Raw genomic sequence first — 57,671 nt, forward strand, 5'->3', positions numbered from 1 at the left:
TTCGTACGCATCGCCCAATACATCAAGCTCTGTATGTTCAAGCTTAAAGTCAATCTCATCTAAATGTACAAGAACCTTTACTATAATGGCATTTCTCGCTTCTGCCGTTTTGCCGAGCTTAGTGCTATTTAAATCCATGTCCTCGAAGAGGTTATCAAAATCCTCTTCACTTTGAGTACCCATAGTACTCAACTGTATGTTGATCAGGATTTTTTGAAGATCCTCAAGTATAAATGTGTTAGTATCACTGTTTCCGCGCTTGGCAATTTCGCTAAAAAGTTCAGATGGCTTTAAAAAGTATCCTAAAGTTTCTAGTGACTCTTCACGAATAGCGTTGATATATTCTTGCCCTTCAGATGTATTCTCTTTTATTTCACGAAATTGAATATTGTCCTGCTTTAAAATGGAATTAGCATAGATTTCCATTTTCTCTGCCAGGTACTTATAAAAAATAAATCCAAGAATATAATCCCTGAATTCATCAGCATTCATTTTGCCGCGCAGCGTATTTGCAATATTCCAAAGCTGTTGCTCCAGTATCTTCTTTTGTTCTTCTGACATTTTATAAATATTAATTGGATAAGATTGAGGATTTATATTCTCAAATAAAATGCTAAAATACCTCTCTTTTGTCAGGCATGATTAAAAAAAGACTATAATTTTTTTATTAGTTACTTCGAAGTATTATTAATGATGGTAAATGTTAATTAAACTCTAAGTATTTAAAAACTCAAACCAAAAATTGTCAGCTATCTTAATTCAACCGATACTATTGCGGCTTGTATGTTTTCGAACAGTTTTTTTGGATGTAAAAAGTGCCATTATTCTGCCACAAAAGTTTGGGCACTTTTGAAAGATTTGTGAATGCCTATAAACGAAAATACCTTTAAATACTTCATAAATAGGCATTTAAAGGCATTTTAGAGATAGAAAACTTTATTCGCTAAATTTGATGGATTCGAACCCTTGAACCGTAAGAAAAATATGTTTATAATTGATTATCAATTAGTTGTGAAATTATAATAAGCATAAAAAAACCGAACTTTTAGGTTCGGTTTTATTTCGCGGAGAGGGAGGGAACGGAACTATCTTTGATTTTAGCCTTTTTTAGCTGTTTTTCAACGATTTTTATTAGTTGTGCCACGAAAATGCCACAAGATAGAACTACTCCCTAATAATATTTGAAAAGCTTCTGCAACGAAGCTTCTTGACTTTAAAGAACGATATAATTCGAATGAATACTTGTACACAAAATTACTAACTATTTTATATTCCACCTAACAATTTGTTTTAAACGTATTAGCTTGCTATCATTAAGTATTTATATGTCTACATGTAAAAAGCATATGATTCTTTAGGTTGTTCATTTTCTCCTAAATATTTCATTATTTCTCCAACACGTCTGGCACAGCCAATTGTAATAGGGTACTTGTTGTCAAATTGTGTGTTATTCCAATTCATTTTTGTTAAGCCCAGGATTTCATTGCAAACAGTTTTTACTGATGAGACAGAATCTAAAATCCGTACTTCTAAAGGAGCAGGAACATACATTCCTGGATATGTTTGATACTGATGAACTGAACCTCTTGTATAGAGTATATGTCTTTCCTCTGTCAAGGAAAAAACTGACCCTCTTACAGGTGGATATAAATTGTTTCTAAAGAAACGTAAATCGGTTTCCATCACAGTTACAATATCGTATTCTGTAATGCTTAAATCCTGCATTGCTTGTATAAAACCATCAAGTTCGTCTTCATAAAATTTTGAAGTCTTGTGTAACACTACCCTACCTGGCATTGTACCTGTGGCAAACTTATATTTATTTAAGGCATCTTTAAGAAGAATTAAAGACTGATCAAAAGTTAAATGAGGGCGTTTATCGTCTTTATCTTCCATTACGGGCGTTCCCCGCAGGATTACTCCTTTTCCATTTTCATTAAAGATCTGAGCTAAACTGGTTTGAATGGTCTTCTTGTCTCTGCTTTTATAGAACCCAATACCCACAAAACACACTTTTGGTTTATTCTCGTCAACATTTAATTTCCAAGGAATGGTTTGAAGTCCTTTGTAATAAAGTGCCGTGCAAAAATTCCAAGCTTTAGTTGCCGCATCCTGCGATTTGTTGTTGTCATGCAACACATACTCTCGCAATAACTGAATAGGAGTATTGTATTTCATTGCACGAGCCTTTAAAGCCCGTCTAAAATTTAATTCCAATTCCGGTTCACTGTTATCTTCCGCATCTTGCTCAACGGGTTCGTCGTCCTTATTTTCTTTTACAATTTTCCCTTCAAAACTTTTTGGAATTATACAAATGATAACATCGCAGTTTTTAATATCAGATAAAAAGCCTATGTTTTCTCCAAATAATTCTACTGCATCTAATACTTTTTTATCTCTGTCAGGCTCTTTAAGGATTCTTTTAACGTCATTAGGAGAAAGGATACGTTCATAATTTGAGTCGTAAATGAATTTTGCACAAAAACCTGTTTCCTGATTAAAGCCAGGAAAAGACTTGAACAAACCTTTTTGTTTTCCTTTAGGGTTTGCCGGAATGTAGCTTTCAAATCGCTTCAACCAACTTTTTAGATTTTCAACATCTTCCTCAATGCCAATTATGCCGAGCAATAATTGATTCTTCCGCGCTTCAATTACGGTATCGTAAACATTTAATTCTGCAATACCCTCCCTTGGACAAATACTTTTGCCTTTACCAAATAATAAAAAAGGTTCTTGTATATAATCTGCCTTCATATCCCAAATAAATCTACATTACCAATTTCGTCCATAAGCTTCTTCTGTGCTCCAATTGCTTCTAAATTGTTCCAAACAGAATCAGGAACTATTGGTGCAAAATCAAATTTCTCAATTTGCTCCAACTTCATAAAAGGATAGTCTTTGTATTCGGTGAATAATGATTCCATTTGTGAAGGCTGGAGATAGCGAAGAATAAAGTTATAATGATTAAATACGTGCATATTTCGCTCATTCTTTTTTAACCATTGAATGTTTTTATAAGCATAATCGCAAACTTTTAAATCGTTCCAAAGAAAAATCCATTCAGGTTTTAATGCTAGATACCAATCTCTATCAAAATTTTCAAAGCCGGTTTTAAATGCAAGACATCGCAGATTAAATACCTTGGATTTATCTTTTAAATCATACTTAACATCAACAACCTTTCTGGTTGCACTTTTTTTTGTTTTTGTCCACGACTGTGACCGGGGTTGCCATCTGTCTAAATCATCTTTTTGAATTGGCAAAAAAGCAAACAGTTTTTCGTTTTTAAACCATTTTATTTTAAGCTTGTGCAGTTTGGCCTCGAGGCATTTCTTTAGAAGGTATTTAAACTGGGATAAATGGTCTGCTGATGTATCATAAAACTCATCACAGGCAAAAGGTTCTGCCGTTCCTTTGTCAATGATCTTTGTTAAACCTATTGAATCATCTTGCAGATTATGAAAAGTTATGATTTTCCCATTCCAAATTAACCAGTCATGAGGAAATGAAATATTCCGCATATACAAAGCAGACACAGCGTAATCATGTAGGCTCGGTTTGTAGAATGGTCGCTTTCTTTCTTTATTATATTGCTTAACCGCATTTTTGTCAATATCCAAATCAGCGATGTATAGATGGCTTGGAAACTGAATTTTTACAAGGTTGGAGTAAACAAGCTCTGTCTTGTTGAAATATTGGCTTTGTTTTTTGTCTATCTCCGTTTTTAACGCCTTTTCTAATTCTAGTTCTAATTCAAAAGCATCATTTACTGTTTTACGGAAATAGTTAAATTCAACCCGTCTTTCAAATTCCTTTTGTAAATCCTCTTTTTGATAAGTGGTATTGATAACCAATATGGGAATGCCTTTACTTCTAGCAGTTTGATATTCCAATTCCGTAATCGATTCCTTGCCTTCGGGCTGCCAGCCATAACGACCACCTAAAATCAGCACATAAATATCCGATTCCATTACTTTACTTAGGCAGGCAGTAAGTGAATCTGTACTTAGTGCTTCCATAGTCTTTTCAGACATGACCGGAAATCCACCAACTTTACTCACAGCATTATAAGCGGCTGTTCTTTCGTTTGTCAAATCGAAAACTGTGCTACTTATAAATATCTTAGGTTGGGTGATGAACATAGTTTACAAAAGATTTTGAAGTTACCATACTATTTTATTCTTTAGAGGTTGCCAGTTGGTTCCGTCGTGATACTCTATTGTTGTCAAATAATCCACTGCTTTTGGAAATGCTCCAATTGTTGCACGACCAATTAAAAAAGTGTGGATTCTGTCATAAGCATTTTGTAATGATCCATAATTAAACTCCGACTCCTTTTTGTCAGGATTAAAAGCTGGATACGGTGTTGCTCCATTGTGCCCGTAACATCTGTCCGCTACACAATGAACTTCTGAAATAATTGGCAATAATGCACCATTGTGTTTCATAGTCAAAGGCGACTTCAAAATCAATTCGTAATAACAATAATGATTTGCTGCTGCATTAATTTCAAAGGTAATTTTTAGTCGTTTACCTTGTTCTAAACAGCATTTATAATTGTTGGGAATATCTAAATCCAATAACAGCTCTCTCAATTTCTGAAAGCTATTTTCAATAATAAACAACTCGCCTCTATAAACAGGTGATGTTATTTCATGGTGCGAAAGCGGGTGCAATAATGATGTAAGCAAAGTATAAATTTTGTCAACGTGCTCAGTCGAAAGTCCTGCATTAGCTAAGAATCTTTTTGCTCTTAAAATTAGTTGTGTCAGTTGATAGTCGGGGATTTGGGCATTTTCTGCGTCTGCAGTTTCCCATTTCGGAATAAAGTCTTGTATTAATTGCTCCAAAGCCTTCCTAAAGTAATTAGCTGCGGCAGGATAATCCGGTTTTCGTATGTCATGAAGATATCGACTTGCTTTCTCAAAATGACTTTCACCTACAATTAAAACTGGCCTATCAATTAATTGACCGTCTATATTGTCTTTGCCAACATACAATTCAATGGCTTTCCATCTATCCGGCGTTTCTGTTTCAAATTTTCTTTTTGCTAATTCATACAAGTGTCGGTCATAAGTGCTTATGAAAACCTGATAATCCGAAAACTCATTTCTAATTATATCCAAAATAGGCAAACGGTTGGTTAAGTCTAAGCCAATAAAAACATCGTCTAAAAACAAAATCTTTAAATCTATCTGTTGCGGATTTTTTTTGATTACTGCTAAATACAGGCAGATAGCTAATGCCGACAACCTTGCTTCGTTTAAGATATCAGACTGATGACGAACTAGTGTACCATTTAATTTTAGTTCAAGTTTTAATTCCGTTGGTATTTCTCTCCACCAACTCGTGGAAACGAGGGGTGCTAAAGAATACCATACTCTCAAGTTTAGCTTGAAATACTTAATTAAAAGGTAATTTAATTGAATAAACACTTCGTTTAAAACCCTTCTCAATAAACTTTCATAAACTGCCATTTCAGGAACAGCATTTCGGTATTGCCAGGTTCTAGTATTGTATGCAGTTGCAATCTCATTTCTTAGATAGATAAACCTACTTCCCAACTGGCGAGTTCCTCCTAAATGAGTTGGTAGAAAGTCTTTGAATAAATTTAATACAATCAAATTAAACAAATTAGGCTGCGGTTCATCATGATTATAAACAGCAAGCAAGCCTTTGTAATCCAAAAAGCCTTTTGTTAATTCAGCGGTTTTAATGAACTGCTCAGTATCTGTTGAAATAACGTTGCTTCCGAAATTGATTATTTCACCAAATGGCGAAGTGATTGTATTTGTCAGAAAATCATAATCGCTAAATGTGAAAGAAAGAATGCCATCTTCCCCACTTTTGCTATGATGCTTTACATAAGGAAATACTTTATTCTGACTGCTACTTAAAAAATTGCTCAGCGATTTAAACAAGGAGCTCTTTCCGCTACCATTTTCTCCATAAATGATCAAATTCTCACCTTTGCCAAGTTCTATTGTATAATTATCAAAAAAGGCACGAAAATTTGATATTTCTAATTTCGTTATCCTTTTCATTTTCGACCTTCTATAATGTTTATCTCTTCAATCGTAAATAATTTTAGTAGTGCAGTATTAATAGGGTGTTTAGGATCTGAAAGCTCTTTCTGCACCTTTTCTATGATTTTTAAATTTTGAATATCTTGCCCAACTTGCCATTCTGGCAAATTGACAAGATAGTTTAACACGCCTGCGCCACCTTCTTTTACCGTTTCAGGAAAATATAATTCATACACCATTGCATCTATGATTCGTTCAAAGAAAGTTGTATCTGATTTTAATTTCTTTTGGAGTAAAATATAATTCACCAATAAAGCAAAAACTCTTTCATGTATCGTTTTGATAAGCGGTAACTCCTCTAAGGGAGCTTTGTCTACTTGATATTGAAAACCCTGCATTTTGCCTTTGTGTCGCAACCAGAAAGCAATGAGTTTTGAGTTCAGTATCGCGGTTAAATACTTTTGGTTTACCCTTTGTGTTTTAATTACAAAATATGTTTGCGATACATAGCAATCAAAATCAGTATAAGTAAAGGTAGGTATGGCACATTTACGTAGCGATATAATTTTTTCGCCCGTAAAAAAATGTTCATTCCTTGCCCGATGCAAGCCATATGGTTTATTGTCTGATGTTATCACTTTTTGGAACCTGTCAAGATGCCTCTTTAAATTAGGATAAGGTCTCATTGAGGAAGGATTTTTAAATGACGAATCGGTATAAATAACCCAATATTTATTCTCGTTGTTTCCGTAATACCTATCTAACTCTGTTGTTGAATAGAAAGGCTTTACCAACTCCAACTCTTCTATTGATAAATTGATGTGTTCCTTCTCTTTGTCAGTTAAATAAAATATTCCTTCGTTTAACATTGCACTTCCATCAAGTTCTTCAAAACTTGTTTTGTTTACAAAATCCTGTGGAGCCACTATGCCTTGCGCAATTTCCAATTTTCCATCTAGTTTAAAATTGGAAGCGTTTAGAATATCATTAAGTATGCTATCCACTCCGCCCTCGCTAAATAAAAACGATTTGTCTTTTAACCGTGTCCGGTTAAATGCTGGGGTAAATGTTAGTGTTTTTTCGTTGTATACCCCGGTAAATAACTGTATCACGTCCTCCAACTCAACTTTTGTTTCAGTAAATTTCCGATAGTCAAATGTATATTCAACTTCATTGTTGTTTGCTTTAAAAAGCATAATCATGGTCTGAATATCGGCACTTTCAAATATTTTATAGTTACCAAAATCGATTAGCTGCATTATCTTGGCATCTTCCGATACCTTGTTTCTAAATTTGGAAGCACCTGCATTTGTAACCCAGTTATTGGTAGCAATAAAAGTAAGTATACCTGTATCTTTTTTTAGATTATCCAGCATGATACAAGCAAAGCCATACCATAAGTCCATCTTGCCTTGATAGTATTTAGATCCCCTAAATCCGTCAAACGCTTTTCTATTGGTTGGTTCTTTAATGTAAGGTGGATTTCCAATTACGATATCAAAACCATCTTTTACCCCAAACATCCACCAAGGGTCGAACCAAGAACAGGGTAAACTTTCAAAATCAAATGGATTAAATTCGTAGAGGTTAGTATATACACTATAGTTTTCTTTGGTTGTTAGTTCTCGCAGATTCAATAAATCTGTTTGTACTTTTTTAAATTGCCTTTCTAGTTTGAGTTTTTCTTCGCTGCTCACATTAAAAAAGTCATGGCGTATTTTTTCCAATTCTTTTACTGCCAAACTTGCTTTTGCTTCCATATCATTGTCTGTCAATTCGCCCAGTGGAATCAGTGTATTAGCACAAACAATCTTAAAGTCCAGGTTTGGCAATGGTTGCGGTTCTTGCTCATCTACCACCAAACTCAACCAAAAACGTAAACGGGCGATATCCACTGCACCGGCATCTATATCGACGCCGTAAATACTTTCTTCAATAATGTGCTTTTTAATGTCGGCATCGGTTTTGGCTTTTTTAAAGCCTTTAAGTTCCTGCAAATAAACTTGGGCGTTAAAAATTTCCTGCAACAATCCCATAGGAAAAGCCCCCGAACCAATAGCGGGGTCGCAAATTTTAACTTGTTCTAAAGCATCAATAATCTTATAGGCATTTTTCTCGGCATATTGCTTCTCATCGCTGTCTAGTTCCTGTTGTTGGAGTATTTTGTTAATGCTACGTTTAGCCAACTCATTATTTGCAAAATGATGTTCATCCTGTGCAATTAGATAAGCTTTCAAGCTCTCTTTACACATGTAGTGCACTATTTCCTTGGGAGTATAGTACGCACCCTTGTCCTTGTTATCTTCCAATAAATTTTCGAAAATATGTCCAAGCATTTCAGGGTCCACGGCAACCGTATGTTCATCTGGAGCATCTTCATAAATGGTAAAGTTGTAATTATTGAAAGTCTCGAAGAGTTTCTGAAAAATATTCTCTGGTAAATGCAGCTTGTTATATTTACGGTCTTGTGTATCGTCAAACAAACCACCGTTTAGATATGGAAAACGTTCGTCCCTCGCTGGGTTTTCAGAATCTTCATTGTTCAATCTTGTGAAGAACAAAGGCACTAACTCGCGTGCATAAAAATCATCTTTCTGTTTTGAATTTTTAAACAGTTCATACAAATAGTTTTGATTTCCTTCGCCCCATTTTTTGTTTTGTTTAACGGCGAGCCACCCTTTTTTCTGTATGAAGTAGAGAAATACAATTCTGCCCATCATTCTTTTACAAAAATCACGAGCTTGTTTTTCATCTTTTCCGAATAAAGCAGTAAGTTGCCAATCCGGCTCGCTTATAATTTGTTCTGCATATTTACTGCCTTTTTTTGCATATCGTTTTCCCGTAAGGAATTGTACAAAGTCTTCGTAAGCATTTTTATAGTTGGCAAAAAATTCTTTACTAAGCTTTTCAACCGAGAAGGCCTCTTCAAAATCATCTAATGAAAGAAATTGGAAAATACTCTCTTTTTGTTTTTGAATAAGCTTGTCAAAACGAACAGCCGCGGTTAAAGCTTTTTCGTTTTTTCCAAACAAATAAGTATAACGCTTTGGCGCTGTTTCTTTTTCTTGAATTTCATTGGTTGCTGTATTTTTTACTTTCCACTTGCTGACATAACTGAAGCGCCATTTATTACCCTGCACAAAAACGACCATGGCACCAGCAACCTGTTTGGTCAGATCTTTTATTATATTCCTTAAAGCTACCCGATTACGGGTAATGTTTACTTTTTCATTCAGCTCAACTTCAAAGATGCCAATTTTTGTGTATTCGTTTATTTCATAGTTGCCCAAACTCAGACATTGCTTACTAATAATCTTATCAGACAAAGCAATTGTTCTATCTTCTACATTCAGTTTATTGTTGGTAAACTGTGTTTGCAAAAAATTTTTCCAGACTTTTCTATCGTATGGGCTTTCGAGAATGCTTCTTATTTCTAATATGGTCATTGTTCAATATCTTGATTATCCAGTTTTTCAATTTCTTTTTTCACTACATCAATCACCTCCTGCTCAGTAAGTAGTTAGAGTCGATATTACGGGCCGCGATGGTAACGCTATTTGCCGTAAGCTCCCTTTTTTTGAGTTGTTAATGAGTACCAGTGTTCTTTCATGCATCCACTTGAATTGCGAGCGGTGCGTTTCAATCCGAAATGTACAATAAAATGGTAAAAAAATCCATTTGCATATAGGATAATTAACTGCTGAACTCCGGTACAAAATCCATAGCAAGCGATTGATCAGGTATTCCCATCAACAGCACGGTGTATATAATAGTTGGATTTGTTGTACGAGATTCTCTTTGTCCATTAAACAAATGTTTCTGATATAATTATTTGGGGCTGTATTGGTTCTAAACTTAATTTTTCGGGTCGCTTCACTTTTGAAGTGTATTTTCGTTCCAAACGGATAATTTCATTTTCTAATCTTATCGGATCAGTTTCATTCCGTAATTTATAAACCTCATTAGTTAAATTGGTATAGGTGCCGTTTTTAAGTAAAGGCATTAGTTTTTTACCAGCTTGTATGGCTTTAGGTGTAATAATTATCTGATTAGCCAACCAATTGTTCAAATCGTTTAACGCTTTATTTGATCTTACATCCATTTTGTCTTCAACACCGCCAATCATTTCCGGTATAGTAATGTCACGCTCAAACTGTCTCAATATATGATTGATTTGCTGGTAATGTAATTCCGGAACACTCTTTATGTCTTTCTCAGAGACAGATGCTTCAAAAATCTTGACAGCCTGTTCAAATGGAAGCGATTTCGAGCCACCATCTGTGTATATATATATATTCTTATGTTCTCCATTTTTTACAAACGCTATGCTTTGCTGTTTGCCTTTGCTATTCCTCATACAGCGAACTTTCAAAGGCATTTTTCGGATTTCATTAAATTGTTCAGGATTCTGTTCCCTAAATTTTCTTAGCCATTCCAAATATTGTGTCCTTAAATCTTTATCTTCCTCTTTCTCTTCAAACATTTTGAACTGGTCGATGATCTCTTCCAAAGTATATATTCTGTTATCCTCTCCAAATGTGCTATGGCTGCTTTGCAGTTTAGCAAGCGATTTTTGACGAAGATTAATTCTGTTGTCCCCCTGCTCCGAAGGGTAAAAATTGTAATTGTAAATAAACTGCGCCTTAGTTCCGATCCGATTAATACGGCCTAAACGTTGGATTAATTTAGTTGGATTCCAGGGAGTGTCGTAATTGACAATTACATTAGCTCTATGGAGGTTAATACCTTCCGCTAATACATCTGTAGTTAAAATGATATCATAATCATTTCTAAATGTGCCCTCATAGTTTGCATCGAAGTTTTCACGAATAGCTTCGAACATCTTGTTCCGATTATCTGAGGTAATGCTAAGAACTTTATATGATGTTTCGTTTGATAGCCGTTGCATTAAATAACTTAAAGTATCAGCCGATTCGGTGAAGATAACCAGCTTACCCAATTCATTTTTTGTTGGGTTAAAATATTCGTCCTTTAGCAACGTAATAAAGACATTCCATTTAGGGTCGTTGCTTTCGTCAACAGCCTGCCAGCGTTTATTCAATTCAGCCAAGTGTTCGTAATCCCGCCTTAATCCCTCAATAAATCCCTGCTTGAAGTCTGATTGCTTAAATTTTTTGTTCTTGGGCTTATCATCGTCAATTTTCAAGATTTCCAATTCGATTTCTTCGTCTGTATAACCCTTATTAAGTAGCTCTGTAATGTCTAGATCAGGCGCGATAAAAACACTATCCCGTTCATACATTTCAATCATCTGCTTTGTGGACGTGGTAATTTTATTCAGTGATTTCTTGAAGGCATAGAAACTACTTTCCAGACGCTTGATCAATTGTGTCTGCATTATAGATGCTAAGGAACGACCTATTGTTTGAGCACTTTGATATAGGCCGTCGTTCGCTTCATCTGTCAAATAAGCTATTGCCTGATAACGGAAAAAGTCAATTTTGTTCTTGTCAATAATGCTATTTGCTGTGTCCAGGAACAACTCCGCTAAATTATGGGTTAATTCATATTCATTGGCAAAAGGTTCCACTACAGTTGGAAAAACAATCCCTTGCTCTTTTAAATCCTTTGCATACCGTTCATTTTTGTTTAAATCCGTCCGAGTTCTACGAATTGTTATGTCTTTGATTACTTTATCTCTTATATCATTGAAAATATCCTGAATGCCTTGTAAATCAAGGGGGGCCTGTTGTATCAAGGCTTTGTATTTAATAATATGTGGATAAAAGAATTTTTGAAGATTAGGCTCATTTAAATTACTGTTCCTCACGTCCTGAAATAAAGAAATTAGATAGTAAATATCTTCAGGCCTATTATTTAATGGAGTAGCAGAAATCAATACGATTTTCTTTTCAAATCCTTCAATGTTTCCAATATTCTCTCTGCCGGATTTACAAATGATTTGTAGGTTCTGGAATTGACGGCTACTATGATTTCTAAATTTGTGTGCTTCATCTACTAACACTAAATCATACTTCTCTTTATATTTTAATGGATCTTCTTCATTGATGATTTTATCTAGACTTCCATTGGATATAAAATCACATTTCTCATCAATTCTAAATTCCTTAAATGTACTTTTCCAGTTTTTTTCCAATGCTGGCGGAAATACAATGAGAATTTTTGTTTTAGCCCCATTGCTAATTATAAACTTCTTAGCTAGCAAAGCAGCCATAACTGTTTTACCTGTACCCACCACATCAGCTAAGAAAAAACCATTATGTTTTAGCAATAACTCATATCCCTGATTAACGGCGTCAATTTGATAACTTAGTTTCTTAAACTTTTTTAAAGGAATATCACTAATACTATCTGGATCATACTCTATATTTTTTCCAAAAAACTCTATTAGAAACTTAACGTATAGCTCGAAGGGTGTTGGACTTATAGCTAAATATGTTTTCTTTATTAACGAAGGAGCATCGACAGGCAATATAGGCGTACTTTGGGACCAAAGCATTTCGAATTCCGTATTTGCAAACTTCACGTTTTCGTAGTCTCTTAGCTCTACGTTCATTTCATAGTTGTGTTCTACATTCTCCAAGCCTAAGCCTTGTGCCGAAAGGTTGGAAGACCCCATTATTACCAATCCGTTTGGATTATGTTCATTGAAATTGGGAGATAGAAAAATATAAAATTTAGAATGCAGCTTTTTAGAATTATGTGCTCTGATTTCTATTCTGTTATCTATTATATCGCTGATAAGTTGTAAAATTCCTTCTTCTATTTCACTACCATATTTTGCATTTATAACATCTTCTTGTATAAATTCAATAAATGATTGTTTGGTATCTTTTGCATTAGCATTAAACAGCAAGCCTTGTTTTTGGGCAAGAGCGATGAAGGGATCCACATTAATACCCGCAATAATTTTAATCTTTAACGTTTCAGGGAAATGTTTACGAATGGCAAAATATCCTGATGCTCTAAAATAGCCAATAACAGATTTGAAATATTCTATATTTTGCATATGTTCAAATACCCCGACAAACTTTTTGTAGAGGGTATTTGAGCTTTGATTTGTAAAAAAGTTAGATGCCATTATTTATTTTTCCTATTCTTTAAAACCATTTTTAAAGCTTCATCAGCCATGGGTTCGCCTTCAATCAAATTTGCAACTTGGTCTGCTAACCAAAGAGTGCTTAATTCATTCCTGTCAGCTTTGAGCACATTTGATAGAATTGAAATCTGATCCTTTTTAACCTGCCTCAATCCTTTTTCAATCTTGCTCAATTGAGCAGTATCCATTTCTAATTTAGGAGCAACTTGTCTTAAAAATAATTTTTGTTGCTCCCTCAATTGTCTTACACGTTCACCAAATTGATTTGCCATGTGATTAAACTTTGCGCCCAATCCATTGTTCAAATACCGCTATTGAATAATAGACTTGTCAGCTATTGGCAAATATACTCGAAAATAACTTCAAGTTATTTTTGAGTATGTCCATTAAGTCAACACATGTATCAATTTAAAATATCATAAGCTCTAAAACGAGTAGTTTTATTTTCTACATGACGTAAAAAGTGCCACGGATGTGCCACAAAAGTTTGAGCGGTTTTGCAAGATTTGAGAATTGCTCTATCTGAAATAATGTTAAAAGCAACTGGAAATTAGGTATTTAATGGAATTTTAGAAATAATCGCAAGTTAGTTTGGAAATGGGGGATTCGAACCTTCGATCTTTTTCGATCCTTTTTATAAAATTTTAAATTATTGATAATCAATAATTTAATGGACTTAAAAGACATAAAAAAAACCGAACTTTTTAGGTTCGGTTCTTTTGGCGGAGAGGGAGGGATTCGAACCCTCGATACCCTTTTGGAGTATACACACTTTCCAGGCGTGCTCTTTCGACCACTCAGACACCTCTCCGTTTAAATGTGGATTGCAAAGGTAAAATAATTGTACTTACTAACAATAAAAAAGCGAAGCCTGATTAATCGGGCTTCGCCTCACAAAAACTTTAACTCTACTTATAAAAAATTGCACTCGTATAGGTATGACGGTTATCGGGCGCTTTGGTTTAATTTAGGTAAAAAATAGTTGGCTTTAATGCAGATAGATAATTTTAGCTTATGTTTGCCCCCAAGTCGTCACATGTATGGCGGTTAGTTAAACATAAAATCCTGTTTTGCTTGTAATGCTGAGCATCAACGATATAAAAAAACCTATTGCGGCCGATATTGATGTATTTGAGGAGAAGTTCAGGGCCTCAATGAAAAGTTCTGTTCCGCTGCTTGACCGGATTACCCATTACATCGTTAAGCGTAAAGGCAAGCAGATCCGCCCGATGTTCGTGTTTTTTTCGGCCAGCATTTGCGGCGGCATCAATGAGGCCACGCACCGCGGAGCAGCGTTGGTGGAGTTACTGCATACGGCATCCTTGGTGCATGATGATGTGGTGGATAACTCGTACCAGCGTCGTGGATTTTTTTCGATCAACGCTTTATGGAAAAATAAGATCGCCGTTTTGGTGGGCGATTACCTGCTGGCAAAAGGCCTGTTGCTTTCTGTTGATCATCACGATTTTAATTTGCTGCGCATCGTATCGGACGCTGTGAAGCAAATGAGCGAGGGTGAACTGATGCAGATAGAAAAGGTGCGCCGTATGGATATCGGTGAGCCGGTTTATTACGAAGTGATCAGGCAAAAAACCGCTTCGCTCATTGCTTCATGCTGTGCCTGTGGCGCGGCATCGGCCGGGGCTGATGACAAGGTAGTTGAAAAAATGCGACTGTTTGGTGAAAAGATCGGCATCGCTTTCCAAATCAAGGATGATATGTTTGATTTTGGAACCGATGACGTAGGTAAACCCCTCGGCATCGATATCAAAGAAAAAAAGGTTACCCTGCCGCTTATCTACGCATTGGCCAACTGCTCATCAGCCGATAAAAAAAGGATCATCAACCTGGTGAAAAACCACAACGAAGACGCTAAAAAGATAGGGGAAATTATCCGTTTTGTTAAAGACACCGGCGGCTTGCAATACGCCGAAAGCCAGATGAAGCGTTTCCAGGATGAAGCTTTTGAAATATTGAATACCTTCCCGGATAGCGAATCGCGCAACGGTTTAGAGCAGTTGGTAAGATTTACTACCGAACGGAATAAATAATTAATCGCTCCGGATATCTTTTTTTAATATTGGCTAACTACCTTTAACGTAATTACTTATTACGCCATGGCAGTTAATATCCCTACACTTTTTGAATGGGCAGGTGGTACTCCGGTATTCGAAAACCTGTTCAATAAATTTTATGATAAGGTTTTGGCGGATGAACTGCTGGAGCCTGTTTTTAAGCACATGTCGCCCCGGCACAGGCTGCATGTAGCGCATTTTGTGGCCGAAGTGTTTGGCGGCCCTAAAACCTACAGCCAAAACGAGGGCAGCCACTATGCCATGATCAACAAACACCTGCAAAAACATTTAACCGAGGCGCACCGCAAACGCTGGATAGCACTGCTGCTGCAAACTGCCGATGAGTTATCATTACCGGATGATCCCGAATTCAGATCGGCTTTTATAGCTTACCTGGAATGGGGTACGCGGATAGCGGTGCTTAATTCGCAAACCGACAGTACCGCAGAACCTCCGGATACCCCGATGCCAAAATGGGGTTGGCGTGAGCCCGGCGGCCCGAATATCCCGTAATGAGGAGGAGGAAGCTTGCTTCGCCAACATTTGCCAATGGCAAAGGATTATGTTCGGGTAAACTTTACTAACTTCGTAAATGCAGACGTTACAATCGTTGTTTCCTAAAATAGGTTTTTTTTCTATTCTGGATGTATTGCTGGTAGCCTTAATTATTTACCAGTTATACAACCTCATCAGGGGTACTATCGCCGCCAATATTTTTTTAGGTTTTGCTGTGATCTTCGCGCTCAACTTTGTAGTAAAGGCGCTGGATATGAAGCTACTTACCATTATTTTGGGTAAGTTTGTTGATGTTGGCATCATTGCCATTATTGTGGTTTTTCAGCAGGAGGTAAGGCGGTTTTTATTATTGGTTGGTAAAAATGCCTCGCTTCAGCGCAATAAAGCCTGGTGGAAATATTTTTTTGGAAAGGATGAGGTCGAAAAAAATAATTACGCGCGCATTAAGCCCATCATTGATGCCTGTAAAAGCCTTAAGCAAACCCGCACAGGCGCGTTAATTGTATTCGCGAAGTATTATGATGAGCAGTTTTATCAAAACAGCTGCGAAATTATGGATGCCAAGATCTCCAAACGTCTGCTGGAAAGTATTTTTCAAAAAACCAGTCCGCTGCATGACGGGGCCGTGGTGATCTCCGGCAACAAGATCAAGTCTGCCAGTTGTATTTTGCCGCTTACCGAAAAAACAGATCTGCCGGCGCAGTTTGGTTTGCGCCACCGCGCGGGCATAGGAGTAACCGAAGCTAATGAAGCTACAGCTATCATCGTATCTGAAGAAACCGGCGAGATTTCATATGCCAAGCAGGGCCGGGTTAAAATGAACATCAGCTTTGCCGAGCTGGAGAAAGTGCTGAATAAGGATTTTTATTAAAAGAACAACCCGGATAATTCAACTGGCAAAACAACTGGCTAAATGGTGAAATAATGACAGGTACGCAACGTTTTTAAATAACAGTGCAGCAACAAATCAACATCGGTAAAATAGTAGCAACACTCCCGGTTGTGCTCTTGATTGCAGGCCGCTAATCTATAGAAACCAGACCAGTTATTGAACATGAACTTGTGTATGGACTGTTAATGCCTGATTTTTTCTTCCGGGCCTAAAATAACCGTGCTGTCATTACCTAATTTCTTGATGAGCATAGGATATTTCATGCCCGGCTCGTCGGTTTTCACAACCGGCATCCTGTCGTTCGAGTAGGTTTTAGCAACCGGCATGTTATAGACGGTTACGTTGCTTACAATGTCTTTAGTGTTTAATGTTGCAACGTTGCTATTGTTTAACCAACCTTTTTGCGGTAGCACCGGAATAAATTTTTGTAAACTGGTATCGGCCGGATTTAGCTTCAAAAACTGGTCAAGTGGAGAGGCCGGTGCTTTTGATGTATTTTGTGCCTTTAGCTGTGCAGTGGCCGCGGCCAATATGATAAATAATAAGGCTTTCTTCATGGCTGTTGGGTTTTTATACGAATATAGTTAACACGCAGCAATATATAAATGTTAAAAATGTTATTTATTGTTAAAGGCTTACAGGCGCTCGCTAAAAATGTTAGTTTTATATACTTTGACACGAATGGCTAACATGCTATATTTGCTAAAATGAGAAATAAGTATCAATCAATTGAGATTTGCGCCGGAGCTGGCGGTCAGGCTTTAGGGCTTGAATTGGCTGGATTTGACCATGTTGCGTTAGTTGAAATTGAGCCTTTAGCTTGTCAGACTTTAAGATCAAATCGTCCGGAATGGAACGTTATAGAAAAAGATGTAAAACATTTCCGTGCCTTAGAGTATACCGGGGTTGATCTTTTTGCCGGTGGGGTTCCCTGCCCGCCGTTTTCAATAGCTGGAAAGCAGCTGGGGAAAAATGATGAGCGTGATTTGTTCCCGGAAGCCTTACGGTTAATAAAAGAATGTGACCCTAAGGCCGTTATGCTTGAAAATGTAAAAGGTATATTGTCAAAAAAATTTGATAGTTACAGAGATCATATTTTGAATGAATTAAATCAAATGGGGTATTTATGTACCTGGAGGTTGGTTAACTCTTCTGATTATGGCGTTTCTCAACTCAGACCAAGGGCTATCCTCGTTGCATTAAAAAAGAAGTACTATGAATATTTTTCGTGGCCGCAAAAACATAGCTTGCCGCTAAAATCGATAGGGCAATTATTGTTTGAAGAAATAAGTTCGGCCGGTTGGGATGCTGCTGATTGGGCCAATCGCGCAAGTGGAATTGCACCTACATTGGTTGGTGGCTCCAAAAAGCATGGCGGTGCAGATTTGGGACCTACACGGGCAAAGCAGGCCTGGGCCGCAATAGGAATTGATGGCAGAGGGTTGGCTGATGCCCCACCTGTGCCCGGTTATAACGCTATGCCCCGTTTAACCCTTAAAATGGCTGCTTTAGTACAAGGCTTTCCGGGCGACTGGCAATTTGCGGGAAAGAAAACACCGGCTTACCGACAAGTTGGGAACGCTTTTCCACCGCCGGTGGCTAAGGCAATCGGGCAGTCAATTTTAAATGCTTTTGAATTATATGAACGAAAAGAAGCCGAGAGAAAAGGGATCGAAGGCAAAGCTGCGTGAATATTTTGTAGCTAATGTTGGAAAAGTATTAGATGCCGAAACACTTAGTAAGGTGGCCGGAAAAAGTGAATGGGGCAGGCGCGTTCGGGAGCTTCGTAACGAAGAGGGAATGAACATTGTAACTCATAACGATTTAAGTGAGCTAAAACCAGGGCAGTATCTTCTGGTGAATTTGAAACCTCTTCCTGCATTTGAACGTGGCATTTCTAAAGAGACCCGTGCATTTGTATTAGATAGAAACGGGTTTACCTGCCAGATGTGTGGGGCCGCTGCCGGTGAACCCCATCCTTATGATCAGAATAGAAAAACAAGATTACATCTTGGGCATATTATAGATAAATCGATGGGCGGTACTGATGATGCCGCAAATTTAAGAGCGATATGCTCTGTTTGTAATGAAGGTGCGTCAAATTTAACGTTAAACAGGCCTCAGGCTATTAAGTTACTTGCGCAAATACGCCGGGCACCATCTGCCGATCAACTTGATGTTTTAAGATGGATCGTCAAAAAGTTTCCTCTTCAGGCGAAGAATATCCTGGAAGAATAGGTTTACACACCGGCGGTAAAACCGCAGATTTTGTTACTTTTGTTGAAAATTTAAAAACCGATGAGCGAACTCATTAAAAAACAAGTGAACGATGCAAAGGCCCATATGGAAAAGGCCATTGACCATGCAGATAGCGAATTAAATAAAATACGTGCAGGTAAGGCAAGCCCTTCATTACTTGACGATATCAGGGTTGATTACTATGGTACCCCTACGCCATTAAGCCAGATAGGCAGCGTTAATACTCCTGATGCCCGTACCATTGTTGTTCAGCCATGGGAAAAATCATTGTTAAACCCTATTGAAAAGGCTATTAAAGAAGCTAACTTAGGTGTTAACCCTCAAAACGACGGTATCATTATCCGCATCAACGTACCGCCGCTTACCGAAGAGCGCCGCCGCGATCTGGTTAAGAAAGCCAAAGCCGAAGCCGAAACCGGTAAAGTAGCTATCCGTAACATCCGTAAAGATGCTAACGAGAAGATCAAAAAATTAAAATCGGAAGGTGTTTCTGAGGATGAGATCAAAACCGGCGAGGCTGAGATCCAAAAACTTACCGATGCTTATATCGCTAAAGTTGATGTATTATCAGAAGCGAAAGAAAAAGATATCATGACGGTTTAATATTAACCTTATGTCAAATTAAAAGGGAATGAGCTACTTAGCCATTCCCTTTTTTTATGTTTGCTGCATAAACATGAATGTACTCATCTCTTACTTAAAAAAACACCGCTGGATAGTTGTATTAGCGCTATTCCTGGCGGCTATGAATATAGGTTTTTCCCTGCTCGACCCATGGATAACCGGACGCATTGTTGACCGTGTTATTGAGCGGCGCGATAAATTGCAATATGATGCCTACCTTAACCAGGTACTGGTGCTGGTTGGTGCGGCCATTGGCGTTGCCATGGTATCGCGTATTGCCAAAAACTTCCAGGATTACTTTACCAACATCATCACCCAAAAGGTGGGCGCCGAAATGTATGCCGACGGTTTGAAACACTCGCTCGAGCTGCCTTACCAGGTATTTGAGGACCAGCGCAGCGGCGAAACCCTCGGAATATTGCAGAAGGTGCGCCTTGATTGTGAAAAATTTATCACCTCGTTTATCGGGATCCTTTTTGTATCGCTTATCGGGATGGTATTTGTAATTGTTTACTCGGTTAGTGTAAGCTATAAGGTAACCCTGGTATACTTTGCCGCCATACCTGTAATCACTTTTGTGAGTATGGCCATGAGCCGCCGGATAAAAAAGATCCAAAAAACCATTGTTGCCGAAACCACAGCGCTGGCAGGTTCAACTACCGAATCGTTAAGGAATATAGAACTGGTAAAAAGTTTGGGTTTAGCCAAGCAGGAAATAGCAAGGTTAAACAACACTACCTACAAAATTCTCGACCTGGAGCTTAAAAAGGTAAAGTACGTACGCAGTATGAGCTTTGTACAGGGCACCACGGTTAACTTTGTGCGCAGTGTAATGGTTGTGGTTTTATTGATACTGATTTTTAAAAACACCATTTCGCCCGGGCAGTATTTCAGCTTTTTATTTTATTCGTTCTTTTTGTTCAACCCATTGCAGGAGCTTGGCAATGTGATATTATCATGGCGGGAAGCCGAGGTTTCATTGGGTAATTTCAACCGGATTTTAAGTATCCCTATTGATAAAAAGCCTGAAAAACCGGTATTGCTTGAAAAGGTTGATACCTTAACGTTTAAGGATGTTACCTTTAAACACTTAACTGCCAACCGTAACGCGCTTAATCACATCAGTTTTGAAACCCGCTCAGGCGAAACTATCGCTTTTGTGGGGCCGTCGGGTTCGGGTAAAACCACATTGGTAAAATTGCTGGTGGGTTTATATCAGCCTTTGCAGGGCGATATTTTATATAACGGTACCTTAAGTAAGGAAATTGATCTTGATCAGCTGCGCGAGAAAATAGGCTTTGTAACGCAGGATACGCAACTGTTTTCGGGCACTATTCGTGAAAACCTGCAGTTTGTGCGGCCGGATGCTACGGATGAGGAGTGTATGGACGTACTGCAGCGTGCCGCCTGTCAAACTTTACTGGCCCGTGCCGATAAGGGTTTGAGCACTGTTATAGGTGAAGGCGGTGTAAAAGTATCAGGAGGCGAAAAGCAACGTTTGTCTATAGCCCGGGCTTTATTGCGCAAACCGGATATTTTAGTATTCGACGAAGCTACTTCGTCCCTTGATTCGATCACCGAAGAAGAGATCACCGAAACTATCCGAGATGTATCAGAAACGGAAAATCATATCACCATACTGATCGCTCACCGCCTGTCAACCATTATGCATGCCGATAGCATTTACGTGCTTGAAAAAGGCCGGATTATTGAATCGGGCAGGCATGCTGATCTTATTGCTCAAAAAGGGTTGTATTATGCCATGTGGCGGCAGCAGATTGGCGAGAAAGATACGGCAGACGCGTTGGATTAACATTATTTACCAACAATAAAGGCGATTTGAAAATATCGCCTTTATTATTGTAGTCCTTCTTCGCCTACGGCTAAAAAAAATACAAATGCTTCTAAAACCCAACCGGCGGTGGCGGCACCAACGTAACCTTAGCCGATTTGACCGCGGCCCTGCTGGTTGTCATCCGCTCAAATAATCTCACCGCGCTATCAATAGCGGTTTGGTGCTCAGCTTCCGGAAGCTCATTAAGCACTTCTAAAAATTGTTTCCATTTGGCGCCAAGCTGATCGCCATAAACCTGGTAGTAATGGTAGTTCAGATTGCGGGGTATAAGGTGTTCATTGGTTTTTAACCGTTTCACTATTACGTTACCCCCAAGCGTTGCACCTTCTAAAACGTACATGGCGCCTAATATAGCCGCGTCGCTGCTCAGGTCAATGTAGTTTGGAGGCGGTCCCTCGAGATCTGAGCTCATACTCATATTAATTTCCTCAAGGTCTTTTAACAAGGCAGGCAGTTTAATACGATTGATTATATCAAGCTTTTGTTGCAATTCGCTGCTCAATGCACCAAATAAAAATCCTTCCACAACCAGGTGCAGGCCATAGTTTGAAAGCAGTATAGTTTGGTATTGTTCAAATGTAAGCGAACCATCCATGATCTGCCCCACAAACATGTTTTGCTCTAACTGGTTATGCAGACCGTCGGTGGCGTGTTTTATTTTTTCATGAAGCATAACATGTAATCATTTAAGCCGCTAATATGCTGTCAACACATTTATAAAGATCTTCGAGGGCGAAAGGTTTTGCTAAATAAGCGGTTGCGTTAATGTTCCTGGCTATCTGCGTAATATTTTCGTGGCCTGAAAACAGTACGAAAGGTATACTTCTGTGGTCATCAACCAAATGGATCTCCCTTATAATTTCATGCGCCTGTAACTGGCCTATATAGTTATCCAGCATAATCAGGTCCGGACCGAAACTTTTAATATCTTCAATCACATCATGACCATTGCTTTTTACTTCCACCTGGTACTTATCGCCCAGGGCAATTTCCATAATGTACGCGATATCGGGATCGTCCTCAATAACCAATATTTTTTTTTGTGTTTTAATTGACCGTAAGATTTTTAGTGAACCAAAAATTGTAAAGGGATTCTACACAGCTTACCAGGTTTAAATAGCCCGCAGGTTTGGTTAAATAGGCATTCGCACCTAATTCAAGCGATGCTTTCACATCTTTGGGATTGTCAGATGTTGAAAAGAAAACCACTGGCACGTACTTTAAAAATGTTATTTCCCTTATGCGCTTAACAAGATCCAGACCCGATAAACCGGGCAGATTCAAATCAAGCAATATTAACTTAGGCTTAACACGCGCGTCGGCAAGTTGTTTTAACTGATTAAGCGCGTCTTTCCCGTTGTCTATAATTTCAACCGTGAGGCCTTCCTTTACTTCTTTTACGGCATGCTGCATTATAAATGCAAAATCCTCGTCATCTTCAATATATAATATGTCAGGTATGCTCACAATTAACTTGTTTTAAAAGATATATAAAAAACTGTACCAATTCCTAATTTGCTTTCAAACCAGATGCGCGCGTTGTGTTTTTCAACAATACGTTTTACAATTGCCAAACCTACACCGCTGCCTTCAAATTCCATCGCGTTATCCATACGCTTAAACAATTCAAACACCCGGTTATAATAATTGATATCGATACCCACACCGTTATCTGATACCGAATAAATAACCTCGTTATTTTGCATTTCGCCATGTACCGCCACTTTTTGGGGGATGGATTTTGATGAATATTTAACCGCGTTATTAATGAGATTGGTAAAAACCTGCGTAATCATTACGCTGTCGCCAATAATGGATGGCGTTTCGCCAATGGTAAATTCAATGTTTCCCGGTTTAAGCGCTGATAGTACTTCACGCTTAATTTCCCTTAATAACAGCCCCATGTTGATAGGCGACATCTCCAAATCGGCACGGCCAACGCGCGAGTAATGTAGAATCTCCTTAATCAGCATGTGCATTTTATCAGTTCCTTTAATGATCCTGTCCAACATTTTTTTAGCCGGTTCATCAAGGCTGTTGTTGCTTGATAACAGCAATTCCGAATAGTTTTTGATGGACGAAAGCGGGGTACGCAGATCATGCGAGATGGTATAACTGAAAGTATCAAGCTCGTCATAAGCCAATTGCAGGCGCTCGTTCAGGATCCTGATCTCGTTCGCTTTACGGTTGATGGCATAAATAATATCCTCGCGCACCTTCAAAACCGCTGTAATCTCGTCGTTTTTCCATTTTTCTGAGGTGAATTTTACGATCTGGGTCCAGCTTTCAAATGATTTGCGCGGCGATAACTGCAAAAGCCCGTCTTTAGTTTCTTCAACCGGTTTCTCGGGGTTGCCGGCCCATTTAATGGAGGTTACCTGTTCGGGTTTAAACCAGATAATCATTTCGCCAAGCTCTTTAGAAAGCCAGCAGGCTAAAATACCCCCCGCAACATCGCTATACTGCTGCGCCGCCGTGAAAATAGTAGGAAAACGATGCGTGCTGTAAACCGTATCCGTCATGTTGGTTTTAAGCCACTCTGCAATTTCGGCTATCTGTTCTTTTGTTGGGGTTTGACCTACAACATCAATTTCGCCGTTATATATCAAAGCTACGCCTGTAGCGGTAGTTACATCCTTAAGGGTTACATTGTTGCCAATCAGGGCATAGGTAAAATCCGGATCTTTTTTAAGATAACCTGAAATGGTGTCGGCTGCCTCGGTAAGTTCAAGCAGTTTAGTATTATCCTCTTCATCCTGGCGGTACTCTAACGCTGATGAAAGGATCTGACCGATGAGTTTGGAGGCATCGCGGGCCTTGTAATCAATAAACCTTGGCGAGTAGTTGTGGCAGGCCACAAGCCCCCAAAGTTCGCCATGGGCTATAAGCGAGATACTGAAACTCGACTCGACCCCCATGTTTTTTAAATACTGTATATGGATGGGCGATACCGCCCTCAGGCAGGAGTGGGTAAGATCAAGCGGCGCCGCATCTTCTTCGAAAGTAACAACAGCCGAACTTTCAGAATTAACATCGGCAATAATACGGGTAAGGTTGATCTTGTAAAGTTCGCGGGCCTGCTTCGGGATATCCGATGCCGGGTAGTGTAAACCTAAAAAAGGTTCGAGATGATCATTTTTAACTTCGGCAATTACTTCGCCATGCCCGTCATCATTAAATTTATAGATCATTACCCTATCGTAGTTGATGATCTTTTTAATTTCCAGGGCCGCGTTTTGCAGCAGGGTATCCAGGTTTTTGCCGCTTAGTATTTCAGATACCGACCGGCCTATAGTTTTCTGGATATCATAGCCCAGATCTGATTCGGCAGACTCAAACTCCAAAACCAAATCGTTTAAGGAATGGCTGATAATGAGGTTATAGCCCAAGCCTTTAACATCTATAGTAAGCGGGTTAATGGTATCAGAAGTTTTTGTTGCTTTGGCAAGGTTAAGCAACTGCTGCAATGAGGCTACATCGCCCGATATTTTAAGCAGTTGTTCAAATTCTGTAATGTTTTTACCCAGCAGGTTAATTGCCGTGAAGCCCGTAAAGGCATCAACGTTTTCACTTACGTAGGAGATATTGTAGGTTTTGCTGTTAACCGCGATCAGAAAACCGTGCGATTGAATTTTTCCGGGAATGTGGATGGGCTCTCTGTCGCAATTCGTCAGGTCTACCTGGTAACTCATATTTTTCTTTATAGGATGAACGAGCGTAAAATACAAAAAATATAGTTTTATGAAATATATTCTTTAAATAGGTAAGTTGTAAAGCTATTTTTTAACGGATGTAAAATTCTTATCCCCATGTACGGGGTTTAAAGTTTCTTACGCCTCACACGTTCGTTCCCTAAAGCTTTCTATATGTTTTTATTTTCAATCATCCGGAAAAATTCATCGCGGTAGGTGTCGCCAACCGGGATGATCTTATCACCGATCTGTATACGGCTGCGTTCAATACTATCTATTTTATTAAGGGCAACAATGTATGATTTATGTACGCGCACAAAATGTTTTTCAGGCAGGGCATCTTCCATTTTTTTCATGCCCTGCAGGGTAATAATGCGTTCGGTTGAGGTGAATATGGAAATGTAGTCCTTCAACCCTTCAATAAACATGATATCGTGCAGGTAAACTTTTTGTATTTTATGCTCGGTTTTAACAAAAATAAAATCTGTCGAAAAATCATCCTGCTGTATTGGTTCGGCCTGTACCACCGGTTTTGCAGCTACAGGCTGAATAAGGGATTGCGCTTTTTGTACCGATTTAAAAAACCTGTCGAACGCGATAGGTTTGAGCAGGTAATCCACCACATCAAGCTCATAGCCTTCCAGGGCGTATTGAGGGTAAGCGGTGGTTAAAATTACTTTGGCCTTGCCATTAGCAATTTTCAGGAACTGGATGCCTGTAAGCTCGGGCATTTGCACATCCAGGAATACCAGGTCGGCTTCGGCGGCCTGTACCATGGTTAGCGCTTCGATAGGGTTTGTTGTAGCTTTAACCAGTTTTAAAAAAGGCATTTTGGATATATAATCTTCCAGAATATGCAGCGCCAGAGGCTCATCGTCAACTACCAAACATCTTATCATAGCGTAAAAATAATGTAATAATGGTTTAAACAGATTTTTTTAGTGCGATGTTACCTTATAAAGTTATGGATAATTCGCAGGTGTAGGTGTTTTCTTCATCCCTGATATTTAAACTGTACCTGTCAGGATAAAGCAGGTTTAAGCGCCGCTGCACATTAATTAAACCTATACCGCCTGCCGCGTCGCGGTTAAGGGTATGCTTTTTATTTTGGATGTAAAAATGCAGCTTACCATCGGCCACGTTGATCAATAATTTAATAGGCGAGGTAATATCATTGGCTACGCCGTGCTTAAAGGCGTTTTCAATAAACGCGATGAGTAAAAGCGGCTCGATTTTTTGGTTGGTGATGTTGCCCTCCACCTTAAAATCGATAAAAGCCTTGGCCCCGAAACGGATCTTTTGCAGGTCGATATAGTTTTGCAGGTATTGCAGCTCTTTGTCCAGGTCAACTTTGGCATCGTTACACTCGTACAGCATATACCGCATTATTTCTGAAAGCTTTAAAATAGCTTCGGGCGTAGTTTCCGACCGCTGATAGGCCAGCGAATAAATACTGTTAAGTGAGTTGAATAAAAAATGAGGGTTGATCTGCGATTTAAGAAAAGCCAGTTCGGCGCTGAGGCGCTGGTTTTCCAGGTCGCGCTGAATGCGTTCATTCAAAAACCAGTCGGAGCTGAATTTAAGCGCGGTACTTAAAAACACAAAGATGAGGCTGGTGAAAATACTGCTGTAAAAATAAGTTGAAAAAGGAATTACGTGCCCCTTTTGTCGCACCAGCACCACATCTTTAAAAAGCAAGCCTATCCCGTACTTAAACAAGCCATAGCAAACAATGCTTAGTGCAACTATACCGGCATACTGCAAATACTTTTTCCTGTTTAGGAAATTAGGTATAAATACCAGGTAGTTGAGATAAAAAAGGCTGATGTTGATAAGCGGATACAGCAGGAAAATAATAACAAGCTCGCGGGTTGTAAGCTGCTCGTCGTTGGTCCTCGCCAAAAAAACAAAAAAAGATATCATGCCCATCCAGAAAAACAGGTGCCAGAATATGATCCAGGCTGTTTTTATGCCGGGGTTGCGCGTTTGTAATGGTTTTATGGCCTCCATTTAACTGTTATTAATGCCTTTTTATTTACAGGCTATGGCAACTAATTTAGTATTTTAACAATGATAACAGCTTTGTATTTATATATAGCGCCCCATTTTTTCGATGAACTGGCGTTTATCATCGATGAACCGGTTAAAAGTTGCAGAAAAGCGTTCATCTATAAACAACGTGTGTTGGTCTAAATGATTTTAGCAGGATATTTTTTCGATGTTCCTTTGTTGTATAAAATCACTCACAATGAAAACGCTTATCAAAAACTCAAACCCTTTTATCATGTTATTGATCCCGGTAATGTTTGCCCTTATTTTAGGTGTAAGCTACCAGTTTGAGCAAAAACACGAGTCGGCCGAAATTGGCCGTACAGCAGTGCATGCTACCTCGTTGTTTCACAAAGGTTTTGTGTTGGTTAAAAACGTTTGCTCGGTAGCAAAAAGCAATAACATATGGTAATCAATACCCAGGGGCTTTCCTTTACCTTTGGCAAACAGCAGGTAGTTAAATCGCTGGAGCTACAGGTACCCGAAGGAAGCATTTATGGTTTTCTTGGCCCAAACGGGGCCGGGAAAACCACTACTATCAAACTTCTGTTAAACCTGTTAAAGCCCGATGCCGGCGACATTTTTGTTTTTGGGCAGGATATTAAAAGCCAGCGCATCAGTATCTTATCGCAAATAGGCTCGCTAATTGAGCAACCCGCCATATACCAGCACCTTACAGGCAAAGAGAATTTATTGAACAGGGCATTGTTGCTGGGCGTACCCGCGCAGCGTGTTGATGATATGCTGGCGCTGGTGCACCTGAGCAGCGCGGCTGATAAAAAAGCAGGTCAGTATTCGTTAGGTATGAAGCAACGCCTCGGTATAGCCTTAGCCATGCTGGCCGACCCGAAATTGCTGATTTTAGACGAGCCTACCAATGGCCTCGACCCCAACGGCATTATCGAGATCAGGGAGTTGTTGAAAAAACTGGTTGCCGAACATGGTAAAACCGTTTTTATTTCCAGCCACCTGTTATCTGAAATTGAACGCATGGCCACCCACGTAGGCATTATTAACGGTGGCGCCATGCTTTTTCAGGGCAGTATAGCCGATCTGCAGGCCATCAGCAAGCCGTTGGTACGCATTGAGACCGAAAACACGGTAGACGCAGCCAACCTGCTTACCCGCCATAATTACCAACTTGCCCAGGTAACCGACCATGATTTATTTGTACCCTACATCTCCAAACAGCAAATGGGCGAAATTAACGCCCTGCTTAATAAAAACGGTTTGGCCGTTTACAGCATCGGCAAACAGCAGAAGGATCTTGAAAAACTATTTTTAGATATCACCCAAAACGCCTAAACCATGAAGGGATTTATACTATCGTTCCGGTCAGAATTTTATAAAAGCCGTAAAACGCTGGGCTTTTGGGCATCTATTATGCTGCCATTGCTGATATGTGTTTTACTGTTTGTTGGCTTTTACAGCAAAAGCGAAAAGCTGGTATCGTATCCGCCTATGGTGCTTTGGTTACAGTTTGCCGGTGCTATTTTGGCCGTGATGGGTTCGTTGGTGCTGCCCATGTATATCATATTTATAGCTTACTCGGTAAACAGTATCGAGCACCGGGCCGATACCTGGAAAACTCTGTTCACTCTGCCCATACAGCGATGGTGTGTTTATGCGGCCAAATATTTTTACGCCGTGTTTTTGGTGTTTACCTGCCTGGCCTTGTTTGTGCTGTTCACTATCGGCTTCGGTAACCTGCTCAGCGTGGTAAAGCCCGAACTGCGGTTTGATGACTTCCACATGGAAAAGGAACTGGCCGAAATCTATTTCAAACTTTTTTTATCATCACTGGGCATCCTCTCTATCCAGTTTTTACTAAGCCTGCTTTGGGCCGATTTTTTAAAGCCGATGGGCATTGGTTTTGTGTGTACGATAGCCGGGGTGATCCTGGCCTCGAAGGGTTGGGAGTATGCTTACCTGTTCCCGTATTCGCACCCTATGCAGGCTATAAAAACTATGATGCACCGGGGCGACAGCGACCACGCCAAACAATTACAGATTGACATTTTTACCAAAGATGTGTTTGTAAGTATGGCCGTAGGAGTAGTTGTTTTTGTAGCCGGGTATTTTATTGTGCAGCGGCGGAGTGTGAAATAGCTGGTTTAGTGATTGGAGGTTGGAGATTAGCCGTTAGGTTTTTTTTGCGCTCATTTATAATGAGTGCTTAATATAGGTGCGCGTTTTTAACGCGAACCATGGGCGATACAATTGCCAGCCCGGGTTAAGCGCTCGTTGCAACGGGCGCAAGGTTAAAAATTATAGTTAGGCTTTCGAGATATACGAACGATTGGTTTTTCGTTGTACGATAAAATAACTTGTAAGTAATAAGACAGAATAAATTATTGCCCGGATTATATACTCAGAATAAGATGATTTAAATTCGGTATGCCAAGCTTGAAAAGCTATTAACGCTTGTTTGACAAAATATAAAGCCAGCCATATCCCAACAATTATAATTGAAGCGGTGAACGATTTTCGGAGTCTTTTTATCCATAGTATTTGTGGCAGTATCATAAAGCTTAAAACTCCAATTAGCCAAATGTCAAACCAAAACGGGCCAGCCAATCTATTGCTGAACGAGAACTGTGCATATTCGTTTTGGGTGTAATAGGCCATGAATAGTTCACTTAGTAAGCTTACAGTAAAAAGTAAAGAACCGAACATCAGGAGATAGTTTATCGCACAAATCAGGGTTTGTTTGTTAATATTAATCGGATGTATTTTAAATGCGTTAAGAATTACGAGGCAAAGAACCAAAACCTCTGTCCCGTTAAAGATGGATGAGTATATTAATGATATATTATAGTTCATTTGTAATGAGTGCTTAACGTGGCTTCGTGTTTTTAACGCGAATCACGGGCGATTGTGTTGATTTTGGCTATCACGATTAGTGATATTTTATTGATTTCCCAATTTTCCAAATAGCGTTATTCGATAACATTGGTATAGGTTTAATTAATAGCGGATAATCATTATACGCTATTACGATGTAGCCGCCTGTGTTATTTCACCGGTTTCGGAAACACCGGCAAACTCTCATGCCCATCCGCATCTACCGATTGCACAGCAAAGAAATAATTATCCTTTGAGTAATTCAAGGTAGCCGAGGTAAAAGTATTAAGCCCGCTTTCGCTTTTCCAATTATTAAAGATATTTTTTAGCTTTACAGCAGTGAAAAGGGTCATAACCATACTGCTCCTCACCATCTTTGTATTTTCTTCAACTGAAGCGCATCAGTTGCTGAGGATTCCCTATGTTTTTACCCATTTTGCCAAACACCACCGCCTGAATAATCATCTTTCTTTCATCGCATTCCTGGATCTTCATTACATGCATGGCAGCCCTAAAGACAATGATTATGACGAGGATATGAAGTTGCCTTTTAAAACGCCTGATAAGTGCCAGTCGGGCCAACCTACCATTTTTTTGCTGCCATTACTATTCACCAGGGCAATTAAGCCTGTGGAGGTTTGCCGGGAAGTGAACAATAGCTACCAGGACTGCTTTGCAGACAGCGGCTACCATTCCGGTGTTTGGCAACCCCCAAAAATTTGTTAAGCCACTTATTTATTTGATTGAACAAGACATCGGTCTTGCTCACGGATGCCTGTGAATTTTTACAGGCTGTTTATCTCATTTAAATTTTTCTAATTATGCTTAACAGAATCATCGAATTTTCTGTGAGAAATAAGCTTATTGTGGGCCTTTTTCTCATAGCGCTTATCGGCTATGGCATTTTTCAGCTAAGCCGGTTACCCATAGATGCCGTGCCCGATATTACCAATAACCAGGTACAGGTAATTACCCTCGCGCCTTCATTCGGCGCCACCGATATCGAGCGCCTGGTCACCTATCCTATTGAACAGGCCAACACCAATATACCCGGAATGAAAGAGATCCGGAGCTTTTCGCGCTTTGGCCTTTCGCTTGTTACCATCGTTTTTGATGATGGCACAGATATTTACTGGGCCAGGCAGCAGGTAGCCGAACGTTTGCAAAAAGTGCAGGCTGAAATACCGGCGGGTGTAGGCCTGCCCGAACTGGGTCCCGTAAGTACCGGCCTGGGCGAAATTTACCAGTATGTAGTGCGCCCCAAACCCGGTTACGAAAACAAATACGACGCCATGCAGCTTCGTACCATACAGGACTGGATTGTACGCCGCCAATTGCTGGGTGTAAAAGGCGTGGCCGAGGTAAGCAGCTTTGGCGGCAAGCTTAAGCAGTATAGCATTGAAGTAAGTCCTGCCAGCCTGCAAGCCCATGACCTGACCATTAACGATGTATTTAATGCCGTAGAGCGCAATAACAAAAACACCGGCGGGGCCTACATTGAAAAGGGGCCAACCGTGCTGTATATACGTACGCAGGGGCTTTTCAAATCTGTTGACGATATCAGGAACACCATGATCAAAACCCTTGGCAACGGGCAGCCTTTATTTATCCGCGACGTTGCCGAAGTACGCACGGGGTATGCCACCCGCTATGGCGCCATGTGCTATAACGACCAGGGCGAAGTTGCCGGCGCCGTAGTAATGATGCTGAAAGGCGCCAACAGCAGCGAGGTGATTAAAAATGTAAAGGAGCGTGTTGCACTGGTGCAGAAAACCTTGCCCGACGGCGTTATCATTGAGCCGTTTCTGGATCGCACTAAAATGGTGAACAACGCCATTGGTACCGTAGAGCATAACCTGATGGAAGGCGCCCTGATTGTGATCTTTGTGCTGGTGTTGTTTCTGGGTAACCTGCGCGCGGGCTTACTGGTAGCCTCTGTTATACCGCTGGCTATGCTTTTTGCCGTTATTATGATGAACTTATTCGGCGTAAGCGGCAACCTGATGAGCCTTGGGGCGCTTGATTTTGGTTTGATCGTGGATGGCGCGGTGATTATTGTAGAGGCCGTTATGCACAAGCTTAGTCACAGCAAGCATTTTACCAACATCAGCAGGCTGGAGCAACCGCAAATGGATGCCGAGGTAAAAGAATCGGCCGGTAAAATGATGAACAGCGCGGTTTTTGGCCAGGTAATTATTTTGGTGGTTTATTTGCCTATTTTTACCTTGCAGGGCATCGAAGGCAAAATGTTCAGACCAATGGCCCAAACTGTGGCCTTCGCCCTGCTCGGCGCTTTTTTACTTTCGCTTACCTATATACCCATGATGAGCGCGGTGTTTTTAAGCAAAAAGGTTAAACACACTCCTAACCTGTCTGACCGGGTTATGGCCAGGATAGAACATGTATACCAGCACGCGCTTGAAAAAGTATTAGGGTTTCCTAAAATGGTAGTTGCGGGGGTAGTAGTCCTGTTTATGGTGGCGGTGCTGGTATTGACCACCCTGGGCGGCGAGTTTATTCCGGCGCTGGAGGAGGGAGATTTTGCCGTAGATACCAGGGTATTAACCGGCAGCAGCCTTAATACCACTATTGCCAATACGCAAAAAGCGGCTCACCTGCTAAAAACGCAATTTCCCGAAGTAGAAAAAGTAGTTACCAAGATAGGCAGCGGCGAAGTACCCACCGACCCTATGCCTATGGACGCCAGCGACATGATGGTAATCCTGAAGCCCAAGGCAGAATGGACCTCCGCCAAAACTTTTAACGAGCTGTCGCAAAAAATGGGGGCCGCCCTCGAGGCCGTTCCCGGGGTTACCGCCGGATTTCAATTTCCGGTACAAATGCGTTTCAACGAGCTGATGACCGGGGCACGCCAGGATGTGGTTTGCAAAATATTTGGTGAAGATATGGATACCCTGGCCCGTTACGCCAACCGTTTAGGCAGGATCATCAGCACTGTAAACGGCGCGAAAAACCTTTACGTAGAAGCTGTTGGCGGGGTACCGCAAATTTTGGTAAACTATAAGCGTAACGCCATCGCCCAGTACGGGTTGAACATCGACGATATCAACAAAACGGTTAACACCGCGCTGGCCGGGCAAAGCGCCGGTATGATGTTCGAGGGCGAGAAACGTTTTGACGTGGTGGTACGTGTAAGCGGCGAACAAAAGAAAGATCTGAAAGATATACAAAACCTGCTTATAGCCACGCCCGGCGGCATGCAGGTGCCGCTTTACCAGCTGGCTGATGTGGAGATACAGAACGGGCCAAACCAGATTCAGCGTGAGGATGCAAAGAGGCGCATTGTAGTAGGTTTTAACGTGCGCGGGCGCGATGTGCAAAGCATTGTGCAAGAACTGCAGGCCAGGGCCGACCGCGAGTTGAAGCTACCGGCGGGTTATTATATCACCTATGGCGGCGCTTTTGAAAATCTTAACGCGGCCAGGCAGCGGCTCATGATAGCCGTGCCGGTATCGTTACTGCTTATTTTCATATTATTGTACTTCGCGTTCAATTCGGTTAAACAGGGGCTGCTTATCTATTCTGCTATCCCGCTATCTGCCATAGGCGGTATTTTGTTCCTCGCCCTGCGCGGAATGCCGTTCAGTATCAGCGCAGGTGTTGGCTTTATCGCGTTATTTGGCGTAGCGGTACTTAACGGTATTGTATTGATAGCCGAGTTTAATCAGCTCAGGCAGTCAGGGCTTACTGATCTGAAACGCATTGTTTTGATGGGTACCAAAGTAAGGCTTCGACCGGTGATGATGACCGCCTTTGTGGCCTCGCTCGGATTTTTGCCGATGGCCGTAAGCAATGGAGCGGGCGCCGAAGTGCAGCGGCCACTGGCTACGGTAGTGATCGGCGGCTTACTGATAGCAACCTTCTTAACACTGTTTGTGCTGCCCGTACTCTATCTCATCTTCGAAAAAAACACCAGGGTAAAGGCCGGAAAAGTTACTGGCACTGCACTGGTTATAGCTGTGGTTATGACTTGCATGAGCAAACCTGCTGCCGCGCAAACACCCATCAGTTTAAAAGCCGCCACAGACACCGCGCTCAAAAACAACCGCCAGTTAAAGAACGAGCAATTGAAGGCCAAATATCAGCAGTTGCTGATCAGGAGCGGAGCAACATTGCCGCAAACTAACGTATCAGCCGATATCGGGCAGATCAACAGCGTTTATACAGACACGCGGCTTTCCATTAATCAATCCTTTAGTTTTCCTACCGTTTACGCACGCCAAAAAGAATTATTGCGCCTGGAATGGAGTACAGCGGTATTAAATACGGCTGTAAAAGAAGCCGAATTAAAAAGGCAGGTGGGGCAGGTTTACGCGGGGCTTATGTTCCTGAACCAAAAACAGCGATTGTTAAATTATACAGACAGTTTATACCGGGCCTTTTATAACCGCGCGCAATTACGCCTGAACAAAGGCGAAAGTAACATACTGGAAAAAAGCAGTGCAGAAGCATTGGTAGCACAGCTTGAGCTGCAGCAAAATCAGCTGAGGCAGGATATGGCGATATTGCAGCTGCAATTTCAGCTATTGCTTAATACCGGGGAAAACTTTCGCCCTGAAGACAGCCGGTTAAAGATAACCGTTCTGCCAATAACTGCGCTTGACAGCCCCGAACTGGCTCAACACCCTACATTACAGGTACTGGCCCGGCAGCAGGAAGCGGCAAATGCGGCATGGAAACTGGAAAAAAGCCGGCTGCTGCCTGATCTGTCTATCGGTTATGCCAATAGCAGCATTAAAGGGATTGGTGCCGACGACAGGTACTATAATACAGCTTACCGTTTCAACTCGGTTTTATTGGGCGTAGGCATCCCTGTTTTTTCGGGCGGCCAGCGGGCACGGATAAACGGCGCACGGGTTAACCGCCAGATTGCGGCAGATACCTACCAGGCCGGGATGCAGAATATTAAAACAGAATTTGCCGTGGCGCGGGAACGCTATCAAACAGCTTTAAACAATGTATCTGCGTTTGAGTCAAGGTATCTAAAAAATGCAGACCTGATTAGCCTGACGGCTAACAAACAACTGGCCGCGGGTACTATAAACTACCTGGAATGGGTACAGGTTACCACCCAGGCAATCAATATCCGTACTGCATATGCCGACGCGGTAAGAAACCTGAACGAGGCGGCCATACAACTGAACTATATCACCAATAAATGATCTGATAGCATATGAAAACCAATATATTCATCATCGCGGCAGCTTTACTGTTAAGTGCCTGCGGCGATAAAAAGCAAACCAATGATGAACAGGCATCATCGGCTACCGTAAATGAAAATACGGTTAAATTAACAGATGCCCAGTTGCGTAACGCGGGCATTGAAACCGGCGGCCTGGTACAACGGGTAATTTCCGGTACGCTTAAACTGAGCGGCAAGATAGATGTGCCCCCTCAAAACATGATCTCGGTAAGTGTGCCGTTGGGCGGATATCTTAAATCTACCAATTTGCTGCCCGGTATGCATGTAAAAAAAGGTGAAACAATCGCGGTGATAGAGGATCAGCAATACATCCAGCTGCAACAGGATTACCTCACAGCTAAGGCAAAGCTTGGGGTTTTAGAGAAGGATTACCAACGCCAGAAAGAGCTGAACGCCAGCCAGGCAGCCAGCGACAAGGTGGCCCAACAAGCCGAAACCGACTATCGCTCCGACCGTATACTGGTAACTACCTTAGCCGAAAAATTACGGCTTACAGGTATTGACCCGGGCCGGATCAATGAGGGGCATATCGAAAAAAGCATTAATATCCATTCCCCCATCGACGGGTTCGTATCAAAGGTTAATATCAATATCGGTAAATATGTATCACCCACCGAAGTGCTGTTTGAACTGGTTAACCCCACCGATATACACCTGGCCTTAAAAGTATTTGAAAAAGACCTGGGTCAATTACAATTAGGCCAAAAGGTGCTGGCTTACACCAACAATAACCCCGACAAAAAGTACGAATGTAAAATACTCCTGATCGGTCATGACCTATCGGCCGATCGCGCGGCCGACGTGCATTGCCATTTCGAAACGTATGATAAATCGCTCGTACCTGGTACTTACATGAATGCGGAGGTTGAAGTGAAAAATACAGCCGCCAATACACTACCTACAGATGCCATTGTTGATTTCGAGGGAAAATCGTATGTATTCAGGGTTACCGGCGATAAAACTTACCAAATGGTTGAGGTAAAAAGCGAAGAGTCGTTAAACGGATACACGCGGATTGATATTACCAATACAACCGGCAATAAATATGTTACCAAAGGGGCTTATTCATTGCTCATGATGTTAAAAAATAAGGCCGAATAAATAATATGATCAGCAAATGCCTGCACTGTTTTAATAAGGCAGTGCAGGTATTTTGAGAGCATGCCCCCTATCCATGATCATGTTGGCGAGTTTTGGCAGCCCCCTGCGTTGGGAATATTTTAGTTCTTTCGCTGTTAATAGTCGTTGCGATACGATATTTCGCCTCTCCTGAACATCCTCTTAGCTTATAAAAAACTGAATAATAAGGCATTGACTAAATGGCATCAGAGTTGTAAACTTCTTGTTGCTAACTTTAATTGTCAGTTATAAGCTCTCTTATTATCAAATTGATATAATGTTAAAAAACGGAGTTCTAAACTCGCAGGTGGTGTGTTGGCTTACAGGTGCTGTTAACTGGCTGCTTAGCATTAAACTTTCCGATACCATATTTTTTTTATCAGCAGGCGGTTATTTAATCTGTGGGATAGTAATGCTTGTCGGGATTTTATCCTGGTTGTTTTTAAAATGGCGCAAGGTACTGCTGCTTAACCAGCAAAAGCTTGAAAAAGCTAACGAAATGCTGGTAAGCGAATTGAACCATCGCGTTAAAAATAACCTGCAAATTGCAATAAGTTTACTAAGAGGGCAGGCAGATTATGAAGAAAATGCCGAAATTGCTGAAGCAATAAACGATGGCTGCAACAGATTGTACGTAATGTCGCTCGCATTTCATTCCTTATATAACGGAGAATTGCTTTCGGCGATAGCGATGGAGGATTATCTGGATAAACTCATTTTTTATCTCGCAGATGAATTTGAGAACAGGCAGGGGATCATTATAGAAAGCGACATTGCCCCCTGTTCGCTCGCTATCGAGATGGCCGTCCCAATAGGGCTCATTATCAGCGAGGCGGTGAGCAATGCTTTTAAATTCGCGTTTCCGGACGGGCATACCGGCCGGATTAAAATCGAGCTGAAAAAAATGGCCAATGTTATCATCCTTAGTATAAGCGATAACGGCGTTGGCCTGCCTGAAAAACTTGAAACATCGCAGGGACAGGCTTTTGGCCTTAGCCTGATTAAAGGGTTAGGGAAACAGCTTTCGGCCAGGGTTAATATTGAAAACGCGAAAGGTGTAACGGTTTCGGTAGAAATTGAATCCCCGGGCGACGAATTAACAAGCACCAAAAATGCAACATAGGGTAAATGAAACAGAACATACTGATTGTAGAAGACGAATTTATCGTAGCGAACGATCTCCGGATTAAGTTAACCAAAGCCGGGTATTCGGTTTGCGGCATCGCGGCCTCTGTTGAAGAGGCTGAGCAGCTTATCGAAAAGCAGAAACCAACCTGGGTACTGCTTGATATTTTTCTCTCCAACGATTCGAAAGGGACTGATCTGGCCCCTTTGCTTGCCTCTAAAAATATCGGTTTCATCTATATTTCTGCCAATACCAACCAGTCTGTTCTTGAAACGGCTAAAGCAACCCACCCCTATGGTTTCCTGGTGAAGCCTTTCCGCGAGAAGGACCTGCTCATTATGCTGGATATCGCCCTTCAAAAACACCAGGCTAACTTATTAATGCAGCAACAGCGCGAGCAAATATTCCGGATGCAGTTAGATGGGATGGACCGCGGGCGCGGCACCATGCTTGAAAAAACAGCCAAACTCCCGGTGATCATACAGGGCTTCCTCGCCTTCGATATGTTAAGGATTATCCTTCCGCCGGGCATGGAAACAGACCACATCGCGTTTGTGAGGACCGGGTATGAAGAGTATGAAACATTTGTTAATGAACAACTCGCGGCAGCAGCGGGCGTTGGCTTAAAAGATTGGTCGGAAAATAAAGCAAACCGGTTAGATCTGGAATCAGGCGAATTTAAAAATGGCGCAGATTATCACCGGCTGCTGCTACACGATATTACAGAAAAGCGATTAAGCACGCAATTCAGGCTGGCGTGTATGATGGCTGTAAAAAGGCGGTTAAAAAACGGGAAGCACTTCGTTCTTGCTTTTTACAGTAAAAACGATGACATGTATACTGAAGTTCAGTTCAATATGCTGCGCCGCGCGGCGGCCTCGCTTGATGCATTCATGGAACATATTATCAACGACAGTTATTCAGCCTTACCCGGACGCGCGGATCTCCCCGCCAGGAAACCTTCAGCTATAAAACCGTTTAGCGATGAATCAAAATTTGACGGCATCATAGGCAAAAGTAACTCCCTTGTTGCGGTGCTTGATCAGATTGACTTGGTTGCCACCTCCCCCACCTCGGTACTGATTACCGGCGAAAGCGGAACCGGCAAAGAGCGTGTTGCACAATGCATTCACAAAATGTCGTTACGTGCCAAAAATCCGTTGGTAGTAGTAAACTGCGCGGCGTTACCGGCTAACCTCGTAGAGTCTGAACTTTTCGGGCATGAAAGAGGAGCCTTTACCGGCGCGGTCGACAAGCGGATCGGGAAGTTTGAGCAAGCCAATGGCGGCACGATATTTTTAGACGAAATAGGCGAACTTACCCTCGAGGCACAGGTAAAGTTGCTCCGTGTGCTCCAGGAAATGGAGTTTGAACGCGTTGGCGGCGGTAAACCCATAAAAGTTGATGTACGGATAATAGCGGCAACCAACCGCAACCTGGAGAAAGAAGTAGCCGACGGCCGCTTCCGTCTCGACCTTTATTACCGGTTGAATGTGTTTCCAATTTTTGTCCCTCCGCTTCGTGACAGGAAGGACGACATAGGTATACTGGCGAAAAATTTTGTGGAAAAATTCGCTTTAAAAACCGGTCGCCCTGTTACCGGAATAAGTTCTGCCGCCATAAACCAGCTAAAAGGTTATCATTGGCCGGGTAATATCCGCGAACTCGAGCATTTTATTGAAAGGCAGGTGCTCATCAAAGCCAAAGGAATAATTGAACAACTGGCAATGCCGCAAAGCCCGGCGCAGCCTGTTAACGAAAATGCCGGTTCAGAAGCAAAACTACCGCTTAAAACCATGGAAGAGATGGAAGCCAATTATATTGTACATGTACTGAAAAACTGCCACGGCCGTATCGGGGGGGCCGGGGGAGCTGCCGAAATTTTGGGCATGCCGCCGAGCACCCTTCATTCCAGGATAAAAAAGTTAGGGATCAAGAGGGAATTCAGCGCCGATTAACAAACGGAAAGATTGAAAAAGGGGAGCTATATAAACTAAAGCAATTCCCATAAGGGAGATCTCTTTTAACCCATTGTAAAAATTATCGGTATAGATAGCTTAAAAAATTTAGCACAATTTTTTACGAATTATCCAATTACACGAATGCTACATAATAGAAAATAACCATTCGTGTAATTCGTTGAATTGTGCCCGACCTGAAAGGTAATTCGTGTGAAAATTTCTTTACACCATCTCCATAAACAGCAGCAACTTTTTAAAAAGTAATTCTCCTGCAATGCCATAAATAACCACCTGTGCCGGGCAACCGCAAGCGCCACCTTGATGCTTTGGCTTAACGCTACGCTGCCATCCCCCTTCTAAAATCGGTAAAACGCACACCCGTAGTACGTTTAAAAAACTTGCTAAAATGCGATACATCAAAAAAACCGAGGTTATAGGCCACCTCTTTCATGGTTAGCTCCTGCATGCTCATTAATTTTTTTGCCTCGGCCAATACCCGCTGCTGGATGTAGTGGCTGGTATTAAAACCGAGGTTTTCTTTAATGATAAAATTTAAATACGATGGGCTTACCGCAAGAAGATTTGCATAATCGGCCGGCATTTTGAGTGTTGTAAAATGCTCATCAAGCAGCGCGAAAAAACGGTTAATGTGATAAATGCAACGGTTTAGCATAACGGGTTGCTTTTCGGCCCTGATCTTGTTTAAGTAAAGCGTTAAAACCTGGAAAAGCGCCTTTAAGATAGCATCCTTTAAGCCGTTGTCTGTTTGATATTCCCGGTACAACCTGCATACAACCTCGTTTAAAAAGGCACGCTCCTGCTCAGGGATGGTGATTTTGCCAACAGCATTAATTGAATGAAACTTTTGCGCCATCTGGGCCGAGTTAAGCGCCGCCTGGATAAATTCAAATGAGAAAGAAAATATGTACCCATAAACGTCCTGGCCAGCCAAAATCACCAAATGCTGTCTCGGCTTAAAAATAACCATGTTAGCCGGGTCGAGGGTTAGCGCCTCGCCCGAAGCGCGGCACTCACAGCAGCCCTTCTCTATAAAGATAAAGGTATAACACTGCTGATCTTCTAACGACCGCTTTTCGTAACAGGCCGGCTTTAATGCCGATACGCTAAAAAAGGAATTTCCTTTATCCTGTTTCGCTGTTGATTTTTTGTTTGCGCCGGTTGATGCTGGGGTAGTCATAAGCTTTGATTGATAAAAGCTAATTAGCCAAGAATGCACCATTAACACAACAATCTGAAAATCAACAAAATTCACAACAAATATCAAATCCAACAATCGATATATAGCATAAATACGATTTTCCGGCTCTAAATACCAAGCTGTGATAACCGGATTTAACGGGTTAAAAAGAAGCGGTATAATTGACCTTACCAAACATTTTTCAGCCTACATATGGGCAATGCCAATCCATCTGATGGGTATGAGATGTATGTCGCTTAAACCTTCAGGTAAGCAACTATGGATGACTTTGCAAGCACAAGCTCATTCATCATGATACCAACAAAAGCCGGGGTTGCTGTTTCATCAAGGTTCAGCAATTTGCTGAGGGCATGAACGGTAATGATGTAGGGGTGAAAACCGCTTCCGGGGATAGTAACGGGACCGCCGTAACCGGTTTTTCCAAAATCATTTAAACTACTTACCGCCTCTGGCGGCAACAAGTGCGGGGCTGTACTTCCCGCGCCCCTGGCAAGCGATGTAATAGTTGCAGGTATGTTAAAAACAACCCAGTGCCACCACCCGCTGCCGCTTTGGGTTGCCGGGTCATACATGGTAATGGCAAATGCCCTGGTTTGTTCAGGTGCATTTTCCCAGTAAAGGTCGGGAGATTGATTACCCCCGTTTACGCCCAGTCCATCATAAAAATACTCAGAAGTGAACTGACCGCTCAACTCGCGGCTTTTTAATGTGAAAGTATTCATCGTATAGGATAGATTTTTGATTACGGCGATATAAAATCAGGTTGATCTTATTCAACGGTCTCATCTTTGCTCAGCTCAGGGTTATAATGAATTCCAGGGGTTAGCCAGTACAAAAGTATAACCCTTGAGTACCTGAAATTAAACGGCGACAACACCAGGCAAACAAACAATATCACCAGCGTGTATAACCACGGATTGCTGCTCCCGGTAAGTATGTTAATAGCAAGCGCCACTGCTACAAACTCTGCTACGTTCATGGCGTAGCTCACAAACATCGCCACATAAAAATATCCCGGTTCTATCTCGAACGTCAGGTGACAATGCTCGCAGGTGTTGTTCATTTTTTGACCGGAAAAGCCGTACATACTGTTAGCAAACATGTTTCCTTTTCTGCAGCGCGGACATTTGGAATGCAGAAAAGCCGGCCATGTGGCGATGCGGTAATTTTTGGTTTCCATTAGTTTAGGGGTTAGTTATTTCAGAGGCTTAGTAATTCATTTTAGCCCGATTTTTATTGGTCCCGCTACATAAACCGGCGGCCGCGCATAACAGCATGGCTGCCGGTTTCTGGTTAAAGCGCCGGTACCGGCGGGAAATCTACCGGCGGATTTGTTACCGCATAAACGTAGTTGGTAATGATCCTCAAGCCCGTGAGGAAAATAACATCTATCACGCTGCCTTTACTATATCCGTTGGCAATGAAATTGTCTACGATACTCTGGTCGCCGTGGCCCTTGTTTTCGGCAACGCTTTTCGCCAACTTTACCAGGGCGTCATATTTAGGATTGAAAGATGCCCTGCCGCTCCTGATCTCCATGATCTGTTCATCATTGAAACCATTCATTTTTGCAAATTTGCTGTGCGCGGCCAGGCAGTATTCGCAATTATTTACCTGGCTAACAATTAGGTTCACTATTTCTTTTTCTTTGCCGGTTAGCGATGTTTTAGCGTTTTGAGCTGCTAAAAACGCCGGTAGCGCATGCTCCGAGTAAGCGAAGTTTGCGTACAGGTTTGGCACAAAGCCTAACGATTTTTGCAGCATATCAAAGATGTTTTGATTGGCTTCTGAAACCTGGTTTCTTGCAGGCACCTCAAATAAAGTTTCCATTTGAATTAAAATTAGCCGCCCATGCATGGTATAGTGATGTACCGGGAAGGCGTTTATGTTATAAAATGATTGTACGGTTGGTGAAATGAAGCCGGAAAACATGTGTTAGCCACCTACGCTTTCCGGCAACGGTTAAGAAATTATGTTATTCAAAATCGGCATCCAAAACCACCCGGTAGTTGGCTTTCCCGGATTCAAGGTGCGCGATGGCATCATTAATTTTACTCATCGGAAAATGCTCAACCATAGCGCGGATGTTGTGCCTCGCGGCAAAGCGTAGCATGGCGTTAAAAGCAGACCGGGAACCGGCAGGCGAGGCAGATACGCTTGTTTGCGGGATGAGTAATGACAAAACCGACACCGGTATGGCTTCAAAAGGAATACCTACAAAATGTAAACGGCCTTTAGGGGCAAGCATGGCAATTATCTTATCCCAATCCAGCGCTACGCTAACTGTAATAATGATCAGGTCGAATTTTCCTTTAAGCACCTCCCATTCCAACGGATCCCTGCTTGATACAATCTGGTCTGCACCAAGTTTCAGGGTTTCGGCACGTTTGGCCGGGGAAGAAGAAAACGCGGTTACCTCACTACCCCAGGCGTGCGCAAACTGTACTGCCAAATGCCCGAGGCCACCAATGCCAAATACGCCTATCTTATCTGTTGGTTTTACACCATATTCAAGCAAGGGGTAAAAAACCGTTATACCCGCGCAAAAAAGCGGCCCTGCTTCTGTAGCTTCAATGCCTTCCGGAACCGGTATTACCCATAGCCAATGCGCCTTAATACGGCTTGCAAAACCGCCGTGACTACCCAGGATGGTTGTTTTAAGGTTGATACACAAATGCGGATCGCCGTTTAAACATGGGTCGCAATGCCCGCAGCTTTCCTTGTTCCAGCCTATGCCAACGGTTTGCCCTATATAAAGGCCCTTGTTTTTGGCTACATCGCCCAATGCAACTATCTTGCCGGTAACCTCATGGCCGGCTACAATGGGATAAGGCAAGCCAAAGTCGCCATTAAGCGCGGTAAGGTCGGTGTGGCAAAGCCCGCAGTTGTCAATTGCAACTTCTACTTCTTCGGGGCTAAGTTGTGATAATTCATAAGTAAATGGAACCAGTTTTCCCTTCGGCTCCATTTGGGCCCATGCGTTTACTTTACTCATTTGATGAAATGTTTGGTGTTTGATGAATGGCTAAAAAAAATGATTGATTGTTACTTTGCTACCGGAAGCTCCCAAAACGCCCAGTCTTCCCGTACCGGCCCGTAAAGTTCAGGTACCTCCAGGCCTGCCAATCGCATTAGTACGGTCATCTGGCTTCTGTGATGTACTTCGTGGTGGGTGAGTAATGATAAGATATCGCCCCTGCGCCATTGATGATTATACAACTCTGCTTCATCATTAAGCATCCCGTCTGTCCACTGGGCCTCCACAGCCTTTGCCATTTTAGCGTGTATATCCAGGTATAGTGCATTGATATCACTCATAGCCGGGGGAAGCGGCTCTTCAGCAAGTTCCTCACCTTTAAGCAATCCGGTTTGAATACCTATCTGCATCATCACCTGCGGAATGTGAAAGGCAAGCCTTTCGAGTGTCCGCACCTTTTCATTTAAAATAACAGCTTTATATTCTTCCGGAATCATTGCGTAGATCTTGCTGGTTCTACCTTTTTCGTAAGCCCAGTCTTCCAGGAATTCTTTAATTCGATAATACATTGGTTCTCTTTTGATAAGTTAATAGCCGCTATCCGGTTTCGTACCCTTACAGGTCAACCCTACCCTTTTAGTTATGCGGTATGGCAAGTTAGTAGTATGGTAACAGACAGATGCCTGATTTCGAGCAAGTACAAAACCGGAACGAGTTTATATATCGCGATAACCACCGCTAACCCAGTTTATTAGAATATCGGCATATTCGCTATGTGTATCTTCCCAGGCATAGTGCCCTGAGTTTAAAATGCTAAACTTGTTTTTGGGTAATTGTTCGTGAAGTACTTCGCCATTCTTTAATATAGCCAGGGGATCATCCTTCCCCCAGATAATTTGTACTGGTATCCGGATCTCTCGAAGATCAAGTTTTGGCAGGTCGTGCGGAAGCTTTTTCAGGAACAGCATCGTGTCCCAAAAGCGCCCGTCCTCGTAGCTGTTCATATAATCTTCCCTTACATCGGCCGGAAGCTGGTATTGTGTCATATTAGCTAACGCCCCTGAGATGATGGCCTTACTTCCCAGCTTTTTAAGGCCATCAAGGGTTGGTTCCATGATCATATCCGTCAGGATACCATCCGCCTGGATCGGGAATACACAGGCAGCGCTTCCGATAATGGCGCTTTTTATTTTTTCGGGATGATATTGCGCGATAAAAAGCGCGACGCTCGAACCCACATCCGGTCCCGCGATATGCGCGGATTCCCAGTTAAAATGCGCAATTGCTTTGATAACAAACGCAGACAGCGCGATGGGTGCAAGCAATTCGGCACGGCTTTGAGATTTTCCGAAGCCCGGCAGGTCGATAGCTATAACATTTGCCATAGCTGCCAGTTTATCCCATATCGGCTCAAAAGCCCTGATGCTCTCGGGTAGGGGGCTTAACAGTAAAATATTTTCGGAGAAGTTACCGGCGCTCTTCGCGTAACGAATTTCGAGGTTATCGATAATTGTCGTTTCAAGTTTTAACATGATCAATCAGATAAGAATTGCCTTTCACAGATTATAAATATTCTATGCTTAGAACGTCGATAGAAACCAGGAGCGGTTCTGCCAGCGCGTTATTAGAAGCATCATCAAGGGGAAGAATACGATGCCTGGCCGGTACTTTTATACCCTGAACTTCCCTGTAATCGCTATAGTAATGAGCGGCGGAGTTATTTCCTAAAACCTCGGGCCAATAATCATGGCGTTTCATCAAACCATCGGCAGATATATAAAAAACCTGCCTTTTGCTATGAGTGGTTATAGTATCCGGAAAAATTACCTCGAGCCTTCTCCAGGTTTCGCCATTTTCTTCCCACGGTTCCATTTCCAGGAAATGAAACCCGGGCAACGCGAACAGGAAAGGCGCGGTAAGATAGTTCCAGGTTGCATAACTGCAGAAATAGGCCAACTGCATACGGCTCCACGGGGTCATGATATTGTGGCCTTCGAAAGAAGCCCTTGCATTGATCAATTCTTCAACTTTCTCATCCGCCTCGTTAAGCAGAAAAACGTCTTTACCGTTAAAGCTTGAACGTAACCCTGCCCCAAACATCGGCGACCAGCTATCCAGAAGCGTGTGCGTGTTGCCCGTAAAATAAACATCGTTCATTACGCCTTCGTGCCCTTTTACGCCCCAGGTAATGCCCCCTAATGATACATGAGCTTTAACGGTATTGAACTTGTTCCATGTGGTTAAGCCTCCGTGCGATTCCAGCACAAAGTCTACCAGTTGTTTCGCGTCTTTCATATAATTAACTTGTAGTTTGGCTCAAAATTACCGCCCGGGGCCGGGCAGGCCAATGTACAGAACAGGCATTTACTTGTAAGAAACGAGCGTGTTGATATCGCACATGCCCCGGTGCATAAAACGATAGGATTACAGGTAAACCCCTTGCGTTTGTAAATCCATTCCGTAATATCAAAAAACTTAAAGCATACCATAATTACCGCAATTGATACACTAACGCGCTGCTTTATCAGGGATAGCTTTGTTTGCTGCCTGCCACCCCATCAAATTTAAAACGGCGGGTTAAACCAACAACGACTTTACATTTAAAATCATTACCATGAACCAGCAAGTATTTAACTATGTAGCTGTACCCACTCAATACGTAGAGGTTGAGGGGATCCGTTACGCTTACAGAAGCCTTGGCAAACCCGGTAAAGTGCCGGTTGTATGCCTGCAGCATTTTACCGGAACCCTTGATAACTGGGACCCGGTTATTGTAGATGGGCTTGCAACCGAGCGCCCGGTTATTTTGATAGATAACACCGGCGTAGGTAACTCAGGCGGACAAACCCCGGATAACGTTTTGGATATGAGCAGGGATGCGATCAAGGTGATAAGCGCTTTAGGGATTCAAAAATGCGATTTGCTTGGCTTTTCGCTGGGTGGCTTCCTGGCACAGGCCATGACCAGCCTGAAGCCCGAGCTTTTCAGAAAACTCATTATTGTTGGCGCCGCGCCCCAGGGTGCAAAAGCGTTGCATTCATTCCCGCAGCTGGTTGAAAAAGCCTTCGCGCTACCGCCAAAAGAGCAGTACCTGTTTGTGTTTGCCACAAAATCTGAAAATAGCAGGGCGAAAATAGCGGCCACGCTCGAGAGGTTATATATCCGGACCGATGATCGTGACCAAAGCGCGACTATGGATGCCATTAAAGCCCAGATCAGCGCCCTGACCCGCTGGGGAACAGACCCGGTAACAATCGATCTTTCAAAAATTACCCAGCCCGTTTTAATTGTGCAGGGAAGCGACGACGAAATGATGGACAGCGCGGCTTCGCTCGATATGTACAAAAAACTACCGCACGCGGTGCTGATTTATTATCCTGACGCCGCGCACGGATCGTTTAACCAGTACCCTGAGCTTTTTGTTGAACAAGCCAACTCATTTCTGAACAAATTTGATTAGCGTGTTGCCGTAAAATTCCCGGCATGATAGCGCCGGGAATTTTTAAAATGGACTTAAAAGCAAACCCTTTTATAAATAATTTTATTGAAATAAGGACTAACCCAGGTCTTTAAGGTGATACGTGTAGCTTCCGGGAGGATCCGGATAAAGCTACCGGCAACCATTTTCGAAATCGACATTCCCGATCATTACCGGCAGGTATATAGGTAATTCCTTTTTTTGAGTATTTTAGAGGTGACTATCTATGTTCGCGTTACGCGGTTATTTAATGATGCCAACAAAATTTGATTATCTCAAACGTGTACTTACCTGTAACCAACAAAAAAAAGGGTTTAAACTGCTATGCGGCACCCTTTTATTGTTGTTTACCGGCATTTGTGCGCTGGCGCAAAACACCACATCATCCCTTGCGGTAAAACTGGAAGATGAAACAGAAGCCTTTAGCCTGTTAAAGAAGGCAGCTGGAATGCCGGAAGATACCAATCGTGTTAATTTACTCATTAAAGCCGCACATATTTACTGGCATCAAAGAACCGCGGATAACCATGGCGTTGATAGTTGCTATCTATACGCAAAACAGGCTTACGCCCTCAGCCTCAAAATCAACTATGTTACCGGGCGCAGCGAAGCCGCATTTTTGCTATGTAAGGTTTACACCAAAAAAAACACCGTTGAACCGGCCCTTATTCTAGCCCGGAAAGCCTACGGCGAACTCCGGGCCAGGTTACTGTTATCCATTGCCGAACATTATGCTTTTGATTTCGAGCCGGGTCAGAAAGAATTCGTTTTGGCTGTTCCGCTTATTGACGAAGCCAGGCGTACCGCCCGGGCAAGCCGCTCAGATCTGTGGCAGGATGAATGCAGTATCCTTACCGGTAAATACCAGCTAAAACTTGGAAACGTAAGCAATGCAAAAGCCGCTTTTATGGAGGTGGTAAACGCGGCCCATAGACAAAAAAATTACGCGAGGGAAGCCAACGGATGGTCGATGTTGGGCAACAGGATGCCCGAAGACGACAGCACCTTCAGAAACAACATTTATTACCATGAACAGGCCGTAAAATATTACCTGCTTGCCGGGCAAAAAAAAGACGCAGCCTACAGCCTGAGAGACCTCGCGATCGTCAATGGTAACTATAACCAGTCCGACTCGTCAGAACAACAGTTGTTAAGGTGTGTCTCGTTGCTGAAATCAGTAAACGAGAGAATTTCGATCATGACCTATACAACCCTTGCCGATTTTTACAGGATTAATGGCAAATATGATAAAGCCTTAGCATATGCATTTGAAGCATTGAATGTTAAAAACGACAACCAACTCAATAAGCTGAATACCTACATCGTACTCGGCAGGATATATCATTTGCTGAAATCATACCCTGAGGCGCTCAAATATTATACAATAGTGTTTAATTACGCGAGAGGAAAAAACTGGCCCTACCAATATTCTTTAGCGACAGATATTGCCCACGTAACAGCCGAATCGGGAGAACCGCAAAAAGCGTTAAATTTTTTATCCGGTTTTAATAAAACGTCACCGCCCGTTTTAGCCAATTTCAAGCAATTGGTGGCGGCAACCTTTGCCGATATCTATAACCAGATTGGGGATTATAAAAAGGCCGAAAGCTTTTATCTAAAGATGCTAAGCTATAACGCCGCAGTTATTGCAGAAAACAAAAAAAACTTAGACCGCATTAACACAACGCTTTCGGGTGCCGCCGGTTATTACACTATCGGTAAGTTTTATATCCAAAGAAAAGAATATAAAAAAGCAAAAGGCTACCTTTTACAATCACTTCAAAGCCAGCAATATATAGATGCGGAGCAGAAAATAGATACCGACCATCTCTTATTCAAGGCCGATTCGGCATTGGGTAATTACCTTTCTGCCATACGCCATTTTGAAAGGCAAAAAACCTTGTACGACTCTGTAAACAGCGTTGCCAAAAGCAGGCAGATCTCAGAACTGAATTTAAAATACGAAACAGCAAAGCGGTTAAAGGATATCAAAGACCTGCAAAACAACCAGTTGATACAGAAAGCCAAATTACAACGCGCCGATTTTATAAGGAACATTATTTTAGGGGGCGCCGTGATGTTCCTGCTGCTGGCGTTACTGGCCTACAACGGTTACCGCAGCAAGAAAAAAGCTAACGTTAAGATTACCGCGCAGCGCGAAGAGATCAGGCTGCAATACCAAACCCTGCAGCAGTTACTGGCAGAAAAAGATAATTTTATAAAAGAAAAAGACTGGCTGCTAAAAGAAATTCATCACCGGGTTAAAAACAACCTGCAAATTGTAATGAGCCTGTTGAGCACCCAATCGGCATATTTACAAAATGACGATGCCATTGAAGCGATTCTTGAAAGCGAAAACCGCGTACAGTCAATAGCCCTTATTCATCAAAAGCTTTACAATAGCGATAACCTGGCCAGTATCAGCATGCCGGATTATACCGCCGATCTTATCCTGCAACTATCCCGCGCGTTTGACACCCCGGCCCGAAAAATAAAGATACTGTATAACATAGAAGATATATTTATCGACCTTTCGCAGGCTGTACCCCTGGGCCTTGTATTGAACGAAGCCATCACCAATTCCATAAAATACGCTTTTGGCCCGGCCGGAGGCGAAATATCGGTCACTTTTAAGCGCACTAACCCTGGTTTAGCTTTGTTATCAGTTGCAGATAACGGTAAAGGCTTACCCCCCGACTTTAATATAAGCTCAACCAACTCGCTCGGAATGGAAATGATGCAGGGCTTAAGTAAGCAATTGAAAGGAACGATCAGGATTGAAACAAGATCAGGCACGCTGATACAAATGGAGTTTGAATTGATGCCTACTTTGCAAAAGTTCGTGAGCGCGTAATCGTTGTCCGGCTCTATTTTTAATACGATTTTCTTTCCCCTAAAGGTATGCTTACTTTCTGTTTGCTGCGGGAACAATTATTAACGGTATACGGTATTTGGCGTCGCGAATAACTGTTTTAACGATATTTAGTAACCTCGCATTCTACAAAAACCCATAAATCACTAAAAAACAAATAGTTAAAATTTGGCTTACGGATTGAATAAGTGGAAATAAAATTAATATGAAAACTAAAATGACTCCACTTTTCAAAAAATCAATGCTTGCCATCCTGGTGGTAGCAGGCTCATTAAGCGCCAGGGCACAGGTTGCAGACTTTTCAACCGACGAACATTTAAGTCCTGAAGTTCGTACCTTTTTAAAGGGATTAAACAATGGCGGCCCTGGTTTGGAAACCATGAAGCCTGCCGATGCCAGGCTTGTGCTGGTTAATGCACAGGCTGCAGCCAAAGTTGATTACTCGGGCATCACCGAATCAGAAAAAACCATACAGGCAGACAACTTCAATATCAAATTAAATATTGTAAGGCCAGCCGGTGTAAAAGGCGTATTGCCGGTATTTATTTTTATACACGGCGGTGGCTGGGTGCTGGGCGACTACCCTACTCATAAACGCATGGTAAGAGACCTGGTTGTTGGTTCGGGCGCTGTAGGCGTATTTGTTAATTATACGCGTACGCCGGATGCCCAGTTTCCAAGGGCTATTGATGAAATTTACGCGGCATTAAACTGGGTTGCAAAAAACGGCGCTGAGATTAATGTGGATGGCAAACGTCTTGCTGTTGTGGGTAACAGCGTAGGCGGTAACATGACGGCCGTAATGTCGCTGATGTCTAAAGAACGCAAAGGCCCGGAAATTAAGGTGGCTGTAATGATGTGGCCGATAGTTGACGCCGACTTCAATACAACTTCTTACCAATTATATGGAGCAGACAGGTTCCTTACCACTCCGCTTATGAAGTGGATGTATGATATGTATATCCCTGATCCTGAAAAACGCAAAAACATCCTTGCTTCGCCCCTGCAGGCTACCGTAGAACAACTGAAAGGTTTACCTCCTACACTTATCCAGGTGGCCGAAAATGATGTATTGAGAGACGAAGGCGAAGCTTACGGACGCAAGTTACTTGAAGCCGGGGTAAAAGCTACAACAGTAAGGTATAACGGTGTGATCCATGATTTTGGTTTACTAAACGGCCTTGCGACTATTCCGCAAACCCAGGAACTTTTTTTACAAGCCTCTGCCGAACTGAAAAAATATCTTGCTAAGTAAATCAACCGTTTAGCAGGCATATTGACAGCCGGGCCCTGGTCCGGCTGTTTTTTTGAAAATAACCCAGGCGATTGGATGAATGTTTAAACCCTTCGGGTTAAACTACGCCGCGTTCGAAATATATTTCACCAAACTCCTTTTAGCTACCGGCAGCAGTGTTTGCTCAAGCGGAAAGCTGATATCAGTATATAAATAATATACCGCCGGATTAGGCATAAACTTATTGCGGTTAATAAGGCGCAGCTTGATGTTTTGCGGTGTATTGCTGATGCTATGCTCGTAAGTATCTACAAAACTTACATTAATGCCCCGGTACTTATCGTCTTTACCTTCAAAAATGGTGATCTGATATTCGTAAATGAAGTTTGTTGGTTCATTGCCGTTTCTTAACGAAAAATAACCATGATAGGGCATCAACGGCATTATTCCCACCGGATCGATATTGAGGTGGCTTTCTACAAAATCGTAGATCTCCATGCCGGTCCTGATAGCGGGATCCATTTTCTTAAGCGCATAGCCGATAATCCGCTCAATTTCCTGCATGCTCTGATCGTCGGTAATAATTTTCTGGTACGTAAGTTTTACAGCCTCTATATCGGCCTGGGTAAGGCGCTGCGGGAAGGCCTGCTGCAATAACGATTTATTTTTTTTAAACTCAATAAGGTTATTGTAGTGGAAAATTAAATCCGCCAGGTTGGGGTACAGCCTGCTTTTATCAAAATGGCGGTTAATTTCCTTCAGGTAACTTAATAGCATATATCGTTTATGCTCAAAATCAATATGCCCCTCAATAAACCAGTTAGTTCCTAATTGACTCATTTTATTGCCTCCTTTTGATAGCTTAAATTAACCAAAAAACACCAACTTTGCAATATGCCCTATGGAACGCTTTATTTAATTCCCGTACCGCTGGCCAACGAAGCGGCAGCCAAATCATTTACACCCTACCTGGTTGATACGATTAACAGTATTAAAGAGTACATTGTTGAAAATGAAAAAACCGCCCGCCGCTTTTTAAAGGAGGCCGGTTTAACAACACCGCAAAGCGAGCTCATTATTCATGATTATGGCAAGCATAACCGCGATATGAGCAAAGCCGATTTTTTTAAGGGGTTGCAGGCGGGGAATAATGTAGGCCTCATGAGCGAAGCCGGCTGCCCCGGTGTAGCCGACCCGGGAGCCGAGATTGTTGATAAAGCCCACCGCATGGGTATCAGGGTGGTACCATTAGTGGGGCCGAGCTCTGTCCTGCTGGCACTGATGGCCTCGGGGTTTAGCGGGCAAAGCTTTACTTTTCACGGCTACCTGCCCATTGATAAGCTTCTGCGCGCCAAAAAAATTAAGGAACTGGAAAGCCAGGCCATTAAGCTTGATCAAACGCAGTTGTTTATTGAAACCCCATTTCGCAATAACCCCATGCTGGAGGAGATCCTGAAAACGGCCAACCCGAAAACCAAACTCTGCATCGCTGCTGATCTGACTGCCGCCACCGAGTTTGTGCAGACCAAAACCATTGCCGACTGGCAAAAAAAAGTACCCGACCTGCACAAGCGGCCAACTATATTTTTAATATACCACGGCAATAAATGACCATCACCCAACAGCATACCGAGGTATTTATTGTTGGCGCCGGACCGTCAGGTTTAATGATGGCAGCCCAGCTTTTGCGTTATGGTGTGCAGCCGCTTATTATTGATAGCAGGCAGGGGCCAACCAGCCACTCCAAAGCGCTGGCTGTACAGGCCCGCTCACTCGAAATTTACCGGCAGATGGGTGTGGTGGATAAAATTTTGGCCGAAGGGAAGCAGGCCGGAGGCGCTAAGTTCAATAATGAAGGCGCCGAAACAGCTACCCTAACGTTGGCAAACGTTGGCGAAGGGCAAACGCCGTACCCTTTTATCCAGATGTACCCGCAAAGCAAAAACGAGCGCCTGTTGCTTGATTTTTTAACGCTGAACTGCTGTCCGGTTTACTGGGATACTACACTGGTATCATTCAGCCAAAATAAAGGCGGGCTTGGCCTGCAACTGCAAACCGGTAACCAATTACAAAACATAGCCTGCAACTGGCTTATCGGGGCCGATGGCGCGCATAGCGCCGTGCGCAAGCAGCTTAATATCCCTTTTAACGGCGATACATACCCACACCAGTTTTACCTGGCCGATATTAAAATAGCTAACAAGCTGGGTAATGATGTGGATCTTTTTTTATCCAAACAAGGCTTTGCCGGGTTCTTCCCGATGCCCGATGAAGATAATTACAGGGTGGTAGGTAACCTGCCCGAAAGCTTTGATCATAAGGAAAACCTGCAGATAGAAGATATTTTGCCGCACCTTGAAGCGGTAATGCACCAACCGTTGCGTATTGAACAGGTTAACTGGTTTACCACCTACAAACTGCACCAACGTAAAGCCGAAAAATTTAGGGAGCAGCGTTGCTTTTTGATTGGTGACGCGGCGCATATCCACTCGCCGGTTGGCGGCCAGGGTATGAACACCGGTTTGCAGGATGCCTATAACCTGGCCTGGAAACTGGCTGGCGTGGTTAACAACCAGCTTCAGGAAAACATTTTAGAAAGCTACGCCGCCGAACGGATGCCCGTAGCCAAGGAGCTGCTTAGCACAACCGACAGATTGTTTAAAATTATCCTTTCGCAAAACTGGTTTATCAGCCTTTTAAAACATTGGCTGTTGCCTGTTTTATTGAAATGGGCCTGGGCAAAACCCAAACTGCGCGATCTGTTTTTTAAGCGCGTATCGCAAACAGGTATCAGTTACCGCGACAGCCAGATCAGTCTGCACCTGAGCCAGTCGACCCGGATCAAAGCCGGCGACAGGCTCCCCTACCTCAAGGTGTTCGACGAGAAACGCCAGCAGGAAACCGACCTGCACGAATGGTGCGCCAAGCCCGGTTTCACGCTCATCTGCCTCGGCAAACTTAAAGAACTCGACCTGTTTACCGTTGCCAAATGGATCACCCAGAAATACGGCGCCAATCTTAACTTTTTCTACCTGCCGCCATCAGCCAGAAACCAACATATTTTTGATGCCTTCGATATCAGGGAAGGCCAGAAGAAGGCGCTCATTATTCGCCCCGATATGCACATCGGTTTTCTGAATGATGTGGTAGATATTGATATGATGGATAATTATTTACTGAACGTGGTGCGTTTTTTGAAGTCGGAAGCCTGAAATCAGAAGCCTGAAGTCGGAAGTTTAAAGTCGAAAGTCTGAAATAATTTGTTCCAGCTAAATACTTTTAAAAAAGCGCCTGCATGTACCACACATACAGACGCTACTATCGCAACTATTATGAAAAAGGGTATTAAAACAATTAATGGGGTTCAATAATTGATTTAATGGCATAAAGATGCGTTTACAGGTCTGGGCCTGCAATGATGTGTCGATAAACAGTGGGTTTGTATGGGTAAAACAACCGGGGGCGCTGTTTTGAGTTGGTTATGGATAGTTCAATAAACTCTTCTAAACCGCAATTTTTTAAAAATACTTTGTTTGTCCGTTACTAAATTCTTAAAATTCAGTTCAAACTAATTCTGCTAATCCTAAAATTCTGTTAAATTCTGATTCAGACGATTATATCCCCAGCGCCTCACAAGCTTTCTCAGCAGCAAGCTTTTCAGCGTTTTTCTTGCTGAATTCTTTGCCCGATCCCATTACTTCGCCATCAATATTGGCTTGTACGGTAAAAAGTTTAGTGCTTTCGCCATCCTGGTTGGTTACCAGTTCAAAAATGATATCACGGCCATGGCGCTGGCACCATTCAATAAGCTTGCTTTTGAAATTGGTTTCCGTTTGCTCCAGTGTATGGATATCAATATGGGGTTTAATGATGTGGTTGATCAGGAAGTTTTTGGTAAAATCGTAACCCTTATCAAGGTATACGGCACCAACAAGGGCTTCAAAAGCGTCGCCCAATAATGATCCCTGCCTGCTTGAGTTCAGCATACGGTGATCATACTCAATCAGTTTATCAAAACCGAGCTTTTTGCCAAGCGCGTTGAGGTTTACGCGGCTTACTATTTTTGAGCGTAACTCGGTAAGGAAACCCTCATCTTCATAAGGGTATAATTTAAAAAGCACTTCGGCAATAACGCTGCCCAGCACGGCATCGCCCAAAAATTCAAGGCGTTCGTTACTGTTTTTTACCCCTTTCTTAATATTTTGCGCAACCGATTTGTGGCGAAAGGCCATTCGGTATAAAGACAAATTGCCCGGCACAAAGCCGAGCAAATTCTTCAATATTTTAACATATTTCCGGTTAGGGGATATATACAGTTTGTATAACCGACTGATAGGCATCAAATTACCACAATTAATCTTCGTACTTTTTAAATATTACAGAAGCATTGTGGCCGCCAAAACCAAATCCGTTGCTCTGAACCATCCTTATATCGCGCTTTTGAGCGGTATTGAAAGTAAAATTGATTTTAGGGTCAAAAGCAGGATCATCAGTAAAGTGATTAATGGTTGGTGGGATGATACCATTTTTCAATGCCAGTATCGATGCAATAGCTTCAACCGCGCCGGCAGCACCTAAAAGGTGACCTGTCATTGATTTGGTTGAGCTGATGTTGATACGGTAAATATCATCGCCAAACACATCCTGTATTGCTTTAATCTCCTGCGGATCACCGATTGGGGTTGATGTGCCGTGAACGTTCACATAATCAATATCGGCAGGTTTTAAGTTCGCGTCTTCAAGGGCCGCGCGCATTACAAACGCAGCGCCTAAACCATCAGGGTGAGGGGCTGTCATGTGGTAAGCATCGGCGCTCATGCCTCCGCCCATCATTTCGGCATATATTTTCGCGCCGCGGGCTTTGGCATGTTCTAACTCTTCTAAAATGATCGTTCCGGCGCCTTCACCTGCCACAAAACCGTCACGATCAAGGTCAAACGGCCTTGAAGCCGTAGCCGGGTCATCGTTACGGGTTGACAGCGCGTGCATGGCATTGAAACCGCCAATACCTGCTTCGTTGATGATAGCTTCTGAACCGCCGGTAATGAACATATTAGCTTTACCCAAACGGATATAGTTAAATGAATCAATCAGCGAGTTGTTGGATGAAGCACATGCCGAAACGGTAGTGAAGTTGGGGCCACGCAAACCATATTTAATAGAAATATGGCCTGGGGCTATGTCGGCAATCATTTTAGGGATAAAGAAGGGATTAAAACGTGGAGAACCATCGCCCTTGGCAAAAGCCATCACCTCATCAAGGAAGGTTTTTAAACCGCCTATGCCCGAACCCCAGATCACGCCTATGCGGCTGGTATCCAGTTTCGAAAAATCTAATCCGGCATCCTTAACGGCCTCTTCGGTTGAGAATAAGGCGTATTGAACAAACGGATCCAATTTACGGGCGTCTTTACGTCCCAAAAAACCATCCGCGTCAAAGCCTTTAACTTCGCACGCGAACTTAGTTTTGAACTTCTCGGTATCAAAACTTTTAATTAAGGCAGCGCCACTTACTCCATTGATCAGTCCGTTCCAGTAATCTGCAACGGTGTTGCCAATAGGAGTAAGTGCTCCAAGCCCGGTTACTACAACTCTTTTAAACTCCATTTAATCCAGTTAGGGAGTTCTTATTTAACGTTTTTTTCAAGGTAAGCAACAGCCTGGCCTACAGTGCCAATAGTTTCCGCCTGATCGTCAGGAATAGCCACGTTAAATTCTTTTTCAAACTCCATGATTAATTCCACGGTGTCTAACGAGTCGGCACCAAGATCATTGGTGAAACTCGCTTCTGGTGTAACTTCACTTTCGTCAACACCCAGTTTTTCTACGATAATAGCTTTTACTCTTGAAGCGATATCAGACATAGTCTTTATAGTTTAATGATTAATAAAAATTCAGTGCAAAGAAAAATAAATTCTGCCAATAAACAAATCTAAAAACTTTTACAATATAAATCTCTAAACAAAATTTTATTGAAAGGGTTTGTATTAGTAATTTTGACGCCGTAAAAGTAATGATTTTGAACAGGAAATTTTTAAAGTTTGAGATCGATTTTGATTTTGTACTCATCGCGGTAACAACGTCACTTAAAGATTACCGCATTTGTTATCTCATCAACAAACATTTAAATTTTGATTTTATTAAGGTTGATGACCTTGAGGTTGATATTTACAAGGGCAGCGAGCCTGTTCTGTTCTCATTATACCGCTACAGTTGGGAAACCACCGAAACAGATTTTTATTTTATAGGCAATAAAGGGTCGGAAGGTTACCTTGTTCCGGAAATAAAAAGCGCCGATTATTTTTTAATGATCCGAAACTATATAGATGATAATGAACTTGATGCGATAGTTTCATCGCTTAACAAAATACCCGAAGTGGTTGCCGCTGTAAAGATTGATCCAAAAAAAATAAAATCACGGGAAAATCTGTTATTTTAGCGCCGAATTTTAAAATGTTGGTTTTACAATCATTTATAATACCCTCCAGTTTTTAACCCGAATAATATGGAATTATACTATAATCGAACAAAAATTGTTGCCACCATGG

The 57,671-nt window shown here is 42.0% G+C and carries 48 protein-coding genes and 1 tRNA gene (2 of these 49 only partly in view); 22 read left to right on the forward strand and 27 right to left on the reverse strand.

Translation table 11 applies throughout. The annotated features are described in order from the left end of the window. The 8 genes from LX99_RS16985 to LX99_RS17020 form a co-directional block, all read right to left on the reverse strand. Window positions 1-561 carry the start of a type I restriction-modification system subunit M gene (locus tag LX99_RS16985; protein WP_109608957.1) on the reverse strand. The gene continues 999 nt to the left of window position 1, outside the view, so only the first 561 of its 1,560 coding nucleotides appear in the window; the start codon lies at window positions 559-561; the stop codon falls past the left edge of the window. A gap of 768 nt (window positions 562-1,329) precedes the next feature. Next, window positions 1,330-2,754 carry an argonaute/piwi family protein gene (locus LX99_RS16990; protein ID WP_109608958.1) on the reverse strand — a complete coding sequence of 475 codons (1,425 nt, stop codon included), beginning with the start codon at window positions 2,752-2,754 and terminating at the stop codon, window positions 1,330-1,332. Beyond that, entirely contained in the window at window positions 2,751-4,142 is a 1,392-nt protein-coding gene (locus LX99_RS16995) for a DUF4062 domain-containing protein (protein WP_109608959.1), read from the reverse strand. The genes LX99_RS16990 and LX99_RS16995 overlap by 4 nt, the downstream gene beginning before the upstream one ends. 21 nt (window positions 4,143-4,163) lie before the next feature. Continuing rightward, complete coding sequence (locus tag LX99_RS17000) at window positions 4,164-6,044, reverse strand: AAA family ATPase (protein WP_109608960.1); 1,881 nt, start codon at window positions 6,042-6,044, stop codon at window positions 4,164-4,166. Then, window positions 6,041-9,472: an Eco57I restriction-modification methylase domain-containing protein gene (locus LX99_RS17005; protein WP_109608961.1), complete on the reverse strand. Its 3,432-nt coding sequence runs from the start codon at window positions 9,470-9,472 to the stop codon at window positions 6,041-6,043. The genes LX99_RS17000 and LX99_RS17005 overlap by 4 nt, the downstream gene beginning before the upstream one ends. A gap of 359 nt (window positions 9,473-9,831) precedes the next feature. Then, window positions 9,832-13,089, reverse strand: coding sequence for a helicase-related protein (locus LX99_RS17010; protein ID WP_109608962.1), 3,258 nt, complete (start codon window positions 13,087-13,089; stop codon window positions 9,832-9,834). Next, on the reverse strand, window positions 13,089-13,379 hold the full coding sequence (locus LX99_RS17015; RefSeq protein WP_109608963.1) for a helix-turn-helix domain-containing protein: 291 nt from the start codon (window positions 13,377-13,379) through the stop codon (window positions 13,089-13,091). The genes LX99_RS17010 and LX99_RS17015 overlap by 1 nt, the downstream gene beginning before the upstream one ends. Before the next feature lie 448 nt (window positions 13,380-13,827). Further along, a tRNA-Ser gene (locus LX99_RS17020) sits at window positions 13,828-13,918 on the reverse strand. A gap of 268 nt (window positions 13,919-14,186) precedes the next feature. On the opposite strand from LX99_RS17020, the gene LX99_RS17025 reads away from it, so the two are divergent. The 3 genes from LX99_RS17025 (at window position 14,187) to cdaA (ending at window position 16,569) form a co-directional block, all read left to right on the forward strand. Continuing rightward, a complete protein-coding gene (locus LX99_RS17025) occupies window positions 14,187-15,158 on the forward strand; it encodes a polyprenyl synthetase family protein (protein ID WP_109608964.1) in 972 nt (323 codons plus the stop codon). Between the two features lie 66 nt (window positions 15,159-15,224). Beyond that, the gene (locus LX99_RS17030) at window positions 15,225-15,695 is read left to right on the forward strand and encodes a group II truncated hemoglobin (protein WP_109608965.1); all 471 of its coding nucleotides are present in this window, start codon (window positions 15,225-15,227) and stop codon (window positions 15,693-15,695) included. 79 nt (window positions 15,696-15,774) lie between these two features. Next, window positions 15,775-16,569 carry a diadenylate cyclase CdaA gene (gene cdaA, locus LX99_RS17035; RefSeq protein WP_109608966.1) on the forward strand — a complete coding sequence of 265 codons (795 nt, stop codon included), beginning with the start codon at window positions 15,775-15,777 and terminating at the stop codon, window positions 16,567-16,569. Between the two features lie 203 nt (window positions 16,570-16,772). On the opposite strand, the gene LX99_RS17040 is transcribed toward cdaA, so the two are convergent. Then, on the reverse strand, window positions 16,773-17,147 hold the full coding sequence (locus LX99_RS17040; RefSeq protein ID WP_109608967.1) for a hypothetical protein: 375 nt from the start codon (window positions 17,145-17,147) through the stop codon (window positions 16,773-16,775). Window positions 17,148-17,297: 150 nt separating this feature from the next. On the opposite strand from LX99_RS17040, the gene LX99_RS17045 reads away from it, so the two are divergent. From LX99_RS17045 to LX99_RS17060, 4 genes are all read left to right on the forward strand, one after another. Further along, window positions 17,298-18,281, forward strand: coding sequence for a DNA cytosine methyltransferase (locus LX99_RS17045; protein ID WP_109608968.1), 984 nt, complete (start codon window positions 17,298-17,300; stop codon window positions 18,279-18,281). Then, on the forward strand, window positions 18,232-18,828 hold the full coding sequence (locus LX99_RS17050) for an HNH endonuclease (protein ID WP_109608969.1): 597 nt from the start codon (window positions 18,232-18,234) through the stop codon (window positions 18,826-18,828). The genes LX99_RS17045 and LX99_RS17050 overlap by 50 nt, the downstream gene beginning before the upstream one ends. Before the next feature lie 60 nt (window positions 18,829-18,888). Continuing rightward, window positions 18,889-19,452 (forward strand): ribosome recycling factor, encoded by a 564-nt coding sequence (gene frr, locus LX99_RS17055; protein WP_022830252.1) that lies wholly within the window; start codon window positions 18,889-18,891, stop codon window positions 19,450-19,452. A gap of 73 nt (window positions 19,453-19,525) precedes the next feature. Next, entirely contained in the window at window positions 19,526-21,286 is a 1,761-nt protein-coding gene (locus LX99_RS17060; protein WP_109608970.1) for an ABC transporter ATP-binding protein, read from the forward strand. Window positions 21,287-21,377: 91 nt separating this feature from the next. Here the strand turns inward: LX99_RS17060 and LX99_RS17065 are convergent, their stop codons facing one another. From LX99_RS17065 to LX99_RS17090, 6 genes are all read right to left on the reverse strand, one after another. Then, window positions 21,378-22,001, reverse strand: a complete 624-nt coding sequence (locus LX99_RS17065) for a biliverdin-producing heme oxygenase (protein WP_109608971.1) — start codon at window positions 21,999-22,001, stop codon at window positions 21,378-21,380. A gap of 13 nt (window positions 22,002-22,014) precedes the next feature. After that, window positions 22,015-22,359, reverse strand: a complete 345-nt coding sequence (locus LX99_RS17070; RefSeq protein ID WP_022831635.1) for a response regulator — start codon at window positions 22,357-22,359, stop codon at window positions 22,015-22,017. A gap of 16 nt (window positions 22,360-22,375) precedes the next feature. Next, window positions 22,376-22,795: a response regulator gene (locus tag LX99_RS17075; RefSeq protein WP_109608972.1), complete on the reverse strand. Its 420-nt coding sequence runs from the start codon at window positions 22,793-22,795 to the stop codon at window positions 22,376-22,378. A 2-nt stretch (window positions 22,796-22,797) separates the two neighbouring features. Continuing rightward, complete coding sequence (locus LX99_RS17080; protein ID WP_109608973.1) at window positions 22,798-25,020, reverse strand: ATP-binding protein; 2,223 nt, start codon at window positions 25,018-25,020, stop codon at window positions 22,798-22,800. Window positions 25,021-25,190: 170 nt separating this feature from the next. After that, on the reverse strand, window positions 25,191-25,919 hold the full coding sequence (locus tag LX99_RS17085; RefSeq protein ID WP_109608974.1) for a LytR/AlgR family response regulator transcription factor: 729 nt from the start codon (window positions 25,917-25,919) through the stop codon (window positions 25,191-25,193). Window positions 25,920-25,974: 55 nt separating this feature from the next. Then, window positions 25,975-27,030 carry a sensor histidine kinase gene (locus LX99_RS17090; RefSeq protein WP_109608975.1) on the reverse strand — a complete coding sequence of 352 codons (1,056 nt, stop codon included), beginning with the start codon at window positions 27,028-27,030 and terminating at the stop codon, window positions 25,975-25,977. A 238-nt stretch (window positions 27,031-27,268) separates the two neighbouring features. Here LX99_RS17090 and LX99_RS17095 point away from each other — a divergent pair, with 238 nt between their 5' ends. From LX99_RS17095 to LX99_RS17140, 8 genes are all read left to right on the forward strand, one after another. Next, window positions 27,269-27,481 (forward strand): hypothetical protein, encoded by a 213-nt coding sequence (locus tag LX99_RS17095; RefSeq protein ID WP_109608976.1) that lies wholly within the window; start codon window positions 27,269-27,271, stop codon window positions 27,479-27,481. Next, complete coding sequence (locus tag LX99_RS17100) at window positions 27,475-28,374, forward strand: ABC transporter ATP-binding protein (RefSeq protein WP_109608977.1); 900 nt, start codon at window positions 27,475-27,477, stop codon at window positions 28,372-28,374. The genes LX99_RS17095 and LX99_RS17100 overlap by 7 nt, the downstream gene beginning before the upstream one ends. A gap of 3 nt (window positions 28,375-28,377) precedes the next feature. Beyond that, entirely contained in the window at window positions 28,378-29,178 is an 801-nt protein-coding gene (locus LX99_RS17105) for an ABC transporter permease (protein WP_109608978.1), read from the forward strand. 1,074 nt (window positions 29,179-30,252) lie between these two features. Further along, window positions 30,253-30,639 carry a hypothetical protein gene (locus LX99_RS17120; RefSeq protein WP_109608981.1) on the forward strand — a complete coding sequence of 129 codons (387 nt, stop codon included), beginning with the start codon at window positions 30,253-30,255 and terminating at the stop codon, window positions 30,637-30,639. 95 nt (window positions 30,640-30,734) lie between these two features. Further along, window positions 30,735-35,096, forward strand: a complete 4,362-nt coding sequence (locus LX99_RS17125) for a CusA/CzcA family heavy metal efflux RND transporter (RefSeq protein WP_109608982.1) — start codon at window positions 30,735-30,737, stop codon at window positions 35,094-35,096. Between the two features lie 11 nt (window positions 35,097-35,107). Continuing rightward, complete coding sequence (locus LX99_RS17130) at window positions 35,108-36,238, forward strand: efflux RND transporter periplasmic adaptor subunit (RefSeq protein ID WP_022833369.1); 1,131 nt, start codon at window positions 35,108-35,110, stop codon at window positions 36,236-36,238. A gap of 295 nt (window positions 36,239-36,533) precedes the next feature. Further along, on the forward strand, window positions 36,534-37,379 hold the full coding sequence (locus tag LX99_RS17135; protein ID WP_022833370.1) for a sensor histidine kinase: 846 nt from the start codon (window positions 36,534-36,536) through the stop codon (window positions 37,377-37,379). Window positions 37,380-37,384: 5 nt separating this feature from the next. Further along, window positions 37,385-39,340, forward strand: a complete 1,956-nt coding sequence (locus LX99_RS17140) for a sigma 54-interacting transcriptional regulator (protein ID WP_109608983.1) — start codon at window positions 37,385-37,387, stop codon at window positions 39,338-39,340. A 340-nt stretch (window positions 39,341-39,680) separates the two neighbouring features. Here LX99_RS17140 and LX99_RS17145 read toward each other — a convergent pair whose 3' ends face one another. From LX99_RS17145 to LX99_RS17180, 8 genes are all read right to left on the reverse strand, one after another. Beyond that, the gene (locus tag LX99_RS17145) at window positions 39,681-40,541 is read right to left on the reverse strand and encodes a helix-turn-helix domain-containing protein (RefSeq protein ID WP_170122730.1); all 861 of its coding nucleotides are present in this window, start codon (window positions 40,539-40,541) and stop codon (window positions 39,681-39,683) included. Between the two features lie 257 nt (window positions 40,542-40,798). Next, the gene (locus LX99_RS17150; protein ID WP_109608985.1) at window positions 40,799-41,284 is read right to left on the reverse strand and encodes a YbhB/YbcL family Raf kinase inhibitor-like protein; all 486 of its coding nucleotides are present in this window, start codon (window positions 41,282-41,284) and stop codon (window positions 40,799-40,801) included. Between the two features lie 47 nt (window positions 41,285-41,331). Continuing rightward, window positions 41,332-41,742: a DUF983 domain-containing protein gene (locus LX99_RS17155; protein WP_109608986.1), complete on the reverse strand. Its 411-nt coding sequence runs from the start codon at window positions 41,740-41,742 to the stop codon at window positions 41,332-41,334. Between the two features lie 113 nt (window positions 41,743-41,855). After that, the gene (locus tag LX99_RS17160; RefSeq protein ID WP_109609053.1) at window positions 41,856-42,392 is read right to left on the reverse strand and encodes a carboxymuconolactone decarboxylase family protein; all 537 of its coding nucleotides are present in this window, start codon (window positions 42,390-42,392) and stop codon (window positions 41,856-41,858) included. Window positions 42,393-42,537: 145 nt separating this feature from the next. Beyond that, the gene (ahr, locus tag LX99_RS17165) at window positions 42,538-43,557 is read right to left on the reverse strand and encodes an NADPH-dependent aldehyde reductase Ahr (protein ID WP_109608987.1); all 1,020 of its coding nucleotides are present in this window, start codon (window positions 43,555-43,557) and stop codon (window positions 42,538-42,540) included. A gap of 50 nt (window positions 43,558-43,607) precedes the next feature. Next, window positions 43,608-44,108, reverse strand: a complete 501-nt coding sequence (locus LX99_RS17170) for a DinB family protein (RefSeq protein WP_109608988.1) — start codon at window positions 44,106-44,108, stop codon at window positions 43,608-43,610. Between the two features lie 147 nt (window positions 44,109-44,255). Beyond that, window positions 44,256-45,071 carry an alpha/beta fold hydrolase gene (locus LX99_RS17175; protein WP_109608989.1) on the reverse strand — a complete coding sequence of 272 codons (816 nt, stop codon included), beginning with the start codon at window positions 45,069-45,071 and terminating at the stop codon, window positions 44,256-44,258. Between the two features lie 31 nt (window positions 45,072-45,102). Next, window positions 45,103-45,834 (reverse strand): hypothetical protein, encoded by a 732-nt coding sequence (locus tag LX99_RS17180; RefSeq protein ID WP_109608990.1) that lies wholly within the window; start codon window positions 45,832-45,834, stop codon window positions 45,103-45,105. A 319-nt stretch (window positions 45,835-46,153) separates the two neighbouring features. Here LX99_RS17180 and LX99_RS17190 point away from each other — a divergent pair, with 319 nt between their 5' ends. The 3 genes from LX99_RS17190 (at window position 46,154) to LX99_RS17200 (ending at window position 51,144) form a co-directional block, all read left to right on the forward strand. Next, window positions 46,154-46,999 (forward strand): alpha/beta fold hydrolase, encoded by an 846-nt coding sequence (locus LX99_RS17190; RefSeq protein WP_109608992.1) that lies wholly within the window; start codon window positions 46,154-46,156, stop codon window positions 46,997-46,999. 268 nt (window positions 47,000-47,267) lie between these two features. Further along, window positions 47,268-49,871 (forward strand): tetratricopeptide repeat-containing sensor histidine kinase, encoded by a 2,604-nt coding sequence (locus tag LX99_RS17195; protein ID WP_170122731.1) that lies wholly within the window; start codon window positions 47,268-47,270, stop codon window positions 49,869-49,871. Between the two features lie 235 nt (window positions 49,872-50,106). Continuing rightward, window positions 50,107-51,144 (forward strand): alpha/beta hydrolase, encoded by a 1,038-nt coding sequence (locus tag LX99_RS17200; RefSeq protein WP_245927953.1) that lies wholly within the window; start codon window positions 50,107-50,109, stop codon window positions 51,142-51,144. Window positions 51,145-51,246: 102 nt separating this feature from the next. Here LX99_RS17200 and LX99_RS17205 read toward each other — a convergent pair whose 3' ends face one another. Beyond that, complete coding sequence (locus LX99_RS17205; protein ID WP_109608995.1) at window positions 51,247-51,963, reverse strand: hypothetical protein; 717 nt, start codon at window positions 51,961-51,963, stop codon at window positions 51,247-51,249. Window positions 51,964-52,017: 54 nt separating this feature from the next. Between LX99_RS17205 and LX99_RS17210 the strand changes: the two genes are divergently transcribed. Further along, window positions 52,018-52,734 carry an SAM-dependent methyltransferase gene (locus LX99_RS17210; RefSeq protein ID WP_109608996.1) on the forward strand — a complete coding sequence of 239 codons (717 nt, stop codon included), beginning with the start codon at window positions 52,018-52,020 and terminating at the stop codon, window positions 52,732-52,734. Continuing rightward, window positions 52,731-54,335 (forward strand): FAD-dependent oxidoreductase, encoded by a 1,605-nt coding sequence (locus LX99_RS17215; RefSeq protein WP_109608997.1) that lies wholly within the window; start codon window positions 52,731-52,733, stop codon window positions 54,333-54,335. The genes LX99_RS17210 and LX99_RS17215 overlap by 4 nt, the downstream gene beginning before the upstream one ends. 402 nt (window positions 54,336-54,737) lie before the next feature. On the opposite strand, the gene rnc is transcribed toward LX99_RS17215, so the two are convergent. From rnc to LX99_RS17230, 3 genes are read right to left on the reverse strand one after another with little or no spacing between them, the layout of a single operon-like run. After that, window positions 54,738-55,463, reverse strand: coding sequence for a ribonuclease III (gene rnc, locus LX99_RS17220; RefSeq protein WP_022833384.1), 726 nt, complete (start codon window positions 55,461-55,463; stop codon window positions 54,738-54,740). 13 nt (window positions 55,464-55,476) lie between these two features. Next, window positions 55,477-56,730: a beta-ketoacyl-ACP synthase II gene (gene fabF, locus LX99_RS17225; RefSeq protein ID WP_109608998.1), complete on the reverse strand. Its 1,254-nt coding sequence runs from the start codon at window positions 56,728-56,730 to the stop codon at window positions 55,477-55,479. Between the two features lie 20 nt (window positions 56,731-56,750). Next, window positions 56,751-56,987 carry an acyl carrier protein gene (locus LX99_RS17230; protein ID WP_031266521.1) on the reverse strand — a complete coding sequence of 79 codons (237 nt, stop codon included), beginning with the start codon at window positions 56,985-56,987 and terminating at the stop codon, window positions 56,751-56,753. Between the two features lie 149 nt (window positions 56,988-57,136). Here LX99_RS17230 and LX99_RS17235 point away from each other — a divergent pair, with 149 nt between their 5' ends. Together LX99_RS17235 and pyk are read left to right on the forward strand one after the other, a co-directional pair. Continuing rightward, window positions 57,137-57,562: an IPExxxVDY family protein gene (locus LX99_RS17235; RefSeq protein ID WP_245927954.1), complete on the forward strand. Its 426-nt coding sequence runs from the start codon at window positions 57,137-57,139 to the stop codon at window positions 57,560-57,562. 66 nt (window positions 57,563-57,628) lie between these two features. Continuing rightward, window positions 57,629-57,671 carry the beginning of a pyruvate kinase gene (pyk, locus tag LX99_RS17240; RefSeq protein WP_109608999.1) on the forward strand. It continues 1,397 nt past the right edge of the window, so the window shows 43 of its 1,440 coding nt (coding positions 1-43); the start codon lies at window positions 57,629-57,631; the stop codon falls past the right edge of the window.

This window comes from Mucilaginibacter oryzae, assembly GCF_003148845.1.
GTDB lineage: Bacteria > Bacteroidota > Bacteroidia > Sphingobacteriales > Sphingobacteriaceae > Mucilaginibacter > Mucilaginibacter oryzae.

What these genes read in the sequence shown, in the direction of transcription:
- LX99_RS16995 (WP_109608959.1), bottom strand. Translation starts at nt 4,142, where the DNA reads ATGTTCATCACCCAACCTAAGATATTTATAAGTAGCACAGTTTTCGAT.
- LX99_RS17090 (WP_109608975.1), bottom strand. Translation starts at nt 27,030, where the DNA reads ATGGAGGCCATAAAACCATTACAAACGCGCAACCCCGGCATAAAAACA.
- LX99_RS16990 (WP_109608958.1), bottom strand. Translation starts at nt 2,754, where the DNA reads ATGAAGGCAGATTATATACAAGAACCTTTTTTATTATTTGGTAAAGGC.
- LX99_RS17080 (WP_109608973.1), bottom strand. Translation starts at nt 25,020, where the DNA reads ATGAGTTACCAGGTAGACCTGACGAATTGCGACAGAGAGCCCATCCAC.
- LX99_RS17235 (WP_245927954.1), top strand. Translation starts at nt 57,137, where the DNA reads ATGATTTTGAACAGGAAATTTTTAAAGTTTGAGATCGATTTTGATTTT.
- LX99_RS17155 (WP_109608986.1), bottom strand. Translation starts at nt 41,742, where the DNA reads ATGGAAACCAAAAATTACCGCATCGCCACATGGCCGGCTTTTCTGCAT.
- LX99_RS17040 (WP_109608967.1), bottom strand. Translation starts at nt 17,147, where the DNA reads ATGAAGAAAGCCTTATTATTTATCATATTGGCCGCGGCCACTGCACAG.
- frr (WP_022830252.1), top strand. Translation starts at nt 18,889, where the DNA reads ATGAGCGAACTCATTAAAAAACAAGTGAACGATGCAAAGGCCCATATG.
- LX99_RS17230 (WP_031266521.1), bottom strand. Translation starts at nt 56,987, where the DNA reads ATGTCTGATATCGCTTCAAGAGTAAAAGCTATTATCGTAGAAAAACTG.
- LX99_RS17060 (WP_109608970.1), top strand. Translation starts at nt 19,526, where the DNA reads ATGAATGTACTCATCTCTTACTTAAAAAAACACCGCTGGATAGTTGTA.
- LX99_RS17125 (WP_109608982.1), top strand. Translation starts at nt 30,735, where the DNA reads ATGCTTAACAGAATCATCGAATTTTCTGTGAGAAATAAGCTTATTGTG.
- LX99_RS17180 (WP_109608990.1), bottom strand. Translation starts at nt 45,834, where the DNA reads ATGAAAGACGCGAAACAACTGGTAGACTTTGTGCTGGAATCGCACGGA.
- LX99_RS17005 (WP_109608961.1), bottom strand. Translation starts at nt 9,472, where the DNA reads ATGACCATATTAGAAATAAGAAGCATTCTCGAAAGCCCATACGATAGA.
- LX99_RS17205 (WP_109608995.1), bottom strand. Translation starts at nt 51,963, where the DNA reads ATGAGTCAATTAGGAACTAACTGGTTTATTGAGGGGCATATTGATTTT.
- LX99_RS17210 (WP_109608996.1), top strand. Translation starts at nt 52,018, where the DNA reads ATGCCCTATGGAACGCTTTATTTAATTCCCGTACCGCTGGCCAACGAA.
- LX99_RS17100 (WP_109608977.1), top strand. Translation starts at nt 27,475, where the DNA reads ATGGTAATCAATACCCAGGGGCTTTCCTTTACCTTTGGCAAACAGCAG.
- LX99_RS17105 (WP_109608978.1), top strand. Translation starts at nt 28,378, where the DNA reads ATGAAGGGATTTATACTATCGTTCCGGTCAGAATTTTATAAAAGCCGT.
- LX99_RS17085 (WP_109608974.1), bottom strand. Translation starts at nt 25,919, where the DNA reads ATGATAAGATGTTTGGTAGTTGACGATGAGCCTCTGGCGCTGCATATT.
- LX99_RS17050 (WP_109608969.1), top strand. Translation starts at nt 18,232, where the DNA reads ATGAACGAAAAGAAGCCGAGAGAAAAGGGATCGAAGGCAAAGCTGCGT.
- LX99_RS17175 (WP_109608989.1), bottom strand. Translation starts at nt 45,071, where the DNA reads ATGTTAAAACTTGAAACGACAATTATCGATAACCTCGAAATTCGTTAC.
- LX99_RS17025 (WP_109608964.1), top strand. Translation starts at nt 14,187, where the DNA reads ATGCTGAGCATCAACGATATAAAAAAACCTATTGCGGCCGATATTGAT.
- LX99_RS17095 (WP_109608976.1), top strand. Translation starts at nt 27,269, where the DNA reads ATGAAAACGCTTATCAAAAACTCAAACCCTTTTATCATGTTATTGATC.
- LX99_RS17000 (WP_109608960.1), bottom strand. Translation starts at nt 6,044, where the DNA reads ATGAAAAGGATAACGAAATTAGAAATATCAAATTTTCGTGCCTTTTTT.
- LX99_RS17140 (WP_109608983.1), top strand. Translation starts at nt 37,385, where the DNA reads ATGAAACAGAACATACTGATTGTAGAAGACGAATTTATCGTAGCGAAC.
- LX99_RS17215 (WP_109608997.1), top strand. Translation starts at nt 52,731, where the DNA reads ATGACCATCACCCAACAGCATACCGAGGTATTTATTGTTGGCGCCGGA.
- LX99_RS17045 (WP_109608968.1), top strand. Translation starts at nt 17,298, where the DNA reads ATGAGAAATAAGTATCAATCAATTGAGATTTGCGCCGGAGCTGGCGGT.
- LX99_RS17200 (WP_245927953.1), top strand. Translation starts at nt 50,107, where the DNA reads ATGACTCCACTTTTCAAAAAATCAATGCTTGCCATCCTGGTGGTAGCA.
- LX99_RS17030 (WP_109608965.1), top strand. Translation starts at nt 15,225, where the DNA reads ATGGCAGTTAATATCCCTACACTTTTTGAATGGGCAGGTGGTACTCCG.
- LX99_RS17195 (WP_170122731.1), top strand. Translation starts at nt 47,268, where the DNA reads ATGATGCCAACAAAATTTGATTATCTCAAACGTGTACTTACCTGTAAC.
- cdaA (WP_109608966.1), top strand. Translation starts at nt 15,775, where the DNA reads ATGCAGACGTTACAATCGTTGTTTCCTAAAATAGGTTTTTTTTCTATT.
- LX99_RS17160 (WP_109609053.1), bottom strand. Translation starts at nt 42,392, where the DNA reads ATGGAAACTTTATTTGAGGTGCCTGCAAGAAACCAGGTTTCAGAAGCC.
- LX99_RS17130 (WP_022833369.1), top strand. Translation starts at nt 35,108, where the DNA reads ATGAAAACCAATATATTCATCATCGCGGCAGCTTTACTGTTAAGTGCC.
- LX99_RS17145 (WP_170122730.1), bottom strand. Translation starts at nt 40,541, where the DNA reads ATGACTACCCCAGCATCAACCGGCGCAAACAAAAAATCAACAGCGAAA.
- LX99_RS17150 (WP_109608985.1), bottom strand. Translation starts at nt 41,284, where the DNA reads ATGAATACTTTCACATTAAAAAGCCGCGAGTTGAGCGGTCAGTTCACT.
- ahr (WP_109608987.1), bottom strand. Translation starts at nt 43,557, where the DNA reads ATGAGTAAAGTAAACGCATGGGCCCAAATGGAGCCGAAGGGAAAACTG.
- LX99_RS17190 (WP_109608992.1), top strand. Translation starts at nt 46,154, where the DNA reads ATGAACCAGCAAGTATTTAACTATGTAGCTGTACCCACTCAATACGTA.
- LX99_RS17065 (WP_109608971.1), bottom strand. Translation starts at nt 22,001, where the DNA reads ATGCTTCATGAAAAAATAAAACACGCCACCGACGGTCTGCATAACCAG.
- LX99_RS17015 (WP_109608963.1), bottom strand. Translation starts at nt 13,379, where the DNA reads ATGGCAAATCAATTTGGTGAACGTGTAAGACAATTGAGGGAGCAACAA.
- LX99_RS17135 (WP_022833370.1), top strand. Translation starts at nt 36,534, where the DNA reads ATGTTAAAAAACGGAGTTCTAAACTCGCAGGTGGTGTGTTGGCTTACA.
- LX99_RS17170 (WP_109608988.1), bottom strand. Translation starts at nt 44,108, where the DNA reads ATGTATTATCGAATTAAAGAATTCCTGGAAGACTGGGCTTACGAAAAA.
- LX99_RS17010 (WP_109608962.1), bottom strand. Translation starts at nt 13,089, where the DNA reads ATGGCATCTAACTTTTTTACAAATCAAAGCTCAAATACCCTCTACAAA.
- fabF (WP_109608998.1), bottom strand. Translation starts at nt 56,730, where the DNA reads ATGGAGTTTAAAAGAGTTGTAGTAACCGGGCTTGGAGCACTTACTCCT.
- rnc (WP_022833384.1), bottom strand. Translation starts at nt 55,463, where the DNA reads ATGCCTATCAGTCGGTTATACAAACTGTATATATCCCCTAACCGGAAA.